At 39.3% G+C, this 57,671-nt stretch carries 51 protein-coding genes (1 of these 51 running past the window's edge); 25 read left to right on the top strand and 26 right to left on the bottom strand.

Going from position 1 to position 57,671, the window contains the following annotated elements:
- Window positions 1–112 precede the first annotated feature (112 nt).
- From SC428_RS19325 to SC428_RS19355, 7 genes are all read left to right on the top strand, one after another.
- Complete coding sequence (locus SC428_RS19325) at window positions 113–658, top strand: FimD/PapC C-terminal domain-containing protein (protein WP_412544809.1); 546 nt, start codon at window positions 113–115, stop codon at window positions 656–658.
- The gene (locus tag SC428_RS19330; protein WP_318709745.1) at window positions 655–2,007 is read left to right on the top strand and encodes a hypothetical protein; all 1,353 of its coding nucleotides are present in this window, start codon (window positions 655–657) and stop codon (window positions 2,005–2,007) included. The genes SC428_RS19325 and SC428_RS19330 overlap by 4 nt, the downstream gene beginning before the upstream one ends.
- A 141-nt stretch (window positions 2,008–2,148) precedes the next feature.
- Window positions 2,149–3,561, top strand: a complete 1,413-nt coding sequence (locus SC428_RS19335) for an SPOR domain-containing protein (protein WP_283125933.1) — start codon at window positions 2,149–2,151, stop codon at window positions 3,559–3,561.
- A 509-nt stretch (window positions 3,562–4,070) separates the two neighbouring features.
- On the top strand, window positions 4,071–5,039 hold the full coding sequence (locus SC428_RS19340; protein ID WP_140182957.1) for a siderophore ABC transporter substrate-binding protein: 969 nt from the start codon (window positions 4,071–4,073) through the stop codon (window positions 5,037–5,039).
- 3 nt (window positions 5,040–5,042) lie between these two features.
- A complete protein-coding gene (locus SC428_RS19345; protein WP_140186418.1) occupies window positions 5,043–6,005 on the top strand; it encodes an ABC transporter permease in 963 nt (320 codons plus the stop codon).
- On the top strand, window positions 5,992–6,975 hold the full coding sequence (locus SC428_RS19350; protein WP_070925349.1) for an iron chelate uptake ABC transporter family permease subunit: 984 nt from the start codon (window positions 5,992–5,994) through the stop codon (window positions 6,973–6,975). The genes SC428_RS19345 and SC428_RS19350 overlap by 14 nt, the downstream gene beginning before the upstream one ends.
- A gap of 1 nt (window position 6,976) precedes the next feature.
- Window positions 6,977–7,732 carry an ABC transporter ATP-binding protein gene (locus SC428_RS19355; RefSeq protein ID WP_070925350.1) on the top strand — a complete coding sequence of 252 codons (756 nt, stop codon included), beginning with the start codon at window positions 6,977–6,979 and terminating at the stop codon, window positions 7,730–7,732.
- Between the two features lie 128 nt (window positions 7,733–7,860).
- Here the strand turns inward: SC428_RS19355 and SC428_RS19360 are convergent, their stop codons facing one another.
- From SC428_RS19360 to SC428_RS19370, 3 genes are all read right to left on the bottom strand, one after another.
- Window positions 7,861–8,352: a RidA family protein gene (locus tag SC428_RS19360; protein WP_070925351.1), complete on the bottom strand. Its 492-nt coding sequence runs from the start codon at window positions 8,350–8,352 to the stop codon at window positions 7,861–7,863.
- 165 nt (window positions 8,353–8,517) lie between these two features.
- Window positions 8,518–9,939, bottom strand: coding sequence for an NAD(P)/FAD-dependent oxidoreductase (locus tag SC428_RS19365; protein WP_070925352.1), 1,422 nt, complete (start codon window positions 9,937–9,939; stop codon window positions 8,518–8,520).
- A 1,023-nt stretch (window positions 9,940–10,962) separates the two neighbouring features.
- Window positions 10,963–11,283 (bottom strand): helix-turn-helix domain-containing protein, encoded by a 321-nt coding sequence (locus tag SC428_RS19370; protein ID WP_081335848.1) that lies wholly within the window; start codon window positions 11,281–11,283, stop codon window positions 10,963–10,965.
- Between the two features lie 517 nt (window positions 11,284–11,800).
- Here SC428_RS19370 and SC428_RS19375 point away from each other — a divergent pair.
- A complete protein-coding gene (locus tag SC428_RS19375; RefSeq protein ID WP_318709757.1) occupies window positions 11,801–14,827 on the top strand; it encodes an autotransporter domain-containing protein in 3,027 nt (1,008 codons plus the stop codon).
- 55 nt (window positions 14,828–14,882) lie between these two features.
- On the opposite strand, the gene SC428_RS19380 is transcribed toward SC428_RS19375, so the two are convergent.
- Window positions 14,883–16,205, bottom strand: a complete 1,323-nt coding sequence (locus SC428_RS19380) for an MFS transporter (protein WP_081335849.1) — start codon at window positions 16,203–16,205, stop codon at window positions 14,883–14,885.
- Between the two features lie 843 nt (window positions 16,206–17,048).
- Between SC428_RS19380 and dmsA the strand changes: the two genes are divergently transcribed.
- The 4 genes from dmsA to dmsD all read left to right on the top strand — a co-directional run bounded on the left by dmsA (window position 17,049) and on the right by dmsD (window position 21,833).
- Complete coding sequence (gene dmsA / locus SC428_RS19385; RefSeq protein WP_404826921.1) at window positions 17,049–19,493, top strand: dimethylsulfoxide reductase subunit A; 2,445 nt, start codon at window positions 17,049–17,051, stop codon at window positions 19,491–19,493.
- Between the two features lie 11 nt (window positions 19,494–19,504).
- Window positions 19,505–20,122, top strand: a complete 618-nt coding sequence (locus SC428_RS19390) for a DMSO/selenate family reductase complex B subunit (protein WP_070925356.1) — start codon at window positions 19,505–19,507, stop codon at window positions 20,120–20,122.
- Between the two features lies 1 nt (window position 20,123).
- Complete coding sequence (locus SC428_RS19395) at window positions 20,124–20,981, top strand: DmsC/YnfH family molybdoenzyme membrane anchor subunit (protein WP_070925357.1); 858 nt, start codon at window positions 20,124–20,126, stop codon at window positions 20,979–20,981.
- 237 nt (window positions 20,982–21,218) lie between these two features.
- Window positions 21,219–21,833 (top strand): Tat proofreading chaperone DmsD, encoded by a 615-nt coding sequence (gene dmsD / locus SC428_RS19400; RefSeq protein WP_283125927.1) that lies wholly within the window; start codon window positions 21,219–21,221, stop codon window positions 21,831–21,833.
- Between the two features lie 882 nt (window positions 21,834–22,715).
- Here dmsD and SC428_RS19405 read toward each other — a convergent pair.
- On the bottom strand, window positions 22,716–22,916 hold the full coding sequence (locus SC428_RS19405) for a helix-turn-helix domain-containing protein (RefSeq protein ID WP_070925360.1): 201 nt from the start codon (window positions 22,914–22,916) through the stop codon (window positions 22,716–22,718).
- Between the two features lie 2 nt (window positions 22,917–22,918).
- The gene (locus tag SC428_RS19410; RefSeq protein ID WP_140182762.1) at window positions 22,919–23,473 is read right to left on the bottom strand and encodes a hypothetical protein; all 555 of its coding nucleotides are present in this window, start codon (window positions 23,471–23,473) and stop codon (window positions 22,919–22,921) included.
- A 442-nt stretch (window positions 23,474–23,915) separates the two neighbouring features.
- Between SC428_RS19410 and SC428_RS19415 the strand changes: the two genes are divergently transcribed.
- Window positions 23,916–25,235, top strand: a complete 1,320-nt coding sequence (locus tag SC428_RS19415) for a polysaccharide deacetylase family protein (RefSeq protein WP_318709766.1) — start codon at window positions 23,916–23,918, stop codon at window positions 25,233–25,235.
- A 68-nt stretch (window positions 25,236–25,303) separates the two neighbouring features.
- On the opposite strand, the gene SC428_RS19420 is transcribed toward SC428_RS19415, so the two are convergent.
- From SC428_RS19420 to SC428_RS19460, 9 genes are all read right to left on the bottom strand, one after another.
- Complete coding sequence (locus tag SC428_RS19420; RefSeq protein ID WP_140182760.1) at window positions 25,304–26,401, bottom strand: fatty acid desaturase family protein; 1,098 nt, start codon at window positions 26,399–26,401, stop codon at window positions 25,304–25,306.
- On the bottom strand, window positions 26,391–27,515 hold the full coding sequence (locus SC428_RS19425; protein ID WP_140182759.1) for a sterol desaturase family protein: 1,125 nt from the start codon (window positions 27,513–27,515) through the stop codon (window positions 26,391–26,393). The genes SC428_RS19420 and SC428_RS19425 overlap by 11 nt, the downstream gene beginning before the upstream one ends.
- The gene (locus SC428_RS19430; RefSeq protein ID WP_070925363.1) at window positions 27,508–28,128 is read right to left on the bottom strand and encodes a phosphatase PAP2 family protein; all 621 of its coding nucleotides are present in this window, start codon (window positions 28,126–28,128) and stop codon (window positions 27,508–27,510) included. Before SC428_RS19430 ends, SC428_RS19425 begins: the two co-directional genes overlap by 8 nt.
- Window positions 28,125–29,390 carry a F390 synthetase-related protein gene (locus SC428_RS19435; protein ID WP_318709841.1) on the bottom strand — a complete coding sequence of 422 codons (1,266 nt, stop codon included), beginning with the start codon at window positions 29,388–29,390 and terminating at the stop codon, window positions 28,125–28,127. Before SC428_RS19435 ends, SC428_RS19430 begins: the two co-directional genes overlap by 4 nt.
- Window positions 29,391–29,398: 8 nt before the next feature.
- A complete protein-coding gene (locus SC428_RS19440) occupies window positions 29,399–30,202 on the bottom strand; it encodes an MBL fold metallo-hydrolase (protein WP_070925365.1) in 804 nt (267 codons plus the stop codon).
- Window positions 30,202–31,203 (bottom strand): NAD-dependent epimerase/dehydratase family protein, encoded by a 1,002-nt coding sequence (locus tag SC428_RS19445; protein WP_318709771.1) that lies wholly within the window; start codon window positions 31,201–31,203, stop codon window positions 30,202–30,204. Before SC428_RS19445 ends, SC428_RS19440 begins: the two co-directional genes overlap by 1 nt.
- Complete coding sequence (locus SC428_RS19450; RefSeq protein WP_140182756.1) at window positions 31,200–32,192, bottom strand: 3-oxoacyl-[acyl-carrier-protein] synthase III C-terminal domain-containing protein; 993 nt, start codon at window positions 32,190–32,192, stop codon at window positions 31,200–31,202. The genes SC428_RS19445 and SC428_RS19450 overlap by 4 nt, the downstream gene beginning before the upstream one ends.
- Window positions 32,193–32,329: 137 nt before the next feature.
- On the bottom strand, window positions 32,330–33,232 hold the full coding sequence (locus tag SC428_RS19455; RefSeq protein WP_140182755.1) for a LysR family transcriptional regulator: 903 nt from the start codon (window positions 33,230–33,232) through the stop codon (window positions 32,330–32,332).
- Between the two features lie 62 nt (window positions 33,233–33,294).
- Window positions 33,295–34,290: a nitrilase family protein gene (locus SC428_RS19460; protein WP_070925367.1), complete on the bottom strand. Its 996-nt coding sequence runs from the start codon at window positions 34,288–34,290 to the stop codon at window positions 33,295–33,297.
- A gap of 1,106 nt (window positions 34,291–35,396) precedes the next feature.
- Here SC428_RS19460 and SC428_RS19465 point away from each other — a divergent pair.
- The 6 genes from SC428_RS19465 (at window position 35,397) to SC428_RS19490 (ending at window position 41,357) form a co-directional block, all read left to right on the top strand.
- Window positions 35,397–35,699, top strand: a complete 303-nt coding sequence (locus SC428_RS19465) for a helix-turn-helix domain-containing protein (protein WP_070925368.1) — start codon at window positions 35,397–35,399, stop codon at window positions 35,697–35,699.
- Between the two features lie 112 nt (window positions 35,700–35,811).
- The gene (locus SC428_RS19470; RefSeq protein WP_070925369.1) at window positions 35,812–36,375 is read left to right on the top strand and encodes a fimbrial protein; all 564 of its coding nucleotides are present in this window, start codon (window positions 35,812–35,814) and stop codon (window positions 36,373–36,375) included.
- Between the two features lie 203 nt (window positions 36,376–36,578).
- A complete protein-coding gene (locus SC428_RS19475) occupies window positions 36,579–39,074 on the top strand; it encodes a fimbria/pilus outer membrane usher protein (protein ID WP_318709775.1) in 2,496 nt (831 codons plus the stop codon).
- 11 nt (window positions 39,075–39,085) lie between these two features.
- The gene (locus tag SC428_RS19480; protein ID WP_140182753.1) at window positions 39,086–39,814 is read left to right on the top strand and encodes a molecular chaperone; all 729 of its coding nucleotides are present in this window, start codon (window positions 39,086–39,088) and stop codon (window positions 39,812–39,814) included.
- An 84-nt stretch (window positions 39,815–39,898) separates the two neighbouring features.
- A complete protein-coding gene (locus tag SC428_RS19485) occupies window positions 39,899–40,375 on the top strand; it encodes a fimbrial protein (RefSeq protein WP_318709778.1) in 477 nt (158 codons plus the stop codon).
- Window positions 40,376–40,391: 16 nt separating this feature from the next.
- The gene (locus SC428_RS19490) at window positions 40,392–41,357 is read left to right on the top strand and encodes a fimbrial protein (RefSeq protein ID WP_140186408.1); all 966 of its coding nucleotides are present in this window, start codon (window positions 40,392–40,394) and stop codon (window positions 41,355–41,357) included.
- Window positions 41,358–41,441: 84 nt separating this feature from the next.
- On the opposite strand, the gene SC428_RS19495 is transcribed toward SC428_RS19490, so the two are convergent.
- Entirely contained in the window at window positions 41,442–43,088 is a 1,647-nt protein-coding gene (locus SC428_RS19495) for a fumarate hydratase (protein ID WP_070925372.1), read from the bottom strand.
- An 877-nt stretch (window positions 43,089–43,965) separates the two neighbouring features.
- On the opposite strand from SC428_RS19495, the gene potA reads away from it, so the two are divergent.
- The 4 genes from potA to potD all read left to right on the top strand — a co-directional run bounded on the left by potA (window position 43,966) and on the right by potD (window position 47,944).
- The gene (gene potA, locus SC428_RS19500; RefSeq protein WP_070925373.1) at window positions 43,966–45,075 is read left to right on the top strand and encodes a spermidine/putrescine ABC transporter ATP-binding protein PotA; all 1,110 of its coding nucleotides are present in this window, start codon (window positions 43,966–43,968) and stop codon (window positions 45,073–45,075) included.
- Window positions 45,062–45,925: a spermidine/putrescine ABC transporter permease PotB gene (potB, locus tag SC428_RS19505; RefSeq protein ID WP_140182750.1), complete on the top strand. Its 864-nt coding sequence runs from the start codon at window positions 45,062–45,064 to the stop codon at window positions 45,923–45,925. The genes potA and potB overlap by 14 nt, the downstream gene beginning before the upstream one ends.
- Entirely contained in the window at window positions 45,922–46,707 is a 786-nt protein-coding gene (potC, locus tag SC428_RS19510; protein WP_070925374.1) for a spermidine/putrescine ABC transporter permease PotC, read from the top strand. Before potB ends, potC begins: the two co-directional genes overlap by 4 nt.
- A 187-nt stretch (window positions 46,708–46,894) precedes the next feature.
- On the top strand, window positions 46,895–47,944 hold the full coding sequence (gene potD / locus SC428_RS19515; RefSeq protein WP_070925375.1) for a spermidine/putrescine ABC transporter substrate-binding protein PotD: 1,050 nt from the start codon (window positions 46,895–46,897) through the stop codon (window positions 47,942–47,944).
- A gap of 102 nt (window positions 47,945–48,046) precedes the next feature.
- Here the strand turns inward: potD and SC428_RS19520 are convergent, their stop codons facing one another.
- Window positions 48,047–48,604 carry an NADPH-dependent FMN reductase gene (locus SC428_RS19520; RefSeq protein WP_140182749.1) on the bottom strand — a complete coding sequence of 186 codons (558 nt, stop codon included), beginning with the start codon at window positions 48,602–48,604 and terminating at the stop codon, window positions 48,047–48,049.
- A gap of 418 nt (window positions 48,605–49,022) precedes the next feature.
- On the opposite strand from SC428_RS19520, the gene SC428_RS19525 reads away from it, so the two are divergent.
- Complete coding sequence (locus SC428_RS19525) at window positions 49,023–49,358, top strand: tRNA-binding protein (protein WP_070925376.1); 336 nt, start codon at window positions 49,023–49,025, stop codon at window positions 49,356–49,358.
- A 130-nt stretch (window positions 49,359–49,488) separates the two neighbouring features.
- A complete protein-coding gene (locus SC428_RS19530; RefSeq protein WP_318709785.1) occupies window positions 49,489–50,184 on the top strand; it encodes an AraC family transcriptional regulator in 696 nt (231 codons plus the stop codon).
- Here the strand turns inward: SC428_RS19530 and SC428_RS19535 are convergent.
- The 9 genes from SC428_RS19535 to SC428_RS19575 all read right to left on the bottom strand — a co-directional run.
- On the bottom strand, window positions 50,171–50,539 hold the full coding sequence (locus SC428_RS19535) for a DUF1992 domain-containing protein (RefSeq protein WP_070925378.1): 369 nt from the start codon (window positions 50,537–50,539) through the stop codon (window positions 50,171–50,173). The genes SC428_RS19530 and SC428_RS19535 overlap by 14 nt on opposite strands.
- A gap of 324 nt (window positions 50,540–50,863) precedes the next feature.
- The gene (locus tag SC428_RS19540; RefSeq protein ID WP_233445666.1) at window positions 50,864–51,202 is read right to left on the bottom strand and encodes a helix-turn-helix domain-containing protein; all 339 of its coding nucleotides are present in this window, start codon (window positions 51,200–51,202) and stop codon (window positions 50,864–50,866) included.
- A gap of 17 nt (window positions 51,203–51,219) precedes the next feature.
- Window positions 51,220–52,044 carry an adhesin gene (locus SC428_RS19545; protein WP_070925379.1) on the bottom strand — a complete coding sequence of 275 codons (825 nt, stop codon included), beginning with the start codon at window positions 52,042–52,044 and terminating at the stop codon, window positions 51,220–51,222.
- Between the two features lie 20 nt (window positions 52,045–52,064).
- Window positions 52,065–52,595, bottom strand: coding sequence for a fimbrial protein (locus SC428_RS19550; protein WP_070925380.1), 531 nt, complete (start codon window positions 52,593–52,595; stop codon window positions 52,065–52,067).
- Window positions 52,595–53,086, bottom strand: a complete 492-nt coding sequence (locus SC428_RS19555; protein ID WP_070925381.1) for a fimbrial protein — start codon at window positions 53,084–53,086, stop codon at window positions 52,595–52,597. Before SC428_RS19555 ends, SC428_RS19550 begins: the two co-directional genes overlap by 1 nt.
- A gap of 11 nt (window positions 53,087–53,097) precedes the next feature.
- Window positions 53,098–53,652 carry a fimbrial protein gene (locus tag SC428_RS19560; RefSeq protein WP_070925382.1) on the bottom strand — a complete coding sequence of 185 codons (555 nt, stop codon included), beginning with the start codon at window positions 53,650–53,652 and terminating at the stop codon, window positions 53,098–53,100.
- A complete protein-coding gene (locus SC428_RS19565; protein ID WP_318709791.1) occupies window positions 53,645–54,226 on the bottom strand; it encodes a fimbrial protein in 582 nt (193 codons plus the stop codon). The genes SC428_RS19560 and SC428_RS19565 overlap by 8 nt, the downstream gene beginning before the upstream one ends.
- A 12-nt stretch (window positions 54,227–54,238) precedes the next feature.
- Window positions 54,239–54,991 (bottom strand): fimbria/pilus periplasmic chaperone, encoded by a 753-nt coding sequence (locus tag SC428_RS19570; protein WP_070925384.1) that lies wholly within the window; start codon window positions 54,989–54,991, stop codon window positions 54,239–54,241.
- A gap of 31 nt (window positions 54,992–55,022) precedes the next feature.
- Window positions 55,023–57,671, bottom strand: the 3' portion of a protein-coding gene (locus SC428_RS19575) for an outer membrane usher protein (RefSeq protein ID WP_318709793.1). Its footprint extends 30 nt past the window's final position; only the last 2,649 of its 2,679 coding nucleotides appear in the window; its start codon lies beyond the right edge, outside the window; the stop codon is at window positions 55,023–55,025.

Here is a 57,671-nt window from a genome sequence, read left to right on the forward strand (position 1 = left end):
GAACATGAATATCCACAAATATCTCCTTGGTAATCATAAATTCCCCGTACAAAAATGTACGGATAATACCAAGTGGCTCAGTTTTCTATGATCGTTAGTGGATCAGTTTTACATGATCAGTGACATGGGCTTAGACCCCAGCACTTTACCTCAGGATGTGGATTTAGCGCAATCAAACGTGAATGTCTATCCAACCAAAGGAGCAGTCGTTAAAGCGAGCTTTGCAACCCGTATTGGTTACCAAGTGCTAATGACATTAAAACAGGGTGCTAAACATGTGCCTTTTGGGGCAGTTGCCACCCTCATCTCAGATAATGCAGCGGAAACCATTAGCAGTATTGTCGGTGATGCAGGCCAAGTCTATCTCACCGGTTTACCAGAAAAAGGGGAATTGTTGGTTAAATGGGGGGAAACTCTGGCTCAGCAGTGTCAAGTGAGCTTTGATTTACGTAATTTGTCGATTTCTACGGATATGCCAATCCGCCAAGTGTCTTATCGTTGTGTCAGTGGTCAAAAACAGGTTCAGCCACAAGTAGAATATAAAGCAGAAACGGTTAATGACAAACCCGTAGTGACCAGTAAACAAGAAGTAATACAGCCAAGTAATGCCCCAAATAGAAAACGCTGGTTACAGCCGCCAGTAGGAGAATTAAAATGATACAATATAATGAGCCTAAAAGATTTTCTCAGCAGAAAAAGACGCTTATTGGCCGAGTTTATAGGTGCTTTAATTGGATAAGTACTTGGTTAATTGGCAAAGGTATTTCTGGAACTGAGTCATATGTATTAGTGAAGGATGATGAGAAGCTTCAGCAATGGAATAAGCAATCTCAAAAATTATCTAATACGCCACTGAGTTCTCCAATATCGAACGATAAAGTATTCAGGAAAAAAGAAAGTAAATATTTAGGATCACCGCAAAAATTTATCCTCGGGGTTATATGTTGTTTATTTTCTCCTCAATTAATTGCTGATGTTGTTTTACATGCAGGTGAAGAACACAGGATAAATGTACAGTTGAGCGAAGATGGTCAGTTTAGTGCTGTCTGGCCGATAGTGCCATTATCGGGGCTATGGATATCGGATAAAGATGATCCAGTTGCTGAGGCGTATAGTGCCAGATGTGACAGAGGTACGAGCGCCTACACTACAAATGCTTGGTCTTCTGATAACCGATACTATGGACGCCAAATTGCTCCAGATGTTATCGTCGCATTTGATGGCTATACAGATTCTAGCCTTCTCGGAGCGGGGGGGGGACAATATACAAAAACTTGGAACTCTAATGGGACAGCGACATATTCCGCACCAGAATGTAACATGCCATCCTATTATCATATGAATATGAGGTATGGTAGTGAGAACAACAATCAGTGGGTTTATAATAATGGCTCGTTTACCACTAAAGGGACTCTTATTATCTATGCTGGGCCGAAAAGTTTTATCAATGGTCAAATTACAAAGAAGCTGGGTGTCAGAGTGGTGAACCCTATCTCGTGGATTAGAGGGCAAACTGCCTTTTTAGGGGATGTCACAATAGAAGGGCCACCTCGCCAGTGCACCGTTGCTGTTACTCCAAATAGTTTTGAGTGGCCTTTTATAATACAACGCGATGACCACGTGTATGTAAGTACCAAAACAAGCCAACTTTCTATCCGCTGTCAGGAGGGAAGCCCTACAGATCCTATTTCGGTAAACCTTACCTTTAAAGCTAGCAATCTACTTTATCCTAATTCTAAGAACATTATGTATTTGTTGAACAAAAGTGGTAAGCCTGTAGGGGGAATTGAGTTGAGTCAGGCATCTGGAGTAACAGACGAACATGGGAATACTGTTCCCGACAACCAACTATCTTTAATGGGAAGCCCTGTATACAAACTTACTGGCACGAGTTGGGATAATTTAACGACAGATCTTACATGGAGGCTACATTCTCTTGGAGCGGGTGAGGAAAGATATTTGGGTGTGGGCTCTGGTTCCGTAAAAATAACAGTAGACTGGCCTTAAGCGTTAGCTTTTTTATCAATAAAGCTCCATCGAAGTTTGGAGCTTTATAACATTTCCCAGTAAGTGATAAAGGCAGCGAAGTTATTTAACTTATTAAAGTAATCGTAGTTATGATTTATTCTATTTATTAGGAAGAGCTCTATGCCTAATTTCCCATATTATGACCGCATAATTAAATATATTATTTTATTTTTTATCTTAATAATCGGTTTACTTCGTTATTCTACATCGTTGGCGAAATCTACTGCTGTTGAAATCATTCATGATAAGGGAGTGCAACTAATTAATGGTGATGGTGTTCCCGTTGATTTAGTCAAAGGTCGTTACTATATTCATCAGTCTGCTATGCAAGGTTACTCTCTTGGGCAATTCCACCTTGGAATTTTGTTTTATACGGGAGATGGTGGTGTCCAAGATAACACGTGCGCTGAATTGTGGTTAAAAAAAGCGGCACAAGCAGAAGACGAAGTACATAATATGGCACTTGATGCGCTCTCTGATATTTATGAAGAGACAGCGATGCTATCATCAAAACCTCGGGTGGTTAGTGGTACGCTAAATGAAGCGCTTTGCCAGCAATTACCTGATCTTACTATGATGAATAAGGTTCAAGTGAATGATATTGAATTGACTCTGATTGAAGCGCCTAAAATTGACCCAAATCTACTGGGAAATGCGATTATTTCAGTACCTAAACTTTATACACTGACCAAAATAATAGGGCAGCAGCAATTACCTCTTAAGATAGCGGCAATACCTCGACTGAACTATGCCATTAGTTGGGCAAGTCAGTTTTATCAAACAGCTTTTGATAACGTAGTGAACAAATGGTCTGTGTTGGCACAGCTTATGTCTGATAACCACCAAAAAGCACCTCAAAGAGTTGCTTATAAGGTGAATGCAGAACGGATCAGGCCGTTGGATATTGCGCGTAACCCTCCGGAGCCCGCAGAAGAGGTTATTATCACTATTTTGCTTTCGCCTGAGCAAGAAGCTGAATTAGCCAAAAATAGACAGGGCGAAGTACTCACACCAATGCAAGTACCTATGCAGTCAGAGGATGATAACCTATTTGTATATCCGGCTATTGAACCATCTCATGTACCATTGGAACTCGAAGCTAATATTATGCTAGCTCAAACTTTATCTGAATTGCCTGAGGATCCTCTCATTCACTCTGTGCTGTCATCACAAACTCCATTGCCTATAGTAGAGAAAAAAGCACCTGTTAAAATGATGGTATCAAATACACCTACACCAGTCCCTACTTATAACTTGGGGGGGGATCCACGCAATGCCTCACCGAAACATTATACTCTACAAGTGGGGAGTGCTAGTTCTTCGGCTGGATTATATGACCAAGCTCGTCGTTACAAATTATCAAATTATTTAGTGTATGAGACCGTGCGCAATGGGCGGCAATGGTATGTATTGGTATATGGTGAATACCCAAATATGTCCTCAGCAAAACGTGCTTTGAAAACTCTTCCTTCAGCAATTCAACGTGATAAACCTTGGATCCGCAGCTTACAACATGTGCAATCAGAACTTTAGTTGTCCTATAAATGAGTGATATTTTTATTTGATGCTCTATCTATAGAAGAAGCTTGTTTTGGTTTTTATTCATCTATACCTCACTATGAGAGTTTAAATGAAGGCTGACATGTTACTTAGGTATGTCTAAGTAGCATGGCAGCCTTGATAAATTTAATAAAATAGTGGGCAGCACAAACGTTTTACAATCAATAATTCATTTAGCAATATGTGCGTGTGATTACATTTTTCGCGAATGCAAATGCAAACTAATATCATTTGTGCTAATGACAAGGTAATATATACCCGTCATACTTCAAGTTGCAGCGTTGTTGACTACGCTCACTCGTGCAGTCACATAGTTTTCTATGCTCCTAGCGATTCGTTCACTTTTCGCTTAGCTGCACCTCGAATTATTTAGAGTATAGACGCCATTATTTGTATTATGGGCACAATTAGCACTCAACCTAGGTTGTGAACGATGATGCTAACCGTTGTGTTTATTGAATGAAAAAGACGGAGGTTATTGGATGTTTGTAAAATCATTAACATCAGGGTTGGTATTGTTATCGGCGTTGGTATTAGCGGGTTGTGATCAATCGAAAGAAACGACAACAACGTCCGCACCTGCTGAGAAGCAGGTGATGACAATTGAACATGCGCAAGGTAAAACAGAAGTACCGCGTCACCCTGAAAAAGTGTTTGTAATGAATATGGAAACGCTCGATATCATGGATGCATTAGGTGTTCCTGTTGCAGGCCTACCACAAACAAACGTTCATCTTCCTAAGTTTCTTTCTAAATACAGCGGGACCGAATATATCAACGCAGGGACGCTGTTCGAACCAGCTTACGAAACGATTAGTAACGCTCAACCAGATCTAATTTTAGGTGGCAGCCGTGCTCGTGATGCGTATGACAAATTGAGTGCAATCGCACCAACAATTTCAATGGATATTGATAATAAGCATTTTATTGATAGCTTAAATGAGCGTACTAGCGAACTTGGTGTGTTGTTTGGAAAAGAGCAGCAAGCCGAGCAACTGGTTGCTGATTTCAAAGATAAAATAGCTAAAATTAAACAAAAAACACCTAATGCAGGAAAGGCGATGGTGATCTTGGTTAGCGGTGGCAAGATTTCAGCTTACGGCCCAGGTTCTCGTTTTGGTTTTATCTTTGATGAATTAGGTTTCGAACCTGCTTACGTGTTCCCTGATGATACTGGCAGACACGGTAATATTGTCAACGCAGAGCTGTTAGTCAAGTTAAACCCTGATTGGCTATTTGTGATTGATCGTGATAGTGCAATCGGCCGCACTGATGCTCAGCCAGCAGCGCAAGTCTTGGATAATGCATTAGTGAGAAAAACGTCTGCATGGAATAAACAACAAGTGACTTACCTTGATCCAACAGCGGTTTATATTGCGGGTGGGATCCAAACATACTCTCAATTAATGGACGATGTTAATAACGCATTAGAAAAAAGCCAAACAAATTAATCAATGAAAACGCTTTATCTCTTTTTGGGAATTATCGCATTATTGGTATTAGCCGTGATTAGTTTGTTTATCGGAGCGGGTGACGTGTCACCCGTTTCGCTTTTCACTGATCCAGAGATGCAAGATATCTTTTTTATCAGCCGAATTCCTCGAACCGTTTCTTTAATCCTTGCGGGTAGCGCGATGAGCGTAGCAGGGTTGATCATGCAACTGCTTACTCAAAACCGTTTTGTTGAGCCTTCGTTAGCGGGAACAACACAATCAGCGAGCTTAGGCTTGTTATTTGTGATGGTGCTTTTCCCAGCGGCAGGTATTATGACTAAAATGGTGGTGGCAAGTGGTTTTGCTTTGCTAGGCACCATGTTGTTTATGTTGCTGCTACGTAGAGTGATCTTAAAATCAGCCTTAATCGTCCCACTCGTTGGTATCATGCTTGGCGCTGTAATCAGTGCACTGACTATCTTCACCGCCTACTCTTTCGATTTATTACAATCTTTAGGTGCTTGGATGAGCGGTGATTTTTCTAGCGTTATCCAAGGTCGTTATGAGCTGTTATGGCTAGTTGGATTACTGACATTATTAGCCTGTTGGATTGCCGATAGTTTTACTGTTGCAGGTATGGGGCGTGAATTTGCAGTCAACGTCGGTTTAAATTACCGCAAAGTGATGACGATTGGCCTATCAATAATCGCATTAATCAGTGGTGTCGTAGTTGTGGTGGTAGGTGCGTTGCCGTTCTTAGGATTGATTATTCCAAACCTTGTCAGCTTAGTGATGGGGGATAACATTCGTAAAACACTGCCTTGGATTTGTATCGCAGGCGGCGGACTAGTTTTACTCTGTGACATTATTGGACGCTTGGTTCGTTATCCCTTTGAGATCCCAGCTAGTGTGGTTTTAGGTGTGATTGGTGCAATTATTTTCCTTTTTTTATTGTTGAAGCAGCAACGTTATGCAAAAAGTTAATGCGTCAGTGGTGTTACCTAAAAAAAGAATGACACCATTACAAAGAATATGGCTGTTATTAGGGTTATCAATTATCGCTATTGTCCTGTTTATGACGATTAACCTTGGTAATAATCTGGCTTATATTCTACCTCATCGAGGTTATATGGTACTGACGATGATACTTGTGGCATTTGCTTCAGGGGTTTCGACGGTACTGTTCCAAACTATCGCTAATAATAAAATTTTAACTCCCTCTATTATGGGGCTAGAAGCGTTATTCATTTTATTACAGACTATTTTCGTATTTTATACCGATAGTCTGCCTGCGTCTTGGTTACTGAATATTGGTAAATTTTTATTAGAATCCTCTCTATTAGTATTATTTTCTGTGCTGCTATACCGCTGGTTGTTCGTATCTGCAAAACTGAATATTAATCTAGTACTGATGGTCGGTATTATTTTAGGAACCTTGTTCCAAAGTACGGCGACTTTGTTGCAACGTTTGATGGATCCTAATGAATTTTCGATCCTGCAAAGTCGTATGTTTGCCACTTTTACTCGAGCAACACCTGAGTTAATTTTATTTACCCTTGTTATTACCTTGGTTGTCGGTATCTTGTTGTGGCGCATGCGTTATTGCTTTGATGTTTTGGCATTAGGGCAAGCGAATGCAATTAATTTAGGTATTAATTATCGCCAAAAAGTGACGGTGATTTTATTACTCATTTCTATTTTAGTGGCAGTGTCTACAGCCTTAGTTGGACCGTTGACTTTTTTAGGTTTAATGGTCGCTAACCTAGCCTATTTTATCAGTGGTAGCAGCCAACATCGTTATCTATTACCTGTCTCCTTTTTATTAGGTGTGATTGCATTGATTGGCGGGCAATTGATCCTCGATTATGGCCTAAATATGGCAGGTACGCTCTCTGTCGTGATTGAGTTTATCGGTGGCATATTCTTTATTTATATGGTGTTAAGAAGGTTTTAGTATGATTGAAATTAATCAGATATCGAAAAGTTATCAGGATACTAAGGTCTTAGATAACATCACGACCACCATTAAAAATAGTGGCATTACCTCGATTATAGGGCCTAATGGGGCGGGTAAATCAACGCTATTGTCAATCATTGGGCGTCTGCTCACCGCAGACTCGGGGCATGTAAAAGTCAATGAATTAGATGTTGTAAAGACGCCAAGTGATAAATTAGCGACGTATTTATCGGTGTTGCGTCAAGAGAACCAATTTGCCAGCCGATTAACCGTCGAAGAGCTGGTGGGGTTTGGGCGCTTTCCTTATACTAAAGGGCGCTTAACTATTGATGATAAAAAGAAAATTGATGAGTCACTCAATTTTTTAAATTTATCTAATTTGCGTTATCGTTATTTGGATGAATTATCGGGGGGACAACGCCAACGTGCTTATGTCGCAATGGTACTGTGCCAAGACACGGAATATGTGCTACTGGACGAGCCACTTAACAACCTAGATATGAAGCATGCAGTGATTATGATGAAGTTGTTACGCCGTGCCGCAGATGAATTAGGTAAAACGATTATCTTAGTGATCCACGATATTAACTTTGCGTCAGTTTATTCAGATCATATCATCGCGATGAGAGCGGGGAGATTGGCTTATCACGGTGCGCCGAATGACATTATGAAAGCAGAAATTATCGAAGATATTTTTGACACGCCGATCGAAGTAAAATCCGTCGATAATAAGTTAATTGCGATGTATTACTAGGGGGGTATTTATCTTTGAAGGTAAGTTTTGATGTGAATTAAAGCCATTTTAGTCAAAGGAAATAGGCTTGCCACCTAGATAAGTTAAGGATAAAGCCGCGTTCAATATCTTGAAGCGGCTTTATAAAATTATTTCTTAGGGCGAACAGCAGTCACTTCGATCTCTACACGCCAAGCTGGATTTGCTAATTTAGCCACTTGGAATGTTGAACGAGCAGGTAGATTCTCTGATTTGTCATTATAGAATTTTGAATATCCAGCCATAAAGCCAGCAAAATCCATATTTCCTTGGGTTTCATCACCACCAACCAAGAAAACTTGCATTTTGACAACATCATTCATGGTCAGACCTAATTTTTCTAAGTGGTCTTTGATTTGATTCATGATGTTAACAGTTTGAACTTCAGTGTTACCGTAAGACTCTAAAACACCTTCAGGTGCATCTTTAGAGATCTTAGTAGGCACTTTCCCGCTTAGGAAAATGATATCATTGTTAGCGCTAATTTCTACGGATTCAGCGATAGGCATTCCTTGTAGCTTATGGGTTTTAACACCTTCAGCATTTGCACTCGCTACACCCAAAATCAACGGAAGGGAAAGCAGTAAAGTTTTATAGCGCATGTAAGCTCCTTAACATTATCAAAATTATATACTCATCATAATTCAAGTTGCAGCCTTTCCCATATAGGGAGTGACATCGTTAACTCACACACTAGTCACCTAGCTGCACCTCGAATTATTTAGAGTACATTAAGTGTATAAATACTCGTAAAAAAAGCGTTCTTATTACTCAGTAAAACGAGATAGCCTGTATGGATGTGGATCGATAACGGGTTTGGTATCCATTAATAGATCCGCAGTCAGTTGACCAGACGCAGGGCTTTCTGTCATACCCCAACCTGTTGCTGTATTGATAACAAGGCCCGGGTATTGTTCAATTTTAGAGATGATTGGTATTTCATCATCTGTTGGGCTAACGGTACCACCCCAACGTTCAACTACTTTAGACTCTTTAAATACTGGGAATTCTTTTCTCAGTCGTTCCAGTACGCCATCAAGATGTTCAGTATTTGGTGTATTGGTTGCGGTACGGAACTCTTCAAATGGTGTCTTCTCATCTAATTGCCATGAAGTTGCCATGGTAAATGAGTTAAAGAGATCTTTACCGATAGAGAATTCTAATGGCAGCTCACCACCTTGTAGCAGGTGCATAAAGCGTGGCCCTAGCAGGAAGCTATCTTTAACAATTGAGCTGGTGAAGATGCGAGGAGCAACTGCATAAGTCCCATCAGCTTGTTCACGGAAGTGGATACCATTTGGTAAGTGTACGTTACCTTTTGGTGCACCAGGTACGCCAGTAATGCGTTGCTGAGACAGATAAACGTTCAGTGTTGGAACATCAATACCAAGGTTGCCCATAAATAGGCGAGACCAGATACCGCCGGTCAGAACAACGTTAGAGGTTTTGATTGAGCCTTTTTCGGTGACAACATCAGAGATTTTGCCGCCAGCTGTTTCAATACCGCGTACTGCACAATTAGTGTAGATGCGGATACCCAATGATTTTGCGTAGTTAGCCATCGTTGGTGTCACAACTTCAGGGTCAAGGCTACCTGAGTCTTCTTCAAAGCCAGCGATTTTCCAAGGTGTTTGAGCACCGGCAAGGCGTTGAGCTAGCTCATCACCTTCGATCATGCGGGTTCTCAGTGGAGTGTCAAAACCTGGATTTTCCGCCGTTTTTCTGATCCACTCTCTTGAGATTTCTAAGTCTTCTTCACTAGAAGGAACCTCTACACGGCCTTGAACGCGGAAACTGGTGTCAGCACCAATTTTTTCATTCATGCCATTCCATAAAATTTTTCCATAGTGGTGTAATGGAAAAATCTCTGGAGAAGTTTTGTAACTAATAATTTGGCTATAGGCACGGCCTGATTGCTCGCCACCTACAACGCCTTTCTCACAGATAACAACATTCATTCCTCTTTCAGTAAGATTAATTGCAGTCATTATTCCTTGGAGACCCGCACCGATAACAACGGCATCTGCGGATTTTGGTAATGCACCTTCAGTACCTGCTACCGCAGGAACTCGAGATTTAGTCGTTTCAAAACGACCTTCTCTGCGGATCATTGGAACAACCGCAGCACCCCCTGCGAGAACACCCGCAGCACCGACCCCTAAAAGTAGTTTTCTTCTCGAGATTTTCATCTATAACCTCAATAATAACCTTAGTTTTTATATAGTAAATTATTACAATTTAAGATAATCATATTACCATAATTCACTGCATTGTTAATTAGGGGTATTATTTGTTAATGATATTAAGTGAAATGCTAATATTCGTAACCGAATATAGTCAAGCCTGTAAAGGCTTTGCGCGGTTTCTTGATAAAAAGGGCTATTTCAAAGAAGGAAAAAACACAGGTTGATGTCAGATTAAGTGTACAGTTATTATTTTTCTGACTAAAATGAAGCTAAAATTAGTTTCATTTGGTAAGTAATAAACAAAAATACTTGAATTAGCTAAATAACGTTCAATTTTTTATTGTGTGTTTTATTGATGAGGTTTTATAAATAACGTAATAAATATGCGGCTTAAATGCATTTAATTTGCCTTATGGATTGATTGTGTGGTTGAAAAATAACTTGCTATTGTATAAGGTTTGCTAAATATCACTATTTATGCGTTTTACTTATTTAAAATGATATTTTGGTTTTGTCTTGTTTTTATATTTAAACAGCGTCACATGTTGTTTACACTATTGTTTAATAAAATAGATAAATATATTTATCATGATTTTTTCCTTTATATACAATTGGTTATTGTTTTCTTATTTTGTTTAAGTACGTGGTTAGTCATTTTTACTGATAAATTTGTTAAATTTGAATCCAGTTGTTAACTCATTCTGTAAAATATACTGACAATTTATTTGAGGTTATTTTGGGTGCTAAATTCATTATTTTTGAAATAAGCTTTTTGTTCCAAGGTTAATGTTGTCTGTTTTTTGACTCAATATTGTATCTAAACTAACCTGATTCGCGAGGAAATTAATGATGTTTCCTACTGTAAATAATTTTTTGGGAAAATATTTTCATTTAAAGCCTTTTGGCCGAATTTTAGGTGTAAAGTAACGATAAATAAACATAAATTTGTTCTATATTGGTTTATTATTTTGCTGTCGCAATAAAGATGAATTTATGAACAAAAGTACGTGGAGTAATTAATCGTATTTAACAGCTTTTATCTTTAATAAAGTGTTTAATGTATTGGCTTAGCGGTGGTGGGCTGAATAGTGTTTCTGGTTTATTGCTAATACTACCATGGTATTCGTGGAAAATTTTTTGCATGAAAGTTAATCCATCCTGATCTAGGGTTAATAAGAATCGGTGTAATAGATCAAGTGTTAATGGTGTTATGCCATTCTCATAACGAGAAATTTGTTGTTGGCTAATTCCCATTAACTTTGCGAGTTGTTTACCCGTGATGTTTTTTTCTTTTCTTGCTTTGCGCAAAAAAAGACCTGCTAATGCAGTCAGTCTATTTTCTTCCATATTCAGTTTCTATCAAATTTTCTGTGTGAAGGTAATGTCATGGTTGGCTATATATAGCATTTACTATAGCGAGTTAATACCGGATGTAAAAATGTTTGTATCTAATTAGATGGTGATTTTCGATAGATGAAATCTATCACGCGTGTATTTTCGATCGTTTTTTTCGATGTAAATAGTTTGTGTAATCTCATTTTTTTTGTTTATTGAAAGGTTAAATATATGATAAAAGTAGTCATTTTATGAGTTATTTCTATCTTAAATTCTAATTATGGCTTTAAAATTAATGTAATCGATCTTTAATTTACTTTTGTCCGATATTAAATTTCTGAATTATTTTGTTTCAATTTATTACTGATTGAAATGATTTTTGTGAGGCTAAAAAGAGGGAGACGCAAAGTGGATAGGTTTTTTGTGCTTTTGTAGCAATAATTTTTCATGTACCACGTCATTTAATTTTTTAGTCATATTTCGACGATATTGTTTTGCACCTACAATATCTGAATATGGCTAATTTATAATGTTTATTTCACGAAAAGAATACTTACTTATGTTAGTGTTAGGTGCATTAGCACCTGCTTATGCAGTCGAAGAAAGGATCATAAACGCAACCGAATTAATTATTAGTTTTAGTCAATTAAATAATACCGATGCAGGAAAAAATATTTTAAGTCAAAATATTGCAGCAGTTATCTCTATCAATAACTCTTCTACTGAAGAACTACGCCAACAAGCGATTTATGATAATACCATTGCTGCATTGTTTGGTTCTATGTCAAATGGCTTACTGGTTTCTGATGCTTTAGGGGAAACAATGAGTGAGATATTTGCTAAAAATAATAGTATTAATGAGAACATGTATAGTGCTTCAACATTCTCATCAAGTTTCGAAAAACTATTATTTGAAGCTAATACACTGACTCAGGAAAATACGACCTTTGCTAAAAATTTTTATGCCAATGGGAGTATTGATGGCGATCTTAATAATCTCGCAACGGATATTACATTGCCTGAAGATGGTTTTTATAATATTTATGATATTGCTTACCAACCGGATAATGAACATAAAAATACAGTGGGGAACTCTCGTCCAGTTCAAGTCTCTGCTGATAATATCGACAGTTTTGATGGTGTAGATTTTTTTGGTCATGTGGTTGATGGACAAAATGATATTTTATCTACGGTGGTCAGTAATGCCGCCTTCCCTAGCGGCCACTCAACATTTGGTTTTACGACAACGTTACTGTTTGCTGAAATGATCCCTGAATTATTTCAAGCATTTTTATATCGTGGGGCTGAGTATGCTAACAGCCGTGTAGTGTTGGGAGTGCATTATCCTCTAGATGTCATTGGAGCGCGTATAATGACACTTTATACGTTAACGCAAATATTGAATAACAACCCTGATTATTTAAATCAAGATACCGTATCGTTGTTAGGGCAGACTGTAACAACATCAAATGATTTTCAATCATTAATAGCAGATGCACAATTGGATCTGCGCTCACTACTTGAAATGGGATGTAATAGCACTATCGCTGACTGTATTGTCGATAACAGTACTGCTGATGAGTTGCAAAAGAAAAAAGAACAATATACATGGAGCTTAACTTATGGTTTATCTGCGATTGGCCCAACAGATTTAGCTCCTGTTGTTCCTGAAGGTGCTGAAATATTGCTTGCAACTCGGTTTCCTTATTTAACTAATGAACAAAGACGAGATGTTTTGGCGACAACTGAAATTGAATCAGGCCACGCCCTAGATGATGGTTCTGGTTGGGCTAGGTTAAATTTATATGCAGCCGTGGACGGTTATGGAGCATTTAATGGTGATATCCATATCATCATGGATAGCAGTAAAGGTGGTTTTAATGCCTATGATGTATGGGGAAATGATATTACTGGTGATGGACACTTTATTAAAGATGGATCAGGTGCTCTTGAACTGACTGGTAACAATAGTTTTTCAGGAACGACAACAGTTATGGAAGGTGGCCTAATTATTAATGGCTACCATGGTAATTCACTCGTTAATGTTCAAGATAATGGGATCCTTTCAGGCACTGGCACCATAGGTGCATTGAATGTTGAAAAAGGCGCAGTCATTGCTCCGGGTAATAGTATTGGCACTTTATCTGTGAAGGGGGATGTGATATTTGATGAAGGTGCTTTCTATTTAATGCAATATTCCCTTGATGGAGGGAGTGATTTAATTCAAAGCGATGGTATGGCTCAAATTAATAATGCTGACCTTATTATTTCTCTCTCTGAATGGGGTAATTTACTGCAATATAACAATGTTAATAGCTTTCTTAATCAAGAGATGACTATTTTAACAGCGCTGAAGGGGCTAAGTGGTGAATTTAATCAGTTAGAACCTTATTCTTTATTTCTAGACTCGTCATTAAATTATACAGAGAACTCTGTCATATTAAATTTTAAACGCAATGATGTTCTCTTTACCGATATCGCTTTGACTAAAAATGAGCGTTCTATTGCTAGCGCTATTGATTCAATGGCTGCCGGCCATCCTATTTATGAAAGCATGTTGATACTAACTAATGAAAATGAGGTTAGAGACATATACCATCAATTATCAGGTCAAATTTATGCGGATATCACATCTGCAATGATTAATGATAGCTACTATTTACGTGACACACTCAATCAGCGGCTATTGCAATCCAGTGGTCGTAACGTCGCACCGGATATTAAAGTAAACTCAAGTGGTGCTTGGGCTAAAATACATCGTGCTTGGGGACATGCTTCAGGAACTTCGAATTCAAGAGGTTATCGAACATCAAATTATGGTGTGTTATTAGGTATTGATTCTGTTTTTGATCATGGCTGGCAAGGGGGGATAGTAACCGGCTATACACAAGCAACAGTTGACAATGGCTATCGTACGAATGCCGAAGCTCATCAATATCATATCGGTGTTTATGGCAGTAAAAATTTTGATAATTTGATGATACGTTCTGGTGCGACATACTCTTTATATAATATAGATACTCAACGTTCTATTCAGTACTACGAACAACAGGATTATTTAACAGGTAATTATTCAGCAAATGTCTCGCAAATATTTATTGAGGTAGGACAGAAGACTACCTTTAACAATGTGAACATAGAGCCTTTTTTTAATCTGGCTTATGTGAATATGCGAAGTGCTGATATTAACGAGATGGGGGGTATTACAGCATTGCATGCAAATAAACAAAGTGCAGATGCTAAAATATCGATATTAGGATTAAGAGCGGAAACTGAATTACCAATAGGGCAATCATTGTACTTAAATCTTCATCATGAATTGGGTTGGCAGCACCAACTTGATAATGTTAATCGAGATATGTCTTTGGTACTGAAAGGATCAGATCAACATTTTACTGTGAGTAGTGTCCCTGCCTCAAGAAATGGTGCTGTAGTAAACGTTGGTGCTGATTTGTTCATGAGCAAAAATGCTAAGATATATTTAGATTATTCAGGAAGCTTATCTTCAAACTATCAAGATAATCATGTTGCTCTTGGGGTTAACTGGACGTTCTAAAAAATAAATTAAAAGGTTTATAGCGAAATATGGCTATAAACCCTTTTTAAGCTACCTAGTGTTTATCATTTAAATATTTAGGTTCTTTAGGTAATTTAAAGCAACATAACAAACAGATAACGAGTACGACCATGACATAAATAAAGAATGCATTTTCTGCGCCACTGGCTTTAAATTGTAATGCAACAGACGGGGCTGAGCCGCCAAATATTGCATTACCAATAGCATAGGAAACACCGACTCCTAGCGCACGTAAGTGAGGGGGAAACATTTCTGCTTTTACCAACCCACTAATCGACGTATAGAAGCTGAGTAACATCATTAAAAATATTAATAGTAAGGCGATAATGATAGGGGATTGAGCGAAATGGCGCATGCCTAATACCATCACCGGATAGATAAATATAATCATCGACAATGTGAAAGTGATCATAGCTGCGCGGCGGCCGATTTTATCAGAAATGATACCAAATAATGGTTGAGATATCATGAAGATAAATAATGAGGTGGTCATGATATAGCCGACGACTTTACTATCAATACCGATATTGGTGAGATAGGTTTTTGAGTAAACGGTAATAATATAAAAGCATAATGATCCTGCCGCAGTATAGCCAATCACTAATATAAAGGATTGCCAATGCTGTTTTAGTAGGGCAATTAAAGATCCGGATTCTTTAGATTCTGATGCATCATTACTTAATGTTTCATCTAACCGTTTTCTCGCAATCAGCGACACAATAGCTGCAAAGCCGCCAAGAACAAACGGGATCCGCCAAGCGCCATCATGCAATTGTTGTTCGCTGAGAAATGCTAACATGATGACACTGAGCAAACTGGCAAGTAATTGCCCGCCAGACAGAGTGACATATTGGAATGATGCAAAAAAGCCCCGTTGCCCTTTAAGACCGAGTTCGCTCATATAGGTTGCAACAGCACCATATTCACCGCCAACAGATAAACCTTGCAGTAGGCGTACTAACAACAATAAAAGAGGCGCTAACATACCAACCTGTGCATAAGTCGGGAGAGCAGCAAACAGGAAAGAACTGAAGCCCATTAAATAGATTGAAGCGACCATTGAGCGCTTTCTGCCATGTCGATCGGCGATACGCCCAAATAACCAACTACCAATCGGGCGCATAAAGAAACTTGCAGCGAATACTCCCCAAACATAAATAGATTGAGTGAGCGGTTCCATCGTTTGTGGGGTGAGTGCTTTGGTAAAATATGCAGCAAACACGGCATAAATATAAAAATCAAACCATTCAACCAAGTTGCCCGAAGCTGCCCCAACGATCCCACGAATACATTTTGCTTTTGCGTTTGCATCTAACGAGGCATCGGCTTTTTTTGCACCAACTTGAGATATTTCCAATTTATCACCACCGCAACAAAATTAACAATAATTTAACTAATAGCGATATTCACTTATCGAGTCAATATTTGACTGCTCATTAAATTAAATATTGAGATCAACATCCTGTTTTTAATGTCTCTTTTAGATAAGTTATAGTGTTTAATTTTAATGGTAACTCTGTGTTTTAAAAGGTTTTTTTAAGTGTTTTATTTAGTTGTTATTCTAAATTTAATTTGCTCAGACTTTAAGCAGATAAAATTGGATTAATCCTAATAGGTTGTCTATAAATCTATAGACAAGTCTAAATAAGATTTTGTTTGACGGAAAACACTAACGGCCTTATAGCGCAAGGGAAAAGAGAGGGTTAAATCTAATTAAGTTTATTTAAGGAGAAAATAGAACATTTAAGCTAGGGAATGAAAATGGAAATTATTTTTATTTAAATACCTTTTATTAAGTTTTTGTTAGCTAATTGATATGTGAATATTTGTTAACATCAAGTTTTTGCGCATATCATGATATATTAAATCAGAAGCTGTTTTCCTTGTATATTGTTATCTCCTAGCATCAATTTATCATTTCTTTTTTTTATAAAAACATGCGCTATATATTTTATTATATAAATGACATTGATAATTGATATGTTAAGTCAATGATTTTGTGTGATTCATTGACTTTATAATCGGTGCATTTATTGATGTAAGACAATCTCTTAAATTTAATGATAGGTATTATTAATCATATCAAAATTTAATTACCTTCAATTATGCGGGCAATCGTTTTATTGAGAATAGCACGCATCATATTTGATAGAAGTCGTTACTTCTAACACTTTAAAAAAATTAATTGAGTGAGTTATGTATGGCAAATATGAAAGAGAAAGCATCGGTTTTTGCTCCTCTGACCCGTCGAGGATTTGTTAAGGCAAGTACGATCACGGGTTTGGCTGCGGCGGCTGGGGGATTTTCTCTTCCATTTCGCGCTTCAGCAGCGACAGAGCAAAAAGTAGCAACTCCAATAGCAGATGAAAAAGTCGTTTGGAGTGCATGTACTGTAAACTGCGGCAGCCGCTGTCCATTGCGCATGCATGTGGTTGATGGCGAAATCAAATACGTCGAAACCGATAATACAGGTGATGATGTTTATGAAGAGCTACATCAAGTGCGTGCGTGTCTACGTGGGCGCTCTATGCGTCGCCGTGTTTATAATCCTGACCGTCTACGCTATCCAATGATGCGTGTAGGTAAACGTGGCGAAGGTAAATTCAAACGGATCAGTTGGGATGAGGCTTTTGATGTCATTGCCGACAACATGAAACGTTTAATTAAAGACTATGGCAATGAGTCTATTTACCTCAATTACGGTACTGGTACCTTGGGTGGCACCATGACCAAATCATGGCCGCCAGGAGCTACCTTGATCGCCCGATTAATGAATTGTTGTGGTGGCTATTTAAACCATTATGGTGACTACAGTACTGCACAAATCGCCGCAGGTTTAAATTATACCTATGGCGGCTGGGCTGATGGTAATAGCCCTTCTGATATTGAAAATTCTAAATTGGTCGTGATGTTTGGTAATAACCCCGGTGAAACACGTATGAGTGGCGGCGGGGTGACTTATTATGTTGAACAGGCTCGCGAAAAATCCAATGCTAAAATGATCATCATCGACCCTCGTTATACCGACACAGGTGCTGGTCGTGAAGATGAATGGATCCCTATTCGTCCAGGAACTGATGCGGCATTAGTTAGTGCGCTTGCTTATGTCATGATCCAAGAAAATTTAATTGATAAGCCGTTTCTTGATAAATATTGTGTCGGTTATGACGAAACAACAATGCCCGCAGGCGCACCTGAAAATGCGCACTACAAAGCTTACATTCTTGGCGATGGGCCTGATGGTCAACCAAAAACGCCTGAGTGGGCGGCTGCGATCACGGGGATCCCCGCATCACGGATCGTAAAATTAGCGCGTGAAATTGGTACAGCAAAACCTGCTTATATTGTGCAAGGTTGGGGTCCACAACGTCGCTCTAATGGTGAATTAGCTTCTCGCGCGATTTCAATGTTAGCAATTCTGACGGGCAATATTGGTATTAATGGCGGTAATACGGGCGCTCGTGAAGGATCGTATAGCATTCCTTTTGTTCGTATGCCTACATTAACTAATCCAGTGACGACCAGTATCTCTATGTTTATGTGGACGGATGCAATTTTACGTGGCCCTGAAATGACGGCGACTCGTGATGGTGTTCGTGGTAAAGATAAACTAGATGTGCCAATTAAAATGGTATGGAACTATGCAGGCAACTGTTTGGTTAATCAGCACTCGGAAATTAACCGTACTCATGACATCTTACAAGATGAATCGAAGTGCGAGATGATTGTGGTGATTGATAACCATATGACAGCGTCTGCAAAATATGCCGATATCCTACTACCTGATTGTACAGCATCAGAACAGATGGATTTTTGTATGGATGCTTCTGCTGGCAACATGTCCTATGTCATTTTTGCCGATCAGGCAATTAAACCCCGTTTTGAAAGCCGCAATATCTATGAAATGACCAGTGAAATTGCTAAACGTATGGGCGTTGGTGAGCAGTTTACTGAAAATCGTACCCAAGAAGAGTGGTTACGCCACCTGTATGAGCAGTCTCGCGCTGCATTGCCTGAGCTACCAACATTTGAAGAGTTCCGTGCGCAAGGTATTTTCAAAAAACGTGACCCTAACGGCCATCATGTGGCTTATCAGAGCTTCCGTGAAGATCCTGTTGCCAATCCACTAACCACACCTTCCGGCAAAATTGAAATTTATTCAGCACAGCTGGCGGAACTGCAAAAGACATGGGAGCTGAATGCAGGGGATGAAATACATCCATTACCAATATATTCCGTTGGCTTTGAGCAGTACGGCGACCCATTAATGGAGAAATACCCATTACAGTTAACCGGTTTTCATTATAAGTCACGTACACACTCGACGTACGGTAACGTTGATGTATTAAAAGCGGCATGTCCTCAAGAGCTATGGATTAACCCTCAAGATGCGGCAAAACGCGATGTAAAACATGGCGATTTAGTGCGTATATTTAATGATCGTGGTGAGGTTCGCGTTAAAGTTAAAGTGACACCGCGTATTCTGCCAGGCGTTGTAGGTCTCGGTGAAGGTGCTTGGTATGACCCTGATGGGAATCGAGTGGATCATGCAGGAAGTATTAATGTATTAACCACGCAACGTCCATCGCCTTTGGCGAAAGGTAACCCATCACACTCTAATCTTGTTGAAGTTGTGAAAGCTTAAGGATGCCAGTTATGTCAACGCAATATGGTTTTTATATCGATTCAAGTCGTTGCACTGGCTGCAAAACCTGTGAGCTAGCGTGTAAGGACTTTAAAAATTTATCTCCGGAAGTTAATTTCCGTCGTATTTATGAATATGCGGGTGGTGATTGGACAGAGCAGGATGGCGTATATGGGCAAAACGTATTTGCTTATTATTTGTCGATTTCCTGTAATCACTGCGACGATCCTGCCTGTGCAAAAGTATGCCCAAGTGGGGCCATGCATAAACGCGAAGACGGTTTCGTGGTCGTTGACGAAGAAGTTTGTATTGGTTGTCGTTATTGCAGTATGGCTTGCCCTTATGGCGCACCGCAATTCGATGAAGTGAAAGGTCATATGACCAAATGTGATGGCTGCTATGAGCGTGTTGCAGAAGGTAAAAAGCCAATTTGTGTCGAGTCTTGCCCATTGCGTGCATTAGATTTGGCGCCAATCGAAGAGTTACGGGCAAAATATGGTAATTTGGCCGAAATCGCACCGTTGCCATCTGCGGAATATACTCATCCAAACATTGTTTTAAAATTGAATGCCAATAGTCGTCCTGTCGGTGATACCACCGGGCATCTGGCTAACCCGGAGGAGGTATAATATGGGATCGGGAATTCATGAATGGCCATTAATGTTTTTTACTGTTATAGGCCAAAGTGTCGCGGGTGCTTTTGTCATGATGGCAGCGGTACTATTGAGTGGAAAGTTATCGGCTGATCTAAACCGCAGGGTACATTACAGCATGTTTGGACTCTGGCTATTGATGGGCATTGGTTTCTTATTATCGACTATCCATATGGGGAGCCCATTACGCGCCTTTAATGCATTTAACCGCTTAGGAGCGTCTTCGCTAAGTAATGAAATTGCCAGCGGAGCTTTATTCTTTGCATTAGGTGGCCTGTATTGGTTATTAGCGGTGTTGAATAAAATGCCAGCCGCATTGGGTAAGCTATGGTTGATCGTGGTAATGGTTTTAGCAGCCGTATTTATTGTAGCCATACCACGTGTTTACCAAATCGAAACGGTGCCAACATGGAATAATAGCTACACCATAATCAACTTTGTATTAACGGCATTCCTTGGTGGGCCAATATTAGCTGCGCTCTTACTGCGAATTGCTAGATTCGACTTACAATGTATCCGTCGCGTGCCTGCATTAAGTATTGTGGCATTGTTAGTGAGTGTAGCAGTGGCTATTTCACAAGGTTTTGATCTGGCTAGTATTGAAACGCCAGTACAAAGAGCGGTTGATTTGGTTCCTGATTACGGGATCTTGATGGATATTAAGATCGTCGCGATTGCAATGGGGTTGGGCTGCTGGATCATGCCGTTAGTGGCAAGACGTAATCCCTCCGTTCTGAATATGATAATAGGTTTTTTATTCGTATTTGCAGGGGAAATTGTCGGACGCGGTGTTTTCTATGGTCTGCATATGACGGTGGGTATGGCTGTTAATTAATATACTCTTAGGCTTAGCAATCTTGTTGCTAAGCCTGTATTCTCTCACATCAGTCACATAGTTATAGGTTTTAGGGGATATATATCCGTTATCTTTCAAGTTGTAGGATTTTTCGTTAAGGCATAAGGGGCTAAGCTCCCGACTATTTTCGTTTGTCGCCTACCTGCAACTCGAATTATTTAGAGTATAATCCCTTTTATTATTAATAGTTATATAAAAAGTGAATAGAAGCACATCATGAACGAACAATCTTTGAACAATATTTCTTTAACGGCGCGGGTTCTTGGCGCCGCGTTCTATTATTCGCCAAATGAGGTGCAAGACATTATTGGCTTACTGTCATCACCTCAATGGGCTGAAGATTGGCCATATGGTTCGGCAGAGCAAAAACAGACTATTGGCCGTCAATTAGCTGTTTTGCAGACAGATAATGAAAGCTTAGATGAAGCTTATCAGCGGCTATTTATTGGCCCTTACGCATTGCCATCACCGCCATGGGGTTCTGTGTGGCTAGATAAAGAAAATGTCATTTTTGGTGATTCCACACTGCAATTACGTGAATGGATGCAACATAATCACATTGATATTTGTTTAACGCAAAATGAACCTGAAGATCATTTTGGTTTGATGTTGATGATGGTGGCATGGGTGGCTGAGAATGAGCCGCTTAAATTAAATGAGTTATTAGCTCAGCATTTATTGCCTTGGGCGTTCCATTATCTCAATAAACTGCAAGCTAATGCCAATTTTCCATTTTATGTGGGGTTGGCAGAGTTAGCGCAATTGACGCTGACAGGTTGGCAGAATTCATTAAAGATTGATGTGGCCGACAAAGAGATCTTTTTCCGCTAGAAAATATTAGTGAACGATATAGCCATTTTAATGGCTATATCGTCATTGTTATTAAATAATAACGTTTGTTATTTGAAATAATGGCTTTTCTAATTCAACATTTTTGAAGTGAAAAATATTGATACAGCTATTAATTAAATGGAATTATTATACCCAAGTTATCTGAATAGTGATTCAATGCTCGAGTTCCCCCTTGATAAAATTGCTCTTGTCGGTCATCAAGATATTGTCTGTATTCTTGGTTATTAGTTACATGAAAATTAAAGTATTTTGATTGATTTGTGTTTTTAATCATGTAGTTGTTGGATGGTGACTCACCGAGGTTCCCATTGAAAATTAAGGGGTCTTTCTTTGGGTAAATATAGTTATAAATTAATTCATTATTATTGTTTAAATCATTCAAAGCAAAGCTATGAACTGGAATAAGAAAGGTCATGAAAATAAATAGTAATTTAATCATGTTTAAAGTCTCATATCAACTTGGGTTAGAATGTAGTGTGTTTTTAGTTTAATAACGCAATTAAATTAAGCGGCTGTAATAAATTTTTTCTATTGATTTTTTTATTGTTAAATATAAGCCCTCAGAATTATTTTTATATTTTAAATGAGAGATAATATCTCCGTTTGAAATATAGTTAGATGTATTGTAATTCAAAATGTAGCTACCTAACGAATAATATGATAAGTATAAAAACAGTGCAAAAATAAAGTATTTTATTTTCATTTTTAAAAGCTTATTAACGAGATGTATAAGATAGCATTTTTATTTGATTTTGTTATTTTTATAAACGAGTTGTTTGGTTTAACTATTTGATATATGGTAATTTCTTATTGCATCATCATTTTTTGTAAGTAATTTTTATCAATAACCTTAATATAGGTTTAAGTATATTTAATAATATCTCCAGGCTGACAATCTAAAATTTCGCATAGTTTTTCTAGTGTGGAAAATTTAATTCCTTTTATTTTCCCATTTTTGAGCAAGGATAAGTTTGCCTCGGTGATCCCTAGCTCTAAAGCTAAATCCTTTGATTTTATTTTTTTCTCAACCATTAAAACATCTAGAGTTATTATTATAGGCATAGTTATATATACTGTTGATTTTCATCACTAATTTTTTTTGCTTCTTTCATTATTAGTGCGAGAGAGAGGATCATAATGCCGTAAATTATCTCACGCATTGCATTTAAAGAAAACCCTAAATAAAAGACAAAAATGCGTTCACCAGGCGGTAAACTTATTGATAATGCTAAACTTGTTAATGAGCCTAACATACCATTCACGATAGGTGTTATGACTGCCAATATTCCACCAATAAAGAGTGTTTTGATATTTCGTTGTGTCCAAATTTCGCCTTTTGATGCTTCAAAAAAGAAATAACCAACAAAAAATAGGCTTATAGAAGAAATTAAAACAGGAATATGTGTTAGTAGCATTAGTAATATCACACTTATGGAACTTAGTTCGATACTCTTGTCTAACAAAGTCGGATCAATGTTTTCGATTATCCCGTACAACATTTGTTCTTTTTGAGTTGCCCAAAAATAGTAATCACAAATTAGATCTGCGATTGCCATTATCCAAATTATAAAAGCGACTGATTTAGAATAAAAAAATAATTTTTTCTTACTTTTGCTCATTTCTGTTTATCCACATAGACCTTGCGTTAGTACATTAATTATCAAATTATAATAAAAAATTATCGTAGTAAAGAAAAAAATTATCGTTTAACGATAATTTCATTTTCTGTATATGAGGTGTTTAAGAATGAGGTTTATAAATTTGAGTTAGGTTGAGTTGTTTTGTCTGGCCATGATGGAAAACATATCAGTTGTGATACCAATTTGACGGAAATAGAGAGGCCATATCCGATTATTTTTTCTTCGGGGTATAGGGGGAATCAAAGAGTCGGTTTAAAATCTATTTGTCTTATTTCGAGGTTGTAGCACAACTTGTTGAATTATCGTGTTCGCTATTGAACATATAGTTTGCCAGCGCTAGTGGCTTGTTTGCTGATTGCTTAGCTACTCCTCGTATGATTGAGAGTATAAACTGTGTTTGAATAGTCATAATAGGTAGGATATGCGCAATCAGTTGTGGATGTTGGTCGTTGCTTTTATTTTTTTATTGATACCGAAATCGTATGCACAGGTATTGCCACACAGTACCAAGGATTGGCAACTTGCAGACATCCCTCCAACACTTATGCAAGTCAAACAAGATGAGGCTATTTTTGCTCCGATTGCGGGTGAAATGAAGGCAGTAGCGGAGCTTTATGCAGAACATGGCTTTTATTTGTATAGTCCCGCAGGTGATTACCGACCGATGCAATTCGGTAATGATTATGCTTACGTGAATGTCGACGCAATATCGACTCAAAAACCACGCTTAGCCCCTGTAGATGACCGGCTGAATGATTTAAATAATCCAATCTATGATTATTTACTGACAACGCAAAATACCCCGGTTTACCGTTCCGCTAAAGAAAGCAACCAGCCAATCGCGATGTTGTTCAGTAATCTGCGCTACCCAGTGTTAGATCGTATGATCAAAACGGAAAAAGGGGGGCAGAAGATAGCATGGCTGATTATTCGTTTAGGAGATCGCTTAGGCTATATCAAATTAGCGGATGTTGAGATGGATAAAGGGATCCCAATTTTGACCTATCACCATCTATTAAGAAACAGCGAAAATAAAAAATTTCAGCATACTTCGACGACGACTTCAGTTGAAGCATTTCAAACGCAAATGAATTATTTGAAGCAAGCGGGTTACCAGACATTAGCTTTGGAAGATATTGAAGGTTATCTCAATAAGTCTGTGAATTTACCCGCCAAATCGGTCGTGCTTACTTTTGATGATGGCTTAAAGTCAGTTTATCGCTATGCGTATCCGATTTTAAAAAATAATCAGCAGCAGGCGACCTTATTTGTGATTTCATCACGAGTCAAAACAATTCCTCAAAAATGGAGCCCAGATGGGTTGCAATTTATGAGTAAGCAAGAAATTAAATCGAGCCAAGATGTCTTTCATATTCAGTCGCATACGCATTTTTTACATAAGCTAGATTACCGCAATAGCCCAATTCTATTTAGCCGCAAGGAACATACTATTTTTCTCGATTTCCAACGTTCTATGCGGATATTACAGAAGTTTGAGCCAAACCAACGTTATTTAGCTTACCCATTTGGTGGTTTTAATCAAACGGCCATGATAGCGGCAAAACAAGCGGGGCTAGGCCTCGCTGTGACAACAATCCAAGGTAAGGTTCATTTAGGTGATAATCCATTTGCGCTAAAAAGACTTTATGCACTGAAAACAGATCCCATTGAGAAATTTGCCCAAATGGTTGGTAATAGTGGTGATGAAATTATCAATCAAAACATTGTGGTAGATAGATAGTAAGATTTAGTTGATACGTTTAAATATCATATTCAGACAATAAATCACAAGGATTAAGTCTTTGTGATTTATTTTTTACCTTGCCCCATTTCTTTTAAGAATCGCTGCTGGTAACTAAATAATTCTTTAGAAGAAATGCAATGATAATCCATTGAGAATTGTTTGGCGGTATCTTCAATGATTAATGCTAAAGCTGGATAATGGCGATGATTCCAATTTGGAAATAAATGATGGGTTAAATGTAAGTTCAAACCACCTAACCAATAAGTTAACCAGCGGGGTTTGGTATGCCAATCGTAAGTGGTTGAAAAAGTATGATGGTAAAACCCATGTGGCATATTGCCTTGTTCTGGTGGTGTATAGAAGGTGGCTTTTGCCCAGTGAGTTCCCAATATCAAGACGACAAACACCAAAGAAGCCAACATTTGGCTCAATAAATAGATCAGTAATAGGGTTCCTAGGTCAATGTGTTTATCGGCAAGGGCGTAAAATGGAATAACAATCGCCACGACAATATGCAGCAGTTTGGCCAATAAAAATGCCATGATGCCGCGTTGCCCTTGATGACGCATATGTGGAGCGACTCGTGTAAAGTGGAATCGGTCTAACCAATCAAATAACCAAATCAGCGCTGGGAAGGTTAATGCTGCAACAAGTGGCCAATAAAGATGTTGCGCCCTCATAAAAGGGTACCAACGTTGGTGAGGTGTTTGTCGCAATACAAAGTTTTCTTCAATATCCAGATCATAATGGCGAATATTGGTGTGAGCATGATGGAAAATAATATGTCGTACTCGCCAACATTCAGGATCGAGGCCTAGAGGGATGGTGACCCAAAAATTAAGCCAGCGATTAGCTTTCGCCTGTTTGAAAATCGCATTGTGAGAGGCATCATGAACAAGATTGATTGCAAGTAGTAAGGCAAAGCAGATAAATAGCGGATAAAATACAAAAAAAGCCCACGTACTATTTAACCACAATGCAGCAGCATAACACCCCAAGCAACAACTCATCAGCAAGATACTTTTTAGGTAAAATTGGCTGTCAGCAAAACGGTGATCGCCACGCTGTTGCAAATAGTGGTTCGCTGCCTTCATCAATGCTTGGCGAAACGCTTGATCAAGGCGTTGTTGATAGCCAAGCGGCCTAAGTGGTTCAGGACGCATGCTTAACCTGCTTAGGCTGTCGGCCTATGCCAAACAGTAATAGTAGACTATGCAGCCAAAGAGCCGCAGTAAAGATTAGCCAAAATGGGCTAAGCCATTGCCAAATAAATAACACGCAAACAAATAATATAGAAGCAATGGTGAACCAGCTCCATAGGCCGGTTGTACTGCCGTCAGAAAGCCCCGATAAAGCTAAAGTACCGGAGGCAAGTAGCACAAATAGAATGACTTGCTGGAGCGTGGTTCCTTGGTAGCCATAGCCATATAAATACACATAGCCAATGACTAATGTGAAAAGTAACAGTGTCCCCAATACAAGCTGCCATTGATTGATTTGATACTGTGAAACCTTTTGCTTAATCGACAGTGGTTTGCCCTTGAATATGCGCCAAAATGGACGGTTATTATCAATAAACGGATTTTCAGTCGCAGGTTCACCTTTGATGCCATAGTGGTACTCGGTATCAGGAAGGGCAGAAAATGTGCCGAACCATTTATCCCAAAAAATAAAACTACCGCCAAAATTACGATTTGAATAATGGCCTTCTTTTACATGGTGAACGCGATGGTGAAGTGGAGTAACCATGATTTTTTCCCACCAACCGAGATGTGGTATCAAAGCACTATGGTTAAAAAACTGGATGCTATAGTGCAGGATCGAAATAGTGATAAAAATATCTAGCGGCACCCCAAGTAGCGCTAACACCATAAAAAAGGGAATTGAGGTTAATGACGAATACCATGAATTGCGCACACCCAGTGAGAGGTTAAAGTGTTCACCTTGATGATGCACCACATGGACAGCCCACAATAAACGGAATTTATGGTGTAAACGGTGTAACCAATAGAAGCCAAAATCCCAAGCAAATAAGGTAAAAATCCAAACTAAGGCGATAGGCCAATGATCCACGACACCCAATGAAAAGTGACTAACCACAAAACCGTAGCAAAATAGTTCTAAGCCACGAAATAGCCACAACATGATATGGCCTGAATTGAGGTTAAATACCCATTCTTGCCAGCTAATCGAGCCTTTCTGAGTTTTCACAATAATGACTCCCTCAAGAGTCACAACCAGCAACATGAAGATAATAGGAAAAGTTAATTCATTCACTAGCGCTTTCTCCATGGGGCAAACGGTTTTGTATCCAGCGGGCAATATACAGTGCCGCGATTGCTGTGATAGCCCCTGTGACTACATCAATAAATAGATGACGCTTCAATACTAAAACAGAAAAACAGATAGCAGCGGCCCATAATAAATAAAGAGTCGTACGAAATTTGTGATGTTTTGACCATAATGCATTGAGCACGACAAGAGTCAATGAGACATGTAGAGAAGGTAATAAGTTTTGTGGACTATCGACACTTATCAAATCACACAATGCTCGTTCAGACAGTGAAATACATTCAATAAATGGATAATGCATGGTGGTTGGATAAATCAGATAAACAGCCCCCGAAACTAAAGCACAGACTATCATGGCTAACATTAAAGAGCGTATACGATGGTAGGCGCTAAATAAGTAACCGAGAGGGATAAATAGGAAAAAAGACAGATAAACCCATATTGCATTGGGGCTGTATGCGACAGCATTATCAACCCAACTTGGGGACAATAATGTCGCATGATCACTGATTTTGCCGGTGAAGTTATACACAATGCCGACAGTTCCCCAGCCAATCAGGCAAGAAAGCAAGCGTAAGAGAATATGATTAAAATTCATTCAGCACCTTCACGCGTGATCCTTCTGCGCTTTACGGCAAAAGACGGTAATACGGGGTCAGCGGTGAGAGTCCAAGAAAGCTTATCGGTATCAATATGCTGTTTTGCAAAATAAGCTACTAGATGGCGCTGGCACTGGGTTAATTGATGCGCAGAGCATTCACTCTGTAATGTCAGGTGGTTACCTTTTTGGAGTAGCCTAAAATCAGCCGTGATGGGTAATTGATTCACGATAATACGCGCAACGGGATCGGCAAACAGGGTGATTAAATTACCATCATGATCAGGTAATAAAAGTTGATCGTCACAACGACCTTCTATTTGCTCAATAGCTAATTGAGGATCACCGCAAGGACAAGGTGTATCTCGTACGACTAAAATATCATCGAGTTGATAACGAACGATTGGCTGTGTTTTACGAGTAAAATCGGTAATGATTGGTGAAAAACGCCGTTCATCTAACCAATGTGGTTCAATATGCAAAAAAGCCTCATTGAGATGCATCGTCCCATGCGGACATGTGCAGCCTAAAAAACCTTCTGTCGCTTGATACACTTCAGCGACATGGGGAAAGCATTGTTGCAACCGTTGCTTATCATGGGGTTGTAAAACCTCGGCAACGGAAATGACTTGATTGACATTAAGCTGTATACGCTGCTCTTCTACCGCTTGAGCAATTGCACATAATACTTGAGCTGGGGCGACAATGATGGATGGCTGATAACGTTCCAATGCCTGTAGTTGTTGGCAAAAATCTGCATAGAGATCGTAGAAACGCAGTGAGATCCAACGGTTATTCACACTCTCATATAGGTTATTATTAGCACGTAAAAACAAGGCCACGCGCTCACCCTTGAATAAGCCATTTGGCAACATTTTGGCTAACATGCTACCTGACCAGATATGCTGCTCTTGAGGGCTGACGACAAACAACCCACGACGCCCAGAGGTTCCAGAGGACAGCCCAACACTGTACTTGCCAACTTTGGGGGCAAAATCACGTGATTGTTCGCTTTGCTGAGCACAATGGAATAGTACTTGGCTAGATAAACCTGCGGTATTCATTTGATCGAAGTGATCCATCATGATTTGTTTATTCATAATGGGAAATTGTTCAAGAGGGCTCTCAATAAAGGCTCTAAAATAGGGGCTTTTACGCAATACCTTATGTTTGAAAGCCGTAAGCTGTTTTTGCTGATAAGCTTCTAGTTCAGCTCTACTTTTAAAATGGCGATGGCGAGTACGCCAATAATGCCATAGCATTGCGAGTATCAAATTAACTCCCCTTCGTGACACAGCTGAATGGCAATATTTTGCTTATCAAGTTCATGTAATTTATTCAGAGTTTGATAATAAGCTTGTTTATTATCCATGATGATATGTGCAATCGCCATTGGGCCACGTAATTCACGGTAATTGGTTGGGGACCAAGCGGCATCCCCTGCCAGCAATACCCAGCCATGCTCAGTGAGGACGCATAGGCCGATATGCCCTGGGGCATGTCCCGGTAGTGGAACAATCAATAATGTTTTTTGTGAGTTGACAGCGAAGCCTTGACCTAAGATTTGTAATTCAGCGGGCAGATCAACGGCTTCAAAACCTTCATAAAACTGTGCGCGTTGTTCAAAGTCCTCTGGGATCAAACCGCGAACAAAAGCCCCTTTAAGCGCTGCAAAGCCAGTTAGTCCGCGTGTTTTTTGCCAGCCATCGCCTGAACAGAGAAGCGGCACATCGGGGAAATCACGGAGACCTGCAATATGATCACCATGAAAATGTGACAAAATAATGCCATTGAGATCGCTAGGGGTGATCCCTTCATGAGCAAGTTGGTTAATGAGTGCATCTTTAGGGTCAAAATAGACAGGTGTGACAGTACGGTATAAACGCATGATGCCATTACGGGTACTTTCATAAAAGTGGTTTGCATAACCCGTATCAAATAGCCAACGCTGCTTTTCATTATGTATGAGCCATGCCCTAGCAGGAAATTTACATGCCTTAAAACTGGCTCCTTTGAGCGCTACGCAACCGGGGTGAGTGCAGTATCCGACTTCGAATTGCTGGATAGTTAACATCATTTCTCCTGCTGACGGAGCCATTGTGCAGTTAAATGGATCCCTTCTTCCATATCAATAATAGGGGTATAGCCTAACTCTTGCTGTGCTTTACGGTTATCAAGTGTCATGGTGAAATACGCCGCACCTAAACTATAGCGAGTGAGCAATGGCTCTTTTTTGGTGAGATGAGAAAACCCCTCCAGCAATGTCGCTAGTGTGAATAACACGGGATAGGGTGCAGCGCTTATCTGACAATCTAATTGTAACTCATTAAATAATTGCTCTAAGGTTTGCCTGAGTGGTTGAGGTTGCTGGTTCGTTATATTATAGGAAGAACCACTTATGAGTTTGTTTTGAGTAGTGGCTAACATCATGCTGTGCACAACATTGCCAACGTAGGTTAAATCAAAGGCGTTTTTTCCACCATCAGGTAGAATGAGTTTTCCATTTCTGGATTTTATTTGCGCCAATAAACGTGGCAACAGCACGCGATCATAAGGACCAAACAACCCTCTAGGCCGAAGAATGGTATAACGGGTTTGCGGATAGTAAGCAACACTACGAGCAATAACGGTTTCCGCTAAATATTTGGTTCTTGCGTAGTGATTGGCGAAACGGAAATTGGCTTGTGATTCAGGAATATTTTGCTGATGTGTGAAATTAAAATAAATCGCGGGGGTTGAGATATGAATAAATCGCGAAATCTGCTGTTCACCTGCGGTATCGGCTAACACTTGTGTTGCATAATAATTGATGCGAGCGAAATCATCATATTTCCCCCAAGGGGATGATAGCGCAGCACAATGCCAAACAGCATCACAATCGTGCATCATGGTTTTGGCATCTTTACTCGATAAATTAGCAAGATCACAAGGGTAAAATTGTGCGCCTTGTTGGGTAAGCAAAGTACCGATTTCTTGATTTCTCCCACAAGCCACCACTTGGTGTCCCTGTTGAAGGAGGCCATCAACAGCATTACGACCAAGGCCGCTGGTTGCGCCAGTCACTAAAATTTTCATGGGATCAGCACCATAGAGCAAAAAGCTAACCCAGCAGCGGTGCCAATCAGCATGACATTAGGTTGTCCATAAAAACGCCCACTGATGATTGCTTCATGGAGTGCCGAAGGGATCGATGCCGCGACTTGATTGCCGCGAAAACGATAAATATCAATTAATTGTTCTGATTTAACTCCTAAGCGTTGCCGCATATGTTCAAGGGATAAGTGGCTCGCTTGGTGGGGAACGACGGTACCAATCTGATTAAGCTGTAACTTTGAGTCAGTTAATACCTGCTGCATAAAATCTTCTACCAATGAAGATGCCATGCGAAATAGCTTTTTGCCTTGCATATGAAATAAAAAGTCATCGTCAGTCATGCCTGCGCGTGGGTTTTTACGTGTTCCCCCCGCGCGGATCTCGCACAGCTCGATGCCTTTAGTATGTGTTTCATGGTGATAAGTGATAATTCCGCTGGTGCCATCCCCTTTTTCGACAATCACGCATGCGGCACCATCACCAAAAATTAATGAGGATTCTTGGTCTTGCCAATCAATACCGCGAGAGGCCAAATCTGCCGAAACAATCGCAATGCGTTGATATTGGCTAGTGGCAAGAAAGCCTGCTGCAACTTGCAGTGCAGTGATAAAGCTGACACAGCTGGCATTCACATCAAAGCAAGCAATACCTTGTTTCAACGAAGATTGCTCAAGAATATGCGCGGCGGTGCAAGGCAGTGCTTGTACGGAAATCGCTGATGCTGAAATCAGCATATCAATGCTGTGTGGCGCAATGTGTTGGGTTTCTAGCGCCTGATGGATTGCCTTGGCGGCTAGTTCAGCTTGGGAGTCGTTATCTTGCGCATGGAAGCGGTGTTCAATACCGGAGCGTTTAGCAACATAACCTTTTGGTTTGTTGAGTTTAATATCCAACTGCCATGATTCTATTTTATTTTCAGGAAGCGCAATGCCTGATGAAATAATTTTTATTGGAGTTAGGCCATTAGGCATCGTGAGACTTACCTTTATAAATCATTATATTCGTCATACTTCAAGATGCAGGGTTGTTGCCTAGCTGCGTCGCGAATTATTTAGAGTATATAAATAGCAGAGTTCCTTTACCTGTCATATAGGATAAATGCTGCTATTTAAACAGGGGACCCTTGATTGAAGTGATGGACTGTTTCTTCAAGTAAAGTTGTTATTATATGTTGCAAATGGGCTGAATGTGATGAGAGCCAAGCTACATCAATCGGCCAGGTCGAAAATGGTTTATCTTCAAGAGGAATAAAGTGGATATCGTGATGGCTAATATGTCGAGCGCTATACGGTAATAAACTGATCCCTGCTCCAGCAGCAACTAAAGCAATAATGGTTTGAATATCACTAGACTCTTGGGCTGGTTTGAGTGATAGCTGCTGATGTTCTAAAAATTGGCTAATTTGCTGAGACAAACCCGCACCTCGCGCTTTGCGTAATGCCAAATAAGGATGGATTGTTAACAGCTGTTCTATGGGTTTATCCACCCATTGTGAATGTGAAATAGCGAGAGCTAAGGTTTCTTGTTTTAGCGGGTAGATTGAAAATTGTGATGGAAGTTTTTTGTCAGGGCGACGTAGAAAGGCTATTTGTAGCTGGCGGTTTTCCAATTTTTGGATCATGGTCTCTGATGGCATATCATCCAACGAAATTGTTGTCTGAGGTAAATGTTCCCGTAAGTGGGCAACAAAAAAAGAGGCTTCATGAAAAGCTGAAATGCCAAAGCCCACGCTCAGTGACGTTGGAAGTTGTGTATTTAGCTCAATAGCTTTATGTAGCAATTTTTCTGTTCTTGATAGAACTTGTTGAGCTAAAGGTAATAATGTTCGACCACTGTTTGTCAGGTGTGCTCCATGGCGCCCACGTTCAAATAAAACCACTGAAAGCTGCTGTTCAAGTAGCTTGATTTGTTTGGTTAGCGCCGGTTGGGTGATATGCAACAGTGATGCGGCCGCATGATAGTTAGCCGTTTCAGCTAAAATGACAAATGCACGTAATAAACGACTATCCATCATGCCTCTTTAATAATCTGAATGGGCCAAAACCATAATTAGTTTTATCAGTATATGACTTATTATGACTTAACACAGGGTTTTGAGATAGCCACCGCAGTATCAGCAAAGCGTACACTTCGGGTATCACGTTCATAACCCATGGTTTGTGTTAGCGCACCATATAGCTCAGGGCGGCGCCCTGAAAGCCAACGACGGCCTGTTGACATCGGGAGCAGGTCTAAATCGAGATCAGCAATAATGATGTCATCTTCTATTGCATGACTTTCTTTGATGATGCGGCCATATGGATCGATGAGCATGGCATTACCCGTGCGTATCTCGTCCTCATCTCGGCCGACCCCATTACTGAAAACGTAAAAAACACCATTATCATGAGCTCTAGCAGGTAGCCAGCGCATTAGCCAACCACGACCGTGTTCACCTTGAAATGCGTTACGCAGTGCTTCTGGTGCTTGTTGTCTATTTTCCCATAATGCCATCGGGATTGGTTTCATGCTGTGAGGGCTACGAGAATTTGTTCCACCTGTTTGGTGAGGCGCTAAAATAATATCAGCGCCCATTAATGCAGTAATACGTGAGTTCTCGATCAGGTTGTTATCCCAGCAGATCAAAATACCCGCCTTTACCCCCCAAGGTGTATCGAATACCGTGTAGCTATCACCTTGTTGGATGGTTTGATGTTCAAAAGGATGCAGTTTTCGATGTGCGTGATAGCTACCATCAGGCATACAGGCGACCCAAGTATTATAGCACTTATCATCTAAACCTCTTTCAATTAGCCCAACACCAATAATCATATTGAGTTCTTGTGCTCGTTGCCGGATCGGAGTGAGTGATGGACTATTATGTAAGGTTTCACTGAGTTGATAAACATCTTCATCGGACAATTTGGGGACATGCCAATAACCTGTAATACACATTTCAGGTAAAGCTAAAATTTGCACATTTTGTGAGGCAGCCTGATCGATAAAATGATGGATCTGCTGAAGGTTATAATCTTTGTCGGAAGCTTTATGTTGAAACTGTACGGTTGCAACTCGTATTTGTTTGGTCATGGCATCAACTCCTCTCTAATGAAAAGTAGATGACACCATATAATGAAACCTAAATATAATGAGATATTCTCTAATTCAATAACTATTGGTTATCGAATGGAGCGGTCTGGATAGAATATTGTATGCTTATCGCTTGAGTCGTTGGCCAAAAAGAGGGGTATTTCATCGATTGATTTTTAATTTTTTGTACAAACTGGTATTTAATATTGATAGTTGTATTTTTTCTAATCAATTTCGTGAGTTATTATCACATTTTTTTTGGGGTTTATGTTGTTTTGTCATAATTGGTGTATTAAATAGAAACACTTTTTATTGGTTTGTTACATTCGCCTATCCATATAACTGATTGATTATAATCATTTATTATTCTGAAAGATAAACTAAATACTAGTAAATATAACCAATAAGTCTGATTTGTTATGAGTTATAAGGTTAAAATCAGCTAAGCATTGATTAAGTATATAAAATGTATCTAAAAGGAGGCGATCTTAGTTTTTAATATGTTCCGTACTCCTTTATTGTGTATTGATTTGCTGCTGCACTCTTAGATTGAAAGGATCGGATAACATAAATAAACCATTGTGAATGGTAAAATTATTATAATCTAAAATAAGTGATTTAAATTAAATTTTAATTTAAATTATTTTAATTTCTCTATATATATCAATAATGAAATGAAATTATTTCATAATAGTACATGGAGTTTATTATTAAATTGTAACTAGAGAATTTTTTTATACAAATACAACTTTTAAGTGTAATATGTAATAGCTTTATTTATCATTGAGTTATGTGTTTAAATTTATTTTTTTCAAGAAGTTCAAACATAGTAAAATACTAACTAAATTATTTTAAAATTTAAGATTTTCTCAAAGGATATATTTGATAGGTTTTATCTAATTTGATTGATTGTATCGATCGTTACAAACAGTTTTACTTTCAAATAATGAAATCTATAATTAAGTCAAATCCCATATTTATAATCTGGGCTGTTTCTTTTAATTATGAAGATTTAAAATAACAATTTACTAAATTTACTATAGTTAAATCTTACTGATTTTTATTTTCGTCTATAGATCGCTTAATATGAGCTCGGGTCTGAACAAATGAAAAATGTAAACCAGATCGTTGGTAAAGAAATTCGCAGAAGAAGAAAGAAACTAGGTCTCTCTGGTATTGAGCTTGCCGATCTTATTGGTGTAAGCCAGCAGCAAATTTCTCGTTATGAAAGAGGGGAATGTAATATTACCTTAGGTAACCTTCTTAATTTAGCGAAAGCACTTGAAACAGACTTGATTTGTTTTTTTAATGACGATATTTTTTTAATTGAAAAATATTCTGAATCAAAGAAAACAGCCGAAAATAAATCTAACACTATGAAGTATAGAATGGTGAATCATTATTTATAGTTTGTAAATTATCTTTAATAAATAGTCTTAATGAAAATTAAATTCTACCTGACGATTTTATATCGTTAGGCAGTTTGTATGTCAGTCGTCTTTCTTAAAATAGGAATATAAAATGAAATTATCTAAAATTGCATTAGCTACAATCATTGCAGCTTCATTTGCAACTGGTATCGCAAATGCAGCAACTGTAGATCAAGGAAGTGGTGTTATTAACTTTAAAGGTAAAGTGATCAATGCACCATGTACTTTGCCTGGTGATGGCACCGTTAACGTCGATTTAGGTCAAGTTGCAAACAAAGTATTAGAAACTGGCAATAAATATAGCCAAAGCGTTCAATATACAATTGCATTAGAAAACTGTGACTTAGGCGAAGTTAAAGATTCAGATGATAATGTTCTATTCCCAGCTGTTAGCAAAGTTAAAGTCACTTTCTCTGGTACCCCTGATTCAACAAAAACTGAGCTATTAGCGAATACAGGTACATCTAAAGGCGTTGGTGTCCGTTTGATTAACGCTGATGGTGCAGTAATGAAAGTTGGTGATACTAGTGTTGAATTACCAATGGTTGCGGGTCCTAATAAGTTGACTTTCAGTGCACGTGTTGAAGCGAACGGTAGTAAAGTTGAAACAGGTAGCATTATCTCTCAAGCAACTTATGCATTAAATTATCTGTAATTTAATTCGTTATATTTTAAATTATCTAATTACTGATACAGTAAAAATACTTAAATCATGCATGTTATTTGCAAGGTTTGAGAGCTGTTTATCGTCTAGATAATACTTGAACTATACCGAAAATATTAAGTAACAGGTAATGAATTGCCTGTTACTTTCCATCTTTTGTTTTAATTGGTTTACCTATTTTGACAGGGATCATCATGTCTTTATCGCCTCAATTTAAAGTGAATAAAGTATTATTCTCTATTCTGCTGGCACTGTCTGTATCCGGTGTTTCTAATGCTGTAGAGTTTAATATGAATATTATTGATGCAAAGGATAGAGATAATATTGATCTCAGTCAGTTTTCTAACCCTGATTTTATACCCGCAGGTGAGTATCTTACGGATATTACATTAAATGGCCGAAAGCTCTCTGGACAATATTTAATTAAATTTAATGAAATTAATAAAGATACTTCTGCACTTTGTATAACCTCTGAAATGGTGCAATTATTTGCACTGAAAAAAAAAGTTAGCAATGAAATATTAAAGAATAAAAATGGTCAATGTGTTGAACTACCTAAATCAACAGATATTCACTATCGTTTCGATAAAGCTAACCAAAATATTTTATTTTCAGTGCCTCAAGCTTGGCTCGAATATGATGATCCTTATTGGGTGCCACCATCCCAGTGGGAAAATGGTATAACAGGTGCATTTATTGATTATAATTTATTTGCTAACTATTCTGCACCGAAAAATAATAGCGAAACGGTTAGTGCGAGTAGTAATGGTACCGCTGGGGTTAACTTAGGTGCGTGGCGCTTTCGTGCTGATTATCAATATCAATATAATCGTTCACAAGGAACAAGCAATCAGCGATTCGACTGGACTCAGCTGTATGCATTTAGAGCGTTTCCTGAATTAGGTGCAAAAATATTATTAGGTGAGTCTTATTTGAAAACGGATATTTTTGATAGTTTCCGTTTTGTAGGGGCGTCATTTTTTAGTGATAGCCGAATGCTACCCCCTTCTATGCGTGGTTATGCACCTCAAATTACAGGAATTGCACAAACCAATGCAACCGTCATTATTTCCCAGAATGGGCGTGTGATTAAGCAAACACGAGTTGCACCGGGTCCGTTTAATATTCAGGACATTACTGAAGCGGTGCAGGGAACGTTGGATATTGCCATCGAAGAAGAAAATGGCTCAAAAACAACTTATCAGGTGACTGCGACCTCACTGCCATTTTTAACTCGACAAGGCCAGCTGCAATATAAGTTTTCAGCTGGTGAATCAAGTCCTTTCGGGCGTTCACAGCGAGTTGAACCACGATTTGTTGCAGGTGAAGTGTCCTATGGGCTATGGAGTAATACGTCCATATTTGGCGGTTTGATCGCGACAATAGATAATAATAACTATCAGGCTGTGAACATTGGTATTGGTCAAAATATGAACCAATTCGGTGCTATCTCGTTTGATATTACACGAACCAATGCAAGACTTGATCATTTTGGTACCTATTCTGGAAACAGTTATCGACTGAATTATTCTAAACGTTTTGAATCTACCAATTCACAAGTTACTTTTGCTGGCTATAAATTCTCGGAAAAAGAATTTTTAACCATGCCGCAATATATTGATGCGGCTAACGGTGTGTTGGATTTTAGACGCGATAAAAACGTTTATACCGCATCTTTTAATCAATATATCAGCCCACTTGATGTGACTTTGTATTTCAATGCCTCTCATCATCAATTTTGGAACAGTGAGTCGACAACAACATTTGGCATGAGTCTGAGCAAGATTTTCAGTTTAGGTAAACTGAAAAATATTTCGGCTACATTGTCGCTGAATAAAATTAAATATCAGGAAACGGATGATAACCAAGCCTATTTATCATTCTCTATACCTCTAGAGAGTGGTGGTTCTGTAAGCTATGACATGCAATATGCAGATGGTGGTAAAAGCTTAGGCCAATCTGTTGCCTATTATAGTGAGAACCTTAATAACAACTATTGGAGTTTGCGTGTTGGTGGAGATAAGCGTGAGTTAGGTCGTATGGAGCCAAATCTCAGTGGTAGCTACCAATATTCATCACCATACGGTGTGTTAAACATCAATGGTACTGATAACATTAATTCTTACAGAGCGTTAGGCGGAAGTTGGTATGGTTCGATGACTGCGACAAAATATGGCGCTGCCTTGCACCGTAATGGAACCGCAAATGAACCTAGGATCATGATTGATAGCGGTGATGTCGCCGGTATCTCAATTGACAATGGCCTATCAGTGACTAACCGTTTTGGGGTAGGTGTAGCAACCAGTTTAAACAGTTTTTCTAACTCTGATGTATATATCGACATGAACACTCTACCAGATGATGTTGATGTGAATGACAATATTATTGGTAAAACCCTAACCGAAGGTGCGATTGGTTATCAAATGATCCGCGCAAACCAAGGTAAACGCATTTTAGCCGTAGTTCGTTTAGAAAATGGTAAATATCCACCATTAGGTACCAGTGTGGTGGAAATAAATAGCGGTAGAGAAGTGGGGATCATTGCTGACAATGGCATTGTTTATTTGACAGGTATTAACCCAGATGAGGAATATTCTGTTAAATGGGCTGGTGGAAATGAGCAATGCCGTTTGAACTTCACTAATTTTTCCGAGAAACAACAAAGTAAAGTTTTACTTCCCTGCCTTTAAAGGAAAGCGTTATGAATAAAATGTATCGATCCTCTGTTTGCTTTGCATTTATATTGCTGAGTGTGCAAACAGCATCAGCGGCAATTAATATTGACCGTACAAGGATTATTTTTCCGGGACAGGATAAATCTGTTAGTTTGGTTATTAATAATCAAAGCAAAACGATGCCTTATTTGGCGCAATCATGGATGGAAGATGAAAAAGGTAATAAGGTTTCTGAGCCTTTTACTGTGCTTCCTCCAATGCAACGAGTTGAGCCAAATGCAAAAAATCAAATAAAAATTATTAAAACTGAAGGATTAGATAAATTACCTCAAGATAGGGAATCATTATTTTATTTAAATGTGAGGGAAATTCCACCTGTTTCTGATAAAGAGAATGTGGTGCAAATCGCGATCCAGAGTCGTTTAAAAATGTTTTATCGACCACCTCAAATTGAAAACAACAGCGATAAAGTATGGGCTAAGGAACTTAAATACACTCACACAGGTCGCAATTTAGTGATTGCTAATCCAACAAAATATTATGTCACGTTGGGGTATTTAAGCAGTGACTCAAAGAATAATTTTCCGGGTTTTGAAAGTGTAATGATTGCCCCGATGTCACAAGAAACGGTCACGGTTCCTGCCACACCTTTTAGTCAGTTATACAGCGGTTATATGGATGATTATGGTGGAATGAAAATGCTTACCTATCAGTGTGCTGCCTCCGTTTGCCAATTAACTAAAGATAGTAAATAGGAATTGACGATGAGAAATTGCTACGCATCAATAGGCTTGTTTATTTGTATGCTATTTTCTAGCACTATTTATGCAGATAGTAGCATGATGAAAGGTGATTTGAATTTTACCGGTCAAGTTATTTCATTGCCTTGTAAGATCAGTTTTTCATCATTGGATCAGAATATTGATTTAGGACCGATTTCTCTTAATTTTTTTAATGAAATAGGGGACAGAAGCCCCAAACAAGAAATTAAATTGAAATTTGATGATTGTATTTTTCCTTCATTCAATCGTAATGACAAGGAGCCAGTAGTACGGATCATGTTTATTTCTGAGCCAACAAAAAGCACTGACCGTAATTTATTTGGCGGTAAAACCCTTTTAAACGGTTACGGTATTCGGTTAATGGATAAAAATGGGAATACGGTGCCAAATGGAGAGTATCGTAATTACCCTATTTATTTTGACGATAACCAGCAAATAACAATTTATTCAATGTTAGAAAGCTATCTTCCTCGAAAAGATTTAACTGTAGGGAATATTAAAACACAAATTACGTTGAGTATTGCCTATCTTTAATTAAGGTGTATAACGCATGATACACAGAAATATCAAATATAGTAGTTTCTTACTTTTATTATTATTAACGTTTTTCAGTACAAGGGTATTCGCTTTAGATTGCGTGGAAAGTGGTACCGGTGTGGTTATTAAACCCCCTGTCCCTGTTGGGCAACTGGCTATTCCAGCAGATACGCCTGCTGGTACCATTATATGGCAGTCTGATCCTATGACTGTGACAGTATTTTGCGATAATGTACTTGGGAATATGGTTGACGTCGTTCATATGTATTTCAACCCAACATCCCAGAAATTAGGGACTGGCCTATTACTAGGCGCTAATTACCAAGGCCAGCAGCTGGAGCGTGATAAACAAAAAGTCAGTTTAGGGACACCACCTATTAGTGGAAAACAAAATGTTACGGTAGTCGTTAATTTCACACTGTATATTAAAGTTACAGGGGTTGTCCCCCCATCAGGACATTACGATGGTGATAATCAATTTACCGTTTTCCAATTTGATGGTAGTGGTGGAATAAATACGACACCAGGTGCAAAAAACCTAAGATATTCAATTTCAGGGTTGACAGGCATTCGATTTTTAAAATGTGGTGCAGATATTAAAGTTTACCCTGAATCTCAGCAAATTGATTTTGGCCAACTGATGATCACGGAATTGAATCGCGGCCAAGAGTTTACGAAGCAATTTCAAGTTCAAGCGTTAAAAAGAGGCTGTTTAGATAATTTCTCGATGAATGTTAATTTTGAAACAACCGATAAGCTTAACGGTGATTATGCGATTGACCTAGGAAATGGAACAAATTTGACCATCGCAGATGATAAAAACAATCCAGTGAAGTTTAACTATTTCGAGTTTTTTGGTTCCTTACCTAAGGGAAGCACATCTGTTACGCGAACGTATAATGCATCGATTAAGAAATCCAGTACGGTGAAAACAGGGAGCTTTAATGCCTCGACCATTGTACGAATAAATTATTATTAGTAATTTTTGTGGAAGTGTTTTGCCAGGGAATGGCTTTATTGCGCATTAACAAAAAGGTGGCAGGATTAACTGCCACCTGCTTTATTATTTAATACAATGTTTACAGGTTTGATCTTGAACCTGCTCAAAGAAGTTATTCCCTTTATCATCCACTAAAATAAAGGCAGGCAGTCCTTCAACTTCCATTTTCCATACAGCTTCCATGCCGAGTTCTGGGTATTCAAGGCAGCTTAAGCTTTTGACGTACTCTTGCGCAAGTATTGCTGCTGAACCACCAATACTTCCTAAATAAAAACCTCCATGTTTTTTACACGCATCGGTGACAGTTTGGGTGCGATTTCCTTTTGCTAACATCAGCATGCTACCACCATGGGATTGAAAGAGATCAACATAAGGATCCATTCGATTTCCAGTGGTAGGACCTAAAGATCCGGAAACTTTATCTTCAGGTTTTTTCGCTGGTCCTGCATAGTAAACCATGTGATCTTTAAAATATTGTGGTAGCTCTTCGCCACTATCGAGGCGTTCTTTGAGCTTCATATGGGCGATATCACGCGCAATGATGAGTGGCCCACTGAGTGACACCCGCGTAGAAACTGGATGTTTACTGAGTTCAGCTAAAATATTTTTCATTGGTTGGTTTAAATCGATATGCACCACTTTAGCTTCATTGTGATGGCGTAATGACTCTGGAATATATTGCGCAGGATTGTGCTCCATTTTTTCAATCCATATTCCGTGTTTATTGATCTTCGCTTTGATATTGCGATCAGAAGAGCAGGAAATCGCTAATCCGATCGGACAAGAGCCGCCATGACGAGGCAAACGGATAACTCGAACATCATGTGCGAAATATTTCCCACCAAACTGAGCACCAAAGCCGAAGTGGCGAGTCGCTTCTAATAAGGTTTCTTCCAATTCAATATCGCGGAAAGCTTGACCATGTTCATTACCTGATGTCGGTAAATTATCATAATATTTTGTTGACGCCAGTTTTGTCGCTTTTAAGGTTGCTTCTGCTGAGGTACCACCAATAACAAAGGCGATATGATAGGGAGGGCAAGCTGTTGTACCTAGTGCCTTCATTTTTTCAATTAAAAATGCTTTGAGTTTGTTGGGCTCTAAGATTGTTTTTGTTTCTTGAAATAAAGCGGATTTATTGGCTGAGCCAGCGCCTTTATTGACGAATAAAAAATGGTATTCATCGCCTTCGGTGGCAAAAATATCAATTTGAGCAGGTAAATTAGTGCCGGTATTGACCTCGGTATACATATCTAGCGCAGCATTTTGTGAAAAGCGTAGATTCTCTTGCTGGAAAACTTGATAAACACCCCGTGATAATTGCTCCGCGTCGTTACAACCAGTCCAAACTTGCTGGCCTTTTTTAGCTACAATGGTTGTTGTGCCAGTATCTTGGCAATTGGGTAAGATCCCTTTTGCAGAGATTTCTGCATTACGCAGTAGTTGTAACGCGACATACTTATCGTTTTCACTGGCTTCTGGATCCGACAAAATAGCGGCAACTTGTTTTTGATGGGCCGTTCTTAAAAAAAATTGGGAATCATAGATAGCTTGTGCTGCGAGTACGGTTAATGCTTCTGGTTCAATCTTTAATATATCCTTGCCAGCAAATGATTGTACAGAAACATACTTGTTAGTTAATTGATAATATTCAGTATTATCCTCTGCTAAAGGATACGGATCTTGATAGAAAAACTCTTTATTAGGCATTTTGTTCACTCACATATTAATTCAGTGGAATATATTCGTCATACTGCAAGTTGTGCGTTGTATGTTGAGGTAGGGTGATGAAACCCACTTATTACCTAGCTGTCCCTCGAATTATTTAGCGTATTTTGAAAATATGCCCCGTACAGGCGACTGTTATTACTAATTAAATTTTGTGTTTAGATGGTCGATAAAACCGAAATAGATGATACAAAAACTGAATACACTTATTTTTAATAGGGATATTATATTCAATAAAATGGACGAAATAATATGATATTGATTAACATTATAGGTATTAGGTTGCTATTAAAGTGAGAATTGGCATGGGATTGCTGAAGGGATATGTTATTAATGTTACAAGCTATTTGCTGATGAAACCTAAATTAACATGTGTTTATTCATCTTGAGCTAATATTCAGGCATTGATCGGATTTCTACCACTTAATTAACAAATTACTTTTAACAGTAAGACCTCTCACGCGATATATAGAGATAAAATATCGATGATGCTTATCATCTTAAGTGTAATAAAAATCATTATAAGACGTAACTCTATGAATAATATATTTAACTTATTTAGAGTATCGCTAGTGTGTGGAGGAGGAAGGACAAAAACTTCAGATCACTAACAATCTTGTTAAGTTGCTTATTTTTCTCATAAAGACAATTATTTCATTGAATTTTCAAAATGAAAGACAAATGAAGTGCCGAAAATGGCTTTCAATTTGCACTAACTGTGTTTATCATGCAGCACTTAATGAAATTTAAATGGCGCTACTGGTTTTGGGCTTTGCTGGGGTTATCTCCGATGAGCTTATACAGTCTTTAACGGTAGCGATTCTATCTGCATTATTAGTAGGGATAGAGTGTAATATAAATGACTGAGACAACCTCTCTGACACCACTCGTTGAATTAAAAGCATTAAATAAAGCTTTTGATGGCAAACAAATTATTTCTGAGCTTGACTTAACCATCCAAAATGGTGAGTTTCTAACCATTTTAGGGCCTTCTGGCTGCGGCAAAACAACGGTTCTGCGTTTAATTGCTGGCTTAGAAGATGTTGATGACGGCAAAATTATTCTTGATGGTCAGGATATTACTGATATCCCTGCCGAGCATCGCTTTGTGAATACGGTATTCCAAAGTTATGCACTTTTCCCGCATATGACTGTTTTTGAAAATGTCGCTTTTGGCTTGCGAATGCAAAAAACCCCTGCTGATGAAATTCAAAAAAGAGTCGACCAAGTATTGCGCATGGTACAGCTTGATGATTTCGCGCAACGCAGACCCGCTCAACTATCTGGTGGGCAACAGCAACGTGTTGCGATAGCGCGAGCGGTGGTGAATCGCCCAAAAGTGTTGCTTCTGGATGAGTCGTTATCCGCCCTTGATTATAAGCTGCGTAAACAGATGCAGAACGAATTAAAAGCGCTACAACGCAAGTTAGGTATCACTTTTATTTTTGTTACGCATGATCAAGAAGAAGCGCTTGCCATGTCAGATCGCATTATCGTAATGCGAGAAGGTAAAATTGAGCAAGATGGTTCTCCTCGTGAAATTTATGAGGAGCCAAAAAACCTGTTTGTGGCTCAATTTATTGGTGAAATCAATATTTTTGATGCAAAAGTACTTTATCGTATTGATGAACAAAGGATCCGTGCCAGTGTAGAAGGTCATGAATGCGATATTTTCACTGCACTTCCTGTAGAAGAAGGCCAATCGGTTCATGTGTTACTACGTCCTGAAGATCTTCGAGTAGAAGAAGTCAACGATACAGAAAACTATCCAGGGTTGATTGGTTATGTTCGCGAGCGTAACTATAAAGGGATGACGTTGGATTCTGTTGTTGAGATGGAAGATGGCAAAATCATTATGGTCAGTGAATTCTTCAATGAAGATGATCCTGATGTTGATCACTCCTTAAACCAAAAAGTTGCTGTAACTTGGGTTGAAAGTTGGGAGGTAGTACTGGATGATCAAGCGTAAACACAAGATCCTGCAAAATGTGATTATCACAGGAGTCGTTGCTTGGTTAGTGTTGTTTGTATTTTTACCAAACATCATGATCATTGGTGCTAGCTTTTTGACTCGTAGTGATACAGACCTTGTTGATATGATTTTTACATGGGATAACTACATTCGTTTGTCTGATCCCATGTACGCTGAAGTTATGCTTCATTCTCTAAATATGGCGTTGATAGCCACTTTTTTCTGTTTGATTATCGGCTATCCTTTTGCGTTTATATTGGCAAAATTACCGAAACGCCTCCAACCTTTAATGCTGTTTTTATTGATAGTGCCATTTTGGACTAACTCATTAATCCGTATCTATGGATTAAAAGTTTTTTTAAGTACTAAAGGGTATTTAAATGATTTTTTGCTATGGATTGGCATTATCGATAAACCTATGAGGCTGATGTATACACCAGAGGCTGTCATATTAGGGTTAATCTATATACTGCTACCATTTATGGTAATGCCGCTCTATTCCAGTATTGAAAAACTGGATAAATCTTACTTAGAAGCAGCAAGAGATCTTGGCGCGAGCAAGTTCCAGACATTTGTGAAAATCATTATTCCGTTAACTATGCCAGGGATTATCGCAGGTTGTTTATTGGTTTTATTACCTGCAATGGGGCTGTTTTATGTGGCGGATTTGATGGGGGGAGCAAAAAACCTCTTGATAGGTAACGTTATTAAGAGTCAGTTCCTGAATATTCGCGATTGGCCGTTTGGTGCAGCAACGAGCATCTTCTTGACAGTGATGATGGGGCTATTGCTGTATGTGTATTACCGAGCTGCTAAGCTACTGAATAAAAAGGCATATGAAGAATGATCGGTCGCACGTTACGGGGTGGCTTTATGGCCATCATCTACGCTTATCTTTATATACCCATTATCATTTTGATTGTTAACTCTTTCAATGAATCACGTTTTGGGATTAATTGGCAGGGCTTTTCGACGAAATGGTACGAACTGTTAATGAATAATGACAGCCTGCTGCAAGCGGCTGGGCATTCCATAACGATGGCGGTATTATCGGCAACCTTTGCAACCATTATCGGCACATTAACCGCTGTTGCGTTATTTCGTTACCGCTTTAGAGGTAAGCCATTTGTTGGTGGAATGCTGTTTGTGGTGATGATGTCACCTGATATTGTGATGGCAATTTCTTTGCTTGTACTCTTTATGATCTTAGGTGTTTCCCTAGGTTTTTGGTCACTATTATTTTCGCACATCACTTTCTGCTTACCTTTTGTTGTCGTAACGGTATACGCAAGATTGAAAGATTTTGATGTGAAAATGTTGGAAGCTGCTCGTGATTTAGGTGCTGGTGAATTTACGATTTTGCGTAAAATTATCTTACCTCTTGCATTACCAGCGGTAGTTGCCGGTTGGCTACTAAGCTTTACTTTATCAATGGATGATGTGGTTGTTTCATCATTTGTGACTGGGCCAAGCTACGAAATCCTACCATTGAAAATTTACTCGATGGTCAAAGTTGGGGTTTCCCCAGAAGTTAACGCACTGGCTACCGTGTTATTATTAATGTCGCTGATTTTGGTCTGCTTGAGCCAATGGGTGATGCGAGATAAGCTGTCCAAGCAATCACAATAGTTTTAGTGGTAAAAAACTGAGCGGCAGCGATTGTCGCTCAATTCTTTTAATGCCATTTGGCGAAGAGGGTAGGTTCTGTTAGGAACCTATAAGATACATATACGCAAAATAATTCGAGTTTGTAACGGTTAGTTGTAACTTGATGCATGGCGAGTATAAACAACACTTTGTTGAGGAATGCTCAGTAATGAAAAAATGGTCCTATTTACTGGCTGCTGGTGTGATGGCTGCAAGTATTGGCGTGGCAACTGCCGCTGACGAAAATAAAGACGTACTGTATTTCTATAACTGGACAGAATATGTTCCCCCCGGTTTATTAGAGCAATTTACTAAAGAGACTGGGATCAAGGTGATTTATTCCACCTATGAATCAAATGAAAGTATGTATACCAAGCTCAAAACCTACAAAGAGGGCGCTTATGACTTGGTGGTACCTTCAACTTATTTTATCTCCAAAATGAGTCAAGAAGGGATGCTGCAAAAGATCGACAAAGACAAATTGAGTAATTTCAAAAATCTCGATCCTAACCTGCTACATAAAGAATTCGATCCACAAAATGATTACTCAGTGCCTTATATTTGGGGAGCGACAGGTATTGGGATTAACGGTGAAGCTGTTGACCCTGCGACTGTCACTTCTTGGGCCGATTTCTGGAAGCCTGAATACAAAAATAGTTTACTGATGATGGATGATGCACGTGAAGTATTCCAAGTTGCTCTAACTAAACTAGGCTATTCAGGGAATACCACCGACCCGAAACAAATAGAAGAAGCCTATAAAGAGCTACAGAAACTACGCCCTAATATCTTAGCTTTTAATTCTGATAATCCAGCAACTCCATTTATTGAAGGGGAAGTCGATGTCGGCATGCTTTGGAACGGCTCTGCGTTTGTTGCTCGCCAAGCAGGCTTACCGATTGAAGTGATATGGCCAAAAGAAGGCGGTATTTTCTGGATGGATAGTTTAGCCATTCCTGCGAATGCGAAGAATCCTGAAGGGGCTCATAAGCTAATTAATTTCTTATTACGTCCTGAAATTGCAGCTCAGGTCGCTGAGTCCATTGGCTATCCAACACCAAATCTTGAAGCGAAGAAAATGCTGCCAGCAGAAATTGCTAACGATCCATCACTCTATCCAAGTGAAGAAGTACTGAAAAAAGGTGAGTGGCAAAGTGACGTTGGTAATACCAATATTTTGTATGAAGAGTATTTCCAAAAGCTAAAAGCTGGCCGCTAATTGATTTGTTCTTGTTTATCTTAAAAATCTTAATGACTGCCGACAAACAGAATAGGTTTGTCAGCAGTTATAGGCATCGCGATTGGCGATGCCTTTTCTTGATTATTTCGCTATATTTTTTGTCACAAACAGTGCGTAGGCATCAGCCCATGTCTGGATAAACTCTTTACTCTTCTGGGCAAAATTATTTTGCTCATCCACCATACCATCAAACCATTTCAAAAAGCACTCAGGTTGATTGAGTGTTGGCATATTTAAAAATGCCAAGCTATTGCGCAGGTGCTGTTGTGCAATTGCTGTACTGATGTTACCGATTGAAACGCCAAGTATACCAGCAGGTTTGCCATTCCATGAATTATCACCCCACGGGCGGGAACCTTGGTCGATAGCATTTTTCAACACGCCAGGGATTGAGCGATTGTATTCTGGGGTAACAAAAATAATGCCATCACATTGGCTGATTTGTGATTTAAATTGAGCCACAGTCGTAGGCACATGCTGATCAGCATCTTGGTTGTATAAAGGAAGCTCACTAATATCAATGAACTTAAACGTGAAATGACTAGGGAACAGCTTAATCAAAGCATTTGCGACCTTTTTGTTGTATGAATCGGAACGCAAGCTACCAACAACAACACCGATTTGATATTGATTTGACATAATAAAACCCTTTTCACATGAATGAAGAAATACATTTTTATCTTAGTGCTTTATACGGTGGAAGGTGATATTTTCATCATCAAATATCACATTTAACGTAAGTGGTATACCGTTGTATCACGATTATGACTCATATAAAAATTTTAATCATTTCAGTAAATTTCTCAGTGAGAAAATTCATTATACATACTTTAAATAATTCGAAATGCAGGTAGATGCAGAGCATAGATCAACACGCCGACTCGGCGAGCGTAGCGTAATCAACCTCTTGCACCTTGATGTATGAGAAGTATAGTCATAACAGCGTTTTAGCCAGCTATGACCTTTTGACAATATAAAATGCGTGTTTGGCGATAAAAGCGCAACTCAATTTTATGCTAGTTTAAGTCATGATCAGATAATAACCCGAGACTAGAGTATGCAAATAATTGAATGGGATGATTTCACTCGTGTAGAAATGCGTGTAGGCACAATCATTAAAGCAGAAGTGAATAGCAAAGCCAAAAAACCTGCTTATGTGATGGAGGTAGATTTAGGCGAACTGGGCATTAAACGCTCAAGTGCACAGATCACCGTGAATTATACCCCAGAGCAGCTGATTGGTAAGCGAGTACTCTGTGTTTGTAACTTCGAAGTTAAGCGGATTGCCGGTATTAAATCAGAGGTATTGATTACAGGTGCACCCGATGAAAAAGGTGCGATTGTGTTAGCCGAATTTAATTTGCCGTTACCTAACGGTGCGCTTCTCGCTTAATCATTGTGTTTGTCATGACTTCACGTTACGTATTTTTTGCTAAGCCGCATGTGAATTATTTAGCGTAGGCCGCGCTTTAATTTTTAAAATCGTTATAATTCTCCTATTCGTTGTGAATAGGAGTTATCTATTGCTATTACCTGAACTGCACTATCGACAATACTCTGAAGATGTTATTTCTCATCAACATGATGGGCAGTGGCAGATCGTGTTTGCATTATCAGGAGCAATGGAAATCAATATGCATCGGCAGCACTTTTTATTAGGTGCGGGCAGTGGTGTGGTGATTGCCCCAGGTGTGAAGCATGCCTTTAGTGGGCAATTGGGTAATCAAAACTATGTATTAGAAATGCCAACGACCTCACAGTGGCGTGTTGATGAAAAACTGACCCAGTTTTCGTTAACACCCGCAGCAATAGGGTTACTCAATTGGTTGCAACGCTTTCCTCAGCCGCCCGAACAAAACTTCATGTTAGCTCGATTGTTACTTGCCCAATTAAAACCAGAGAGTCAGTGGATTGATACTGTAAATCAATGGGTAGATGCCCGATTACATTTACCGATCAGCTGCCAAGATATGGCAAATGCATTTTGTATGTCAGTGAGTACTTTGCAACGTAAATTTAAGGCTGAAATACAATTAACTGCGATGCAATTTATCTTACAAAAACGAATGGAAACAGCGAGCCGGTTACTGATGACAATGGCATCGATTGAACAAGTTGCATTATCGGTAGGCTATGAGTCTCATTCTGCTTTTAGCCAAGCATTCCGTCAGTTTTATGGTAAAACACCCATGGAGTACCGCTCCTCTATTCGGGGTTAAATCGTTGCTTAATAAGCGCGTTATATTCGCCATGCAGAAAATCGGTATTGATATTCGCCTGTTTTAACTTTAATTCTAATAAAGTAAGCTGTTTAGATAAAGATGAGTAATTTGGATCGTCCTCGGTGAGGCTTTTTAACATTTCGGCTAGGGTTAATGCATCTTTACGGTATTGCAACTCAGCGGGAAGATAGCCTGAATTTTTCAGTAATCGATAGCTAGCCCTTAATTCAGCGGGAATTTGGCTATCGTCATCGAGTAATAAAGGATGGCCTTCTCCTTTAAGATTATCGAGTTCACCGTTATTTAAAGCTGTTTGAATATGGCGTTCAGCCCAATCATCGATTATAGACATGGTATTTGTTTTCTATTTTATATTTCCTATATAGGATAAACCACATATAGAAAATATAAAATAGGCTGCGTTTTTAGCAGCCTATTCGCAATCAATGACACAAGGCGTAATCTTTCAAATGGGTTCCAACCATCAAATCCTTTAGTCTCTTTTAAGTCATAAGCATAGCTAGCGATTGCAGCCCTAAATAGCTGAAATCCCTATATCTAAATCTGTAAATATGCCTTGTGGAATGGAGTAATCGACCATTGCACTAATGATAGAAAGTACGACTACAAATGCGATTGTCATGCCGAACATGACTAATTTCAGTGATGCTCAATATTATTTAGAGTATAATGTCGCCTCTGCTTGTAACTGCATTTTATTGTATCTTTTATTTGCAATGGGTTGGTACTTTGGTTCGTCATCTAAAAATTGTGCTAGTTGCTCTGTAATATCTTCTAAGAACCAATGCATTGGCGTTTTTAAGGCAATTGATATACGAAATAAATGCAGTAAATCAACTTTGTTTTTACCTCTTTCATAACGTGAAATTTGTTGTTGGCTCACACCAAGTATGGTTGCTAATTGGGAGCCAGTGTAACCCAGCTCTTTGCGTTTTCTTAGGATCCGTTGACCAATCAGATAATGCATCTTTTCACTATTATTTTGAATATACATAATGACCACCTAACTCATTAAGGTATGGTTAAAATGACAGAGCCTGCACCAGCAAATGGCCCTGCGCTAACGCGCCCATTGACTTCTAGTTCAGAGCTAATCTGAACCTGAGAGGTGCCATTTTTCGGCACATAAATTGAAACGCCGGTTTGTCCAGCGATATTATTATTTAGGTATAAGTTTGCTTTTAAACTATTATCTCTACGAAGTGGGACTTTGCCGCTATCAGCCCCTGATGCGATGACTAATACTGTCATTTCTTGGTTACAGGTTACGTGGAAAGACGTGGACTTTCTGGCTTTAGGTAAGCTAACTTCATCGATATCACCATAATTAATGTTGATACTTGACTCAACGATGCGACATGCCCCAACAGGAGGTGGTGCAATACCACACAGAGAACCCGGTAGAAGATAACCTGAAGTTTCCACTAAACCTGAGTTGATACTTTGATAAAAAAGTCCCACGCATTCTTGGTTTTTTGATAAAGCATCACCGGTATGTAGAGCGGTTCCGCTCAAAGGAAAGCCACTAGATTGCATAACCCTAGCTCGGACTTCCCTCATGGTTTTTAGGCCTGTCACATTGGCTATTGTTTGTGTGACTCGGCCTGGCTGACCGTTTGCGTTGTGTTTATGGTTAATATTGATATAGCAAGAAGACCAATTGGCGCATGGGCTAGGAGTATAAGGGTCTTCTTCATCCCAACGCTCGATAACATAGGTATACGTTGCGTTAGCAGGGGTTCCTGTCGATTCCGTAATATACGAAAAAATTGCCGCAGAAGCAGAAAATGAGCTAGCTGCTATACTGGCAGTGAAAAAATAAGGTAACCATTTCATGTTAGTGTGCAGCCTCTAAGTTATTCGTAGTCCAGTTTGAATGTTGCTATGGCATTAAAAGGGCCTCGTTTGATCTCTCTCTTGCTGATCGCTTCAGGTTCACCTTTTAAATAAGCCTTAAATTTCAATGCAGTCGTACCATTTTGCAAAGCAAGCTTTTCACCTTGAGTGTTGACGGGTAAAAAAGTGCCATCTGCATCTTCAATACCAATTGCAAATCCACTCGCGTTACTACTCGATTGCAGTGCAAGATAGCCGGGTAGAGCCATATTGGCGGTGCCAGAAAAGGTGACATTGACGGATTTACCTACACTGGTATCACATTCAGATAAATTGATCGTAAATGCTTCACTGACTGTTCTGCCGTAGGCATATAAGTTTTTATCGGGAACATTACCGAAATCTAAGCGAACTGATTCATCACCCGGCTTGATGATGCAAGGCTCTTCCACCAAAATGCCATGAAAATGTAAGTTATCAGGTATGGCAGACGCGCTACCTATATAAGAGAGCATAAACATTAATATCAGTGTCTTTACGCTGTTATTCATTATTGATACTCCGCTAACAGTGTTGCTGTCACCGAAAATGGTCCTTCAGTGAGCGTAGAGCCTGGCCGTTTAATCGGAACAGCTTTAATTGCTGGTGGTGTTGTTGGTGTGATAGTAATGGGTTTATTAATCTCAAAAGGCTGACCGTTTTGAGTAATGCGGATTGCTAAATTCTTTTCATTAGTTTGCAGAGCTGCGCTATCAAAATTGCTTTGTGGCCCTGAAACTGAAAGCTTAAGTACCCAGCCTTTTGAGTTCTGTGCACACACCAATTTATAGTCGACATCTTGGGTGTAATTAATGCCATCAAGGCGGTGAATACCGACATTTTTGCCAAAGAACACATCAATGACATTGTCGTCTTGGATGGTACAAGCGGGTGGCTCAAGTAAAATACCGTATAACTTCATGTTTGAAGCAAATGTGCCTGTGGCGACTAACGACAGTAAGAGGCCAACTATCAGGCTGTATTGTTTGTTCAGCTGAAACATAGCAATTCCTCTCACTGATACTCAATTAATAAAGTAGCGATCGATTCAAAATAACCACCTTTTAGGTTGGCGGTTAGATCACGTACGGGAACGACTGCAAATTGAGGTGCATTGGGGTAGATAAAATTTACGGTTCGGCCAACGGGTAGCTTGCTATTGTTGTAATGAATGGCAATGCCAAGTCCATCAATGTTGGTGGATAGGGATTGGCTATCAAAACTTGCCTTATTGCCCTGTACTGACATTTTCATGGCATTTTTTGCTGATGCAGGCATTTTGTTACATTGAACGGTGTACAGGACGTCTTTTTTATAAGCAGTACCATCAATGCGAGAACTCATAACTTCGCCAAAATTAACTTCAATAAGATTGCCATCATTGATAATGCAAGGTGGAGGCGCAATCACTGTACCGGTAATGTTGACGTAAACAATACCGGGTATCGCCCGTACTTGAGCGGTAGGATTGATCCTAGATTGAGGTAAGTCTGCATAGACAGTCGATACCCCAAAAAGCGCACTGATACAGAGGCATAATGTGAAAGGCTTAATATTTAAATCAATCATAATTCACCCTAAAGTCCATTACGGCTCTAAAATGTCCTTCACTCAATTTTTCAGGAGTACGTACTGGAGTGACGTAATAGGTCAACTGCCCTTGAGGAAATTCCAGAAATTGTGGACGACCACGGCTACCTAAACGGATAGTGTTCTTTTGTTGATCGGTAACTTTCAAGGCCAATCCACTTATTCCACTGACCGCCAACATTTCAGGAAAATACGTATCAGCGGGGGCAACAAATGACACAGTGACAATAGGTTGCATTTCACTCCATGTCGGTGTGTCGGTTCGTTGATCATAAAGAACGCCTTGTGAACGAATACAATCACGAAATAGTAGAGTGAAAGGCACAGGCTCTGCTTGGTTACCAGGCTTACGTAAACGATAAGCAGGAACATCACCGAGAGAAACTTCTTGCCATGCAGAAGCCATATCTAACGTGCATGGCGCTTCAGTTAAAGTACCTCTCACATGTATTTCGCCATGCAGCCCCTCAACTTGCCAATTATCACTATTGGCTGCCAATAGTGGCGGAGCTGCACAGAGCATGGTGCTACAGAATAAGAGAGCCTTTTTCATGAAAATCCACCATTAATTATCTGAAGAAGAGGCAACGGTACAGCTGGTACCACTGCATTTGAATGTCAGCTTAGGTCGACCCCCATAATCATTGATATAAGTCAGTACAGGTGAGGTTCCTAGCGTACTAGCGCTACCGCGCAGGGTGGCATTCCCCTTCGGTGAAATCATTACGGGCTCAAAATTACCTACTGTGTCACTCTTCAGATCTTTAGCGGCATCAACAATCGTTACAAAGTAAGCGGTTGGATTATGGATTTGGTAACTATCCCCTACACGCTGTAGAGTGATTTTTTCTTGCCATGGGTTATCGAGATCACTGCGTGAAGCGTAGAGCGCTTTTGGGCGATAAAACAACTTAATACGCGTTTGTAGTGCGATTTGCAGGACATTAGGTTGGCTGCTTTTAGGGGGTATTTCACGTAAATTAAAATAGAACACGCTTTCTCTATCTTGTGGTAACTTCGTAATGTCTGGTAGAGATTGAATTTTGACCTGACTTTTATCTCCCGCCTCAACGCGCTGTACTGGTGGCAAGACCGTGAGTGGGGATTCGATTTTGGTGCCGTTAGCATCTTCTATCCAACCTTGAGCAAGGTAAGGAAGCTCTTTGTTTTGGTTGGTCACATTGAGGCTGATCGTTTTTTCATTGCCATTAAAAATGACACGCGTCCTATCTAAAGCGATAGCTGCATTTGCCTCACTACAAAGAACCGCAGTTAATGTCATTGTGGTGGTAAAAAGTGCGATATTGTTCATTTTCATATGTATTAACTCTTTTTATTAAGCTTTATCTTTACAGTGATGCATCGTCAGCGGAATACTGAATATCGGGTCGCGTCAGTAACCAGCGTTCGCGAGGAATGATGTTTTGCACAGGTGTCACTGGTGGCTGAACACTATGGATTACAGGTGCTGTGGCAGTATTTACAGGTGTTGCACTTGGATCCATATCACAAGGTAGTAGCAGTGAATTAAACTCGACACTTTCAATATTCTGTGGGATTTGAATGCGACACTGTGTCTGCCCATTCCAATTCACATCCAATATTTCGTTTGGATTGATACCTGAAAGATATACAGAGCCATTATCATTGACGATGCCAACTTCATGTTTTTTAGCATTAAGAATAGAGGCACCAAATGGTGGATAAGAGCCATCAGCAAGCGCCAAGCGAACCATCGTTTTCAAACCAGAAAGGACATCAAATTTACGATAGGCAATTGCCCCTTCAGTAACGGTAAATTGCTGAACAGATTTCACGGCTTCAACATTATCTGGTAGCTTGTTCAGGTCAACACTGGTACTCATACGGTAGTAATCGTTGATATCAGCAATAACCGCTTTACCGAATCGGTTAGTGCGAGTGTTAGCACCAAAACCTTTGATTGGGACGTTAGCAACATTCTCTGTATCCACCATAACTCGGCTCGCTCCCGGTAAGTTGATACGGTGAAGTGCCGCACCATAACCTGTTAATGTTGCACCGCCTTGTAATGAAAGAGCTGCGGAAGAGTAATCTCCCGCGACATAGCTGGCGTTACCCGTTACGGTCGCTGCATCACCATAATGGATGTAATAACCGTTCGCTGTAGCTTTACCTCGTGCACTTAAACCTGTACCAAGGCGATAGCTATTTCTGTCATCTAATCGATCGTAGTAACTGACTGTATGGGAGTTACCTGTTCTATTGATCACGCTGTTATAGCTAATGGTCGCTGCATCACCCATTGGCAAGGAAACATTGAGGTATAAACCATCATCATTCTTTCTACCTTCATATTGGTTACGAAAGGCATTCAAACTGACGTTAATATTTTTGAATTTGCCCAGATCAAAATATTTAGAGAGAGAAAGGTTGTAGCGCTTGGTATTTGGTCTATTCCAATAGGTTTCATGGCTATAATCAAAGTAGGCACTCAGACCAAGTGCAACAAATTGCTTATTCAGCATGATGGTATAAAGTTCTTTGGTATTATCTTGTGCTGAATTACGATAGCGTCGATCGAGATATTGGTTCATATTCATGAAATCGCGCTCAGAGAACCGATACCCAGCGAAAGTGACTTGGCTATCATATTGTTCAAAGCGTTTTGAATAGCTAAGACGATATGAACCGCCAGTATAGGTTTTATTATCAGAAGGTAGTTTTGCTCTAGATTCAGTGATATCGAATGAAATAGCACCAAACATCATGAGGTCACGACCCACACCTACAGATAGCGCATTATAGTCACCTGCTCCAAGTAGCCCGCCGTAGAGCGACCAACCATTTGATACACCCCAAGAAAATTCACCTAATGCGAATCCTGGACCTTCAGTACGGTGATCCATATTACTTGGGCGGCCACCAATTAATTTAAATTGCACGCGACCAGGACGAGTTAAATAAGGAATGGTTGCGGTGTCCATTTGAAATTCTTGAACAGAACCATCTTGCTCTTCAACACGCACATTGAGTTTACCGTTTACGGCATCACTTAAATCTTGGATACGGAAAGGACCCGGAGCCACTTGGGTTTCATAAATAACACGTCCCATTTGGCTTATTGTCACTTTGGCATTGGTTTTAGCAACACCGCTAACTTCTGGTGCATAGCCACGTAAATTCGGGGCTAGCATGTTATCTTCAGAGACTAAGCTGGCGCCAAGGAAACGAAATGAGTCAAAAATACCTGAACGCAAATATTCTTCACCGAGAGTTAATTTTGCACTCAGTTCAGAGATAGCTCTATAAGCATAATATTGGCTCCAATCCCAGCTACGTTCAGTTGATTGGCCCGTGGTATCGTTATAGTTTGCTTGCCAATTTGCACGAAAACGCCATGCGCCAAGGTTAAAGCCCATTACGCCATTACCTGTTATTTGCTGATTGGTATTTGAGTTTTTATGATCGGTAACTTGAGCATTAATATTATAATCAAATAACGCTCCTGAAATTCCGTTATCCCAACGTGAAGGGGGATCCCAGTTCTCAGCGGTATATTCAAGATAGGCTTGCGGAATAGTAATATTAATCGTTTCTGTTGCAAGAGAACCTTGTGCTGACATTCCCGTAATAGAATCTATTTTTAAGCACTGTCCATCGTGCCACCATTGTGCTTTTTTTTGCCATTCATTACGTAATGCTAATTGCGAAATAATCTCAGGTGATAAACAAGGAACGGTTTCTTGCTCATTTTGTTCAGAAACAATATAAGGAACGTCATAAGTTGATGGCAGTGTATTATTATTTAAGCTGATATAAAATGGGTAAGTGCCTGGCATAATATAGCCGGCTTGCGTAAATTCACTTAAATCGATATTCTCACGATCTTTGAGATCGAGAATATCCGTATTAAATTCAATATTTCCAGTCGCTAAAACAGAATTAGGCTGTGCGAACGCAATAATTATCATTAATGCGATAGGATTAAAATAATGACGCGTTGAGTCAGCTAAGAC

The sequence above is a fragment of the Providencia sp. 2023EL-00965 genome (assembly GCF_033550225.1).
Taxonomy (GTDB): domain Bacteria; phylum Pseudomonadota; class Gammaproteobacteria; order Enterobacterales; family Enterobacteriaceae; genus Providencia; species Providencia manganoxydans.

Excerpts from the sequence above, each read along its gene's own strand:
- SC428_RS19445 (WP_318709771.1), bottom strand. The coding sequence starts at position 31,203 with ATGAAAATTTTAGTGACTGGCGCAACCAGCGGCCTTGGTCGTAATGCT.
- SC428_RS19550 (WP_070925380.1), bottom strand. The coding sequence starts at position 52,595 with ATGAATAACAGCGTAAAGACACTGATATTAATGTTTATGCTCTCTTAT.
- SC428_RS19485 (WP_318709778.1), top strand. The coding sequence starts at position 39,899 with ATGATGAAAGGTGATTTGAATTTTACCGGTCAAGTTATTTCATTGCCT.
- SC428_RS19540 (WP_233445666.1), bottom strand. The coding sequence starts at position 51,202 with ATGTATATTCAAAATAATAGTGAAAAGATGCATTATCTGATTGGTCAA.
- SC428_RS19435 (WP_318709841.1), bottom strand. The coding sequence starts at position 29,390 with ATGCTATGGCATTATTGGCGTACTCGCCATCGCCATTTTAAAAGTAGA.
- SC428_RS19330 (WP_318709745.1), top strand. The coding sequence starts at position 655 with ATGATACAATATAATGAGCCTAAAAGATTTTCTCAGCAGAAAAAGACG.
- dmsA (WP_404826921.1), top strand. The coding sequence starts at position 17,049 with ATGGCAAATATGAAAGAGAAAGCATCGGTTTTTGCTCCTCTGACCCGT.
- SC428_RS19415 (WP_318709766.1), top strand. The coding sequence starts at position 23,916 with ATGCGCAATCAGTTGTGGATGTTGGTCGTTGCTTTTATTTTTTTATTG.
- SC428_RS19325 (WP_412544809.1), top strand. The coding sequence starts at position 113 with ATGATCAGTGACATGGGCTTAGACCCCAGCACTTTACCTCAGGATGTG.
- SC428_RS19475 (WP_318709775.1), top strand. The coding sequence starts at position 36,579 with ATGTCTTTATCGCCTCAATTTAAAGTGAATAAAGTATTATTCTCTATT.
- SC428_RS19370 (WP_081335848.1), bottom strand. The coding sequence starts at position 11,283 with ATGGAAGAAAATAGACTGACTGCATTAGCAGGTCTTTTTTTGCGCAAA.
- SC428_RS19560 (WP_070925382.1), bottom strand. The coding sequence starts at position 53,652 with ATGATTGATTTAAATATTAAGCCTTTCACATTATGCCTCTGTATCAGT.
- SC428_RS19565 (WP_318709791.1), bottom strand. The coding sequence starts at position 54,226 with ATGAAAAAGGCTCTCTTATTCTGTAGCACCATGCTCTGTGCAGCTCCG.
- potA (WP_070925373.1), top strand. The coding sequence starts at position 43,966 with ATGACTGAGACAACCTCTCTGACACCACTCGTTGAATTAAAAGCATTA.
- SC428_RS19545 (WP_070925379.1), bottom strand. The coding sequence starts at position 52,044 with ATGAAATGGTTACCTTATTTTTTCACTGCCAGTATAGCAGCTAGCTCA.
- SC428_RS19480 (WP_140182753.1), top strand. The coding sequence starts at position 39,086 with ATGAATAAAATGTATCGATCCTCTGTTTGCTTTGCATTTATATTGCTG.
- SC428_RS19405 (WP_070925360.1), bottom strand. The coding sequence starts at position 22,916 with ATGCCTATAATAATAACTCTAGATGTTTTAATGGTTGAGAAAAAAATA.
- SC428_RS19450 (WP_140182756.1), bottom strand. The coding sequence starts at position 32,192 with ATGCCTAATGGCCTAACTCCAATAAAAATTATTTCATCAGGCATTGCG.
- SC428_RS19555 (WP_070925381.1), bottom strand. The coding sequence starts at position 53,086 with ATGTTTCAGCTGAACAAACAATACAGCCTGATAGTTGGCCTCTTACTG.
- potD (WP_070925375.1), top strand. The coding sequence starts at position 46,895 with ATGAAAAAATGGTCCTATTTACTGGCTGCTGGTGTGATGGCTGCAAGT.
- SC428_RS19390 (WP_070925356.1), top strand. The coding sequence starts at position 19,505 with ATGTCAACGCAATATGGTTTTTATATCGATTCAAGTCGTTGCACTGGC.
- SC428_RS19520 (WP_140182749.1), bottom strand. The coding sequence starts at position 48,604 with ATGTCAAATCAATATCAAATCGGTGTTGTTGTTGGTAGCTTGCGTTCC.
- potC (WP_070925374.1), top strand. The coding sequence starts at position 45,922 with ATGATCGGTCGCACGTTACGGGGTGGCTTTATGGCCATCATCTACGCT.
- SC428_RS19465 (WP_070925368.1), top strand. The coding sequence starts at position 35,397 with ATGAAAAATGTAAACCAGATCGTTGGTAAAGAAATTCGCAGAAGAAGA.
- SC428_RS19340 (WP_140182957.1), top strand. The coding sequence starts at position 4,071 with ATGTTTGTAAAATCATTAACATCAGGGTTGGTATTGTTATCGGCGTTG.
- SC428_RS19525 (WP_070925376.1), top strand. The coding sequence starts at position 49,023 with ATGCAAATAATTGAATGGGATGATTTCACTCGTGTAGAAATGCGTGTA.
- SC428_RS19455 (WP_140182755.1), bottom strand. The coding sequence starts at position 33,232 with ATGGATAGTCGTTTATTACGTGCATTTGTCATTTTAGCTGAAACGGCT.
- SC428_RS19420 (WP_140182760.1), bottom strand. The coding sequence starts at position 26,401 with ATGCGTCCTGAACCACTTAGGCCGCTTGGCTATCAACAACGCCTTGAT.
- SC428_RS19460 (WP_070925367.1), bottom strand. The coding sequence starts at position 34,290 with ATGACCAAACAAATACGAGTTGCAACCGTACAGTTTCAACATAAAGCT.
- SC428_RS19570 (WP_070925384.1), bottom strand. The coding sequence starts at position 54,991 with ATGAAAATGAACAATATCGCACTTTTTACCACCACAATGACATTAACT.
- SC428_RS19375 (WP_318709757.1), top strand. The coding sequence starts at position 11,801 with ATGTTTATTTCACGAAAAGAATACTTACTTATGTTAGTGTTAGGTGCA.
- SC428_RS19430 (WP_070925363.1), bottom strand. The coding sequence starts at position 28,128 with ATGAATTTTAATCATATTCTCTTACGCTTGCTTTCTTGCCTGATTGGC.
- SC428_RS19335 (WP_283125933.1), top strand. The coding sequence starts at position 2,149 with ATGCCTAATTTCCCATATTATGACCGCATAATTAAATATATTATTTTA.
- SC428_RS19490 (WP_140186408.1), top strand. The coding sequence starts at position 40,392 with ATGATACACAGAAATATCAAATATAGTAGTTTCTTACTTTTATTATTA.
- SC428_RS19355 (WP_070925350.1), top strand. The coding sequence starts at position 6,977 with ATGATTGAAATTAATCAGATATCGAAAAGTTATCAGGATACTAAGGTC.
- SC428_RS19350 (WP_070925349.1), top strand. The coding sequence starts at position 5,992 with ATGCAAAAAGTTAATGCGTCAGTGGTGTTACCTAAAAAAAGAATGACA.
- SC428_RS19535 (WP_070925378.1), bottom strand. The coding sequence starts at position 50,539 with ATGTCTATAATCGATGATTGGGCTGAACGCCATATTCAAACAGCTTTA.
- SC428_RS19470 (WP_070925369.1), top strand. The coding sequence starts at position 35,812 with ATGAAATTATCTAAAATTGCATTAGCTACAATCATTGCAGCTTCATTT.
- SC428_RS19495 (WP_070925372.1), bottom strand. The coding sequence starts at position 43,088 with ATGCCTAATAAAGAGTTTTTCTATCAAGATCCGTATCCTTTAGCAGAG.
- SC428_RS19360 (WP_070925351.1), bottom strand. The coding sequence starts at position 8,352 with ATGCGCTATAAAACTTTACTGCTTTCCCTTCCGTTGATTTTGGGTGTA.
- SC428_RS19345 (WP_140186418.1), top strand. The coding sequence starts at position 5,043 with ATGAAAACGCTTTATCTCTTTTTGGGAATTATCGCATTATTGGTATTA.
- SC428_RS19365 (WP_070925352.1), bottom strand. The coding sequence starts at position 9,939 with ATGAAAATCTCGAGAAGAAAACTACTTTTAGGGGTCGGTGCTGCGGGT.
- SC428_RS19440 (WP_070925365.1), bottom strand. The coding sequence starts at position 30,202 with ATGTTAACTATCCAGCAATTCGAAGTCGGATACTGCACTCACCCCGGT.
- dmsD (WP_283125927.1), top strand. The coding sequence starts at position 21,219 with ATGAACGAACAATCTTTGAACAATATTTCTTTAACGGCGCGGGTTCTT.
- SC428_RS19395 (WP_070925357.1), top strand. The coding sequence starts at position 20,124 with ATGGGATCGGGAATTCATGAATGGCCATTAATGTTTTTTACTGTTATA.
- SC428_RS19410 (WP_140182762.1), bottom strand. The coding sequence starts at position 23,473 with ATGAGCAAAAGTAAGAAAAAATTATTTTTTTATTCTAAATCAGTCGCT.
- potB (WP_140182750.1), top strand. The coding sequence starts at position 45,062 with ATGATCAAGCGTAAACACAAGATCCTGCAAAATGTGATTATCACAGGA.